The 56071-nt window shown below is 66.9% G+C and carries 50 protein-coding genes, 2 tRNA genes and 1 riboswitch (2 of these 53 only partly in view); of the genes, 29 read left to right on the top strand and 23 right to left on the bottom strand.

Translation table 11 applies throughout. The features are described 5' to 3' along the window. Positions 1-48: the 3' end of a winged helix-turn-helix transcriptional regulator gene (locus KV110_RS30700; protein ID WP_218470667.1), read on the top strand. 447 nt of this gene lie to the left of the window's left edge; the window shows 48 of its 495 coding nt (coding positions 448-495); the start codon falls outside the window, past its left edge; the stop codon is at positions 46-48. Between the two features lie 8 nt (positions 49-56). Here the strand turns inward: KV110_RS30700 and KV110_RS30695 are convergent, their stop codons facing one another. Next, complete coding sequence (locus tag KV110_RS30695) at positions 57-884, bottom strand: nucleotidyltransferase domain-containing protein (RefSeq protein ID WP_218470666.1); 828 nt, start codon at positions 882-884, stop codon at positions 57-59. Between the two features lie 38 nt (positions 885-922). Beyond that, positions 923-2161, bottom strand: a complete 1239-nt coding sequence (locus KV110_RS30690) for an MFS transporter (protein WP_218470665.1) — start codon at positions 2159-2161, stop codon at positions 923-925. Between the two features lie 77 nt (positions 2162-2238). On the opposite strand from KV110_RS30690, the gene KV110_RS30685 reads away from it, so the two are divergent. Next, complete coding sequence (locus KV110_RS30685) at positions 2239-3141, top strand: LysR family transcriptional regulator (RefSeq protein ID WP_246634085.1); 903 nt, start codon at positions 2239-2241, stop codon at positions 3139-3141. A gap of 695 nt (positions 3142-3836) precedes the next feature. Here KV110_RS30685 and KV110_RS30680 read toward each other — a convergent pair. Continuing rightward, entirely contained in the window at positions 3837-5555 is a 1719-nt protein-coding gene (locus tag KV110_RS30680; protein WP_218470664.1) for an alpha/beta fold hydrolase, read from the bottom strand. A gap of 82 nt (positions 5556-5637) precedes the next feature. Continuing rightward, positions 5638-6192: a TetR/AcrR family transcriptional regulator gene (locus KV110_RS30675; RefSeq protein ID WP_218470663.1), complete on the bottom strand. Its 555-nt coding sequence runs from the start codon at positions 6190-6192 to the stop codon at positions 5638-5640. 145 nt (positions 6193-6337) lie between these two features. Here KV110_RS30675 and serA point away from each other — a divergent pair, with 145 nt between their 5' ends. From serA to KV110_RS30660, 3 genes are all read left to right on the top strand, one after another. Next, complete coding sequence (serA, locus tag KV110_RS30670) at positions 6338-7936, top strand: phosphoglycerate dehydrogenase (RefSeq protein WP_218470662.1); 1599 nt, start codon at positions 6338-6340, stop codon at positions 7934-7936. 144 nt (positions 7937-8080) lie between these two features. After that, positions 8081-9088, top strand: a complete 1008-nt coding sequence (locus tag KV110_RS30665; RefSeq protein WP_218470661.1) for a 3-isopropylmalate dehydrogenase — start codon at positions 8081-8083, stop codon at positions 9086-9088. Between the two features lie 148 nt (positions 9089-9236). Then, the gene (locus KV110_RS30660; protein ID WP_246634084.1) at positions 9237-9839 is read left to right on the top strand and encodes a Uma2 family endonuclease; all 603 of its coding nucleotides are present in this window, start codon (positions 9237-9239) and stop codon (positions 9837-9839) included. A 12-nt stretch (positions 9840-9851) separates the two neighbouring features. Here KV110_RS30660 and KV110_RS30655 read toward each other — a convergent pair whose 3' ends face one another. Then, positions 9852-10460, bottom strand: coding sequence for a TetR/AcrR family transcriptional regulator (locus KV110_RS30655; protein ID WP_218470660.1), 609 nt, complete (start codon positions 10458-10460; stop codon positions 9852-9854). A gap of 440 nt (positions 10461-10900) precedes the next feature. Further along, the gene (locus KV110_RS30650; RefSeq protein ID WP_218470659.1) at positions 10901-12088 is read right to left on the bottom strand and encodes an MFS transporter; all 1188 of its coding nucleotides are present in this window, start codon (positions 12086-12088) and stop codon (positions 10901-10903) included. Positions 12089-12290: 202 nt separating this feature from the next. Here KV110_RS30650 and KV110_RS30645 point away from each other — a divergent pair, with 202 nt between their 5' ends. From KV110_RS30645 to KV110_RS30630, 4 genes are all read left to right on the top strand, one after another. After that, a complete protein-coding gene (locus KV110_RS30645) occupies positions 12291-13067 on the top strand; it encodes a fumarylacetoacetate hydrolase family protein (RefSeq protein WP_218470658.1) in 777 nt (258 codons plus the stop codon). 16 nt (positions 13068-13083) lie between these two features. Next, positions 13084-14556, top strand: a complete 1473-nt coding sequence (gltX, locus tag KV110_RS30640; RefSeq protein WP_218470657.1) for a glutamate--tRNA ligase — start codon at positions 13084-13086, stop codon at positions 14554-14556. Between the two features lie 134 nt (positions 14557-14690). Beyond that, positions 14691-14762, top strand: a tRNA-Gln gene (locus KV110_RS30635). Positions 14763-14911: 149 nt separating this feature from the next. Then, positions 14912-14984 (top strand) — tRNA-Glu (locus KV110_RS30630). Positions 14985-15476: 492 nt separating this feature from the next. Here KV110_RS30630 and KV110_RS30625 read toward each other — a convergent pair. The 3 genes from KV110_RS30625 to KV110_RS30615 form a co-directional block, all read right to left on the bottom strand. After that, positions 15477-15683 carry a DUF5302 domain-containing protein gene (locus tag KV110_RS30625; RefSeq protein ID WP_218470656.1) on the bottom strand — a complete coding sequence of 69 codons (207 nt, stop codon included), beginning with the start codon at positions 15681-15683 and terminating at the stop codon, positions 15477-15479. A gap of 156 nt (positions 15684-15839) precedes the next feature. Continuing rightward, positions 15840-16340 carry a PPOX class F420-dependent oxidoreductase gene (locus KV110_RS30620; protein ID WP_218470655.1) on the bottom strand — a complete coding sequence of 167 codons (501 nt, stop codon included), beginning with the start codon at positions 16338-16340 and terminating at the stop codon, positions 15840-15842. A 33-nt stretch (positions 16341-16373) separates the two neighbouring features. Further along, positions 16374-17075 (bottom strand): IclR family transcriptional regulator, encoded by a 702-nt coding sequence (locus tag KV110_RS30615; RefSeq protein ID WP_218470654.1) that lies wholly within the window; start codon positions 17073-17075, stop codon positions 16374-16376. A gap of 166 nt (positions 17076-17241) precedes the next feature. Here KV110_RS30615 and leuC point away from each other — a divergent pair, with 166 nt between their 5' ends. The 3 genes from leuC to KV110_RS30600 all read left to right on the top strand — a co-directional run bounded on the left by leuC (position 17242) and on the right by KV110_RS30600 (position 20132). Then, positions 17242-18663, top strand: a complete 1422-nt coding sequence (gene leuC, locus KV110_RS30610; protein ID WP_218470653.1) for a 3-isopropylmalate dehydratase large subunit — start codon at positions 17242-17244, stop codon at positions 18661-18663. Positions 18664-18698: 35 nt separating this feature from the next. Continuing rightward, a complete protein-coding gene (gene leuD, locus KV110_RS30605; RefSeq protein ID WP_218470652.1) occupies positions 18699-19307 on the top strand; it encodes a 3-isopropylmalate dehydratase small subunit in 609 nt (202 codons plus the stop codon). A 156-nt stretch (positions 19308-19463) separates the two neighbouring features. Continuing rightward, positions 19464-20132, top strand: coding sequence for an HU family DNA-binding protein (locus tag KV110_RS30600; RefSeq protein ID WP_218470651.1), 669 nt, complete (start codon positions 19464-19466; stop codon positions 20130-20132). A gap of 328 nt (positions 20133-20460) precedes the next feature. Here the strand turns inward: KV110_RS30600 and KV110_RS30595 are convergent, their stop codons facing one another. From KV110_RS30595 to cofC, 3 genes are all read right to left on the bottom strand, one after another. Then, positions 20461-21399, bottom strand: coding sequence for an NUDIX hydrolase (locus KV110_RS30595; protein WP_218470650.1), 939 nt, complete (start codon positions 21397-21399; stop codon positions 20461-20463). 20 nt (positions 21400-21419) lie between these two features. After that, positions 21420-23579, bottom strand: a complete 2160-nt coding sequence (locus tag KV110_RS30590; RefSeq protein WP_218470649.1) for an RNA degradosome polyphosphate kinase — start codon at positions 23577-23579, stop codon at positions 21420-21422. Between the two features lie 159 nt (positions 23580-23738). Then, a complete protein-coding gene (cofC, locus tag KV110_RS30585) occupies positions 23739-24422 on the bottom strand; it encodes a 2-phospho-L-lactate guanylyltransferase (protein ID WP_218470648.1) in 684 nt (227 codons plus the stop codon). Positions 24423-24453: 31 nt separating this feature from the next. On the opposite strand from cofC, the gene KV110_RS30580 reads away from it, so the two are divergent. From KV110_RS30580 to KV110_RS30565, 4 genes are all read left to right on the top strand, one after another. Beyond that, positions 24454-25449, top strand: a complete 996-nt coding sequence (locus KV110_RS30580) for an NAD(P)H-dependent glycerol-3-phosphate dehydrogenase (RefSeq protein WP_218470647.1) — start codon at positions 24454-24456, stop codon at positions 25447-25449. Between the two features lie 118 nt (positions 25450-25567). Then, positions 25568-26461, top strand: a complete 894-nt coding sequence (gene dapF / locus KV110_RS30575) for a diaminopimelate epimerase (RefSeq protein ID WP_218470646.1) — start codon at positions 25568-25570, stop codon at positions 26459-26461. Then, entirely contained in the window at positions 26446-27483 is a 1038-nt protein-coding gene (locus KV110_RS30570) for a hypothetical protein (RefSeq protein ID WP_218470645.1), read from the top strand. Before dapF ends, KV110_RS30570 begins: the two co-directional genes overlap by 16 nt. A gap of 119 nt (positions 27484-27602) precedes the next feature. Next, positions 27603-28601, top strand: a complete 999-nt coding sequence (locus KV110_RS30565; RefSeq protein WP_218470644.1) for a D-alanine--D-alanine ligase family protein — start codon at positions 27603-27605, stop codon at positions 28599-28601. Between the two features lie 100 nt (positions 28602-28701). Here the strand turns inward: KV110_RS30565 and KV110_RS30560 are convergent, their stop codons facing one another. Next, complete coding sequence (locus KV110_RS30560) at positions 28702-29292, bottom strand: DUF3515 domain-containing protein (protein ID WP_393538257.1); 591 nt, start codon at positions 29290-29292, stop codon at positions 28702-28704. 431 nt (positions 29293-29723) lie between these two features. Here KV110_RS30560 and thiL point away from each other — a divergent pair, with 431 nt between their 5' ends. From thiL to KV110_RS30540, 4 genes are read left to right on the top strand one after another with little or no spacing between them, the layout of a single operon-like run. Beyond that, a complete protein-coding gene (gene thiL, locus KV110_RS30555) occupies positions 29724-30794 on the top strand; it encodes a thiamine-phosphate kinase (protein ID WP_218470642.1) in 1071 nt (356 codons plus the stop codon). Positions 30795-30805: 11 nt separating this feature from the next. Continuing rightward, positions 30806-31489 (top strand): uracil-DNA glycosylase, encoded by a 684-nt coding sequence (locus tag KV110_RS30550; RefSeq protein ID WP_218470641.1) that lies wholly within the window; start codon positions 30806-30808, stop codon positions 31487-31489. Positions 31490-31541: 52 nt separating this feature from the next. Continuing rightward, positions 31542-31817, top strand: coding sequence for a hypothetical protein (locus KV110_RS30545; protein ID WP_218470640.1), 276 nt, complete (start codon positions 31542-31544; stop codon positions 31815-31817). A gap of 59 nt (positions 31818-31876) precedes the next feature. Beyond that, positions 31877-32740: an alpha/beta fold hydrolase gene (locus tag KV110_RS30540; RefSeq protein ID WP_218470639.1), complete on the top strand. Its 864-nt coding sequence runs from the start codon at positions 31877-31879 to the stop codon at positions 32738-32740. Positions 32741-32751: 11 nt separating this feature from the next. Here KV110_RS30540 and KV110_RS30535 read toward each other — a convergent pair whose 3' ends face one another. The 3 genes from KV110_RS30535 to rpmB all read right to left on the bottom strand — a co-directional run bounded on the left by KV110_RS30535 (position 32752) and on the right by rpmB (position 34449). Continuing rightward, entirely contained in the window at positions 32752-33531 is a 780-nt protein-coding gene (locus tag KV110_RS30535) for an enoyl-CoA hydratase/isomerase family protein (RefSeq protein ID WP_218470638.1), read from the bottom strand. 128 nt (positions 33532-33659) lie between these two features. Further along, a complete protein-coding gene (locus KV110_RS30530; RefSeq protein ID WP_218470637.1) occupies positions 33660-34163 on the bottom strand; it encodes a GNAT family N-acetyltransferase in 504 nt (167 codons plus the stop codon). A 94-nt stretch (positions 34164-34257) separates the two neighbouring features. After that, positions 34258-34449: a 50S ribosomal protein L28 gene (gene rpmB / locus KV110_RS30525; protein ID WP_011210730.1), complete on the bottom strand. Its 192-nt coding sequence runs from the start codon at positions 34447-34449 to the stop codon at positions 34258-34260. Between the two features lie 357 nt (positions 34450-34806). Here rpmB and KV110_RS30520 point away from each other — a divergent pair, with 357 nt between their 5' ends. Then, the gene (locus KV110_RS30520) at positions 34807-36444 is read left to right on the top strand and encodes a DAK2 domain-containing protein (RefSeq protein ID WP_218479105.1); all 1638 of its coding nucleotides are present in this window, start codon (positions 34807-34809) and stop codon (positions 36442-36444) included. Further along, entirely contained in the window at positions 36445-38727 is a 2283-nt protein-coding gene (recG, locus tag KV110_RS30515; RefSeq protein ID WP_218470636.1) for an ATP-dependent DNA helicase RecG, read from the top strand. A gap of 21 nt (positions 38728-38748) precedes the next feature. Here recG and KV110_RS30510 read toward each other — a convergent pair whose 3' ends face one another. Next, positions 38749-39153: a nuclear transport factor 2 family protein gene (locus KV110_RS30510; RefSeq protein WP_218470635.1), complete on the bottom strand. Its 405-nt coding sequence runs from the start codon at positions 39151-39153 to the stop codon at positions 38749-38751. 109 nt (positions 39154-39262) lie between these two features. Further along, positions 39263-40732, bottom strand: coding sequence for an MFS transporter (locus tag KV110_RS30505; protein ID WP_218470634.1), 1470 nt, complete (start codon positions 40730-40732; stop codon positions 39263-39265). A 169-nt stretch (positions 40733-40901) separates the two neighbouring features. On the opposite strand from KV110_RS30505, the gene sigJ reads away from it, so the two are divergent. Beyond that, positions 40902-41837 carry an RNA polymerase sigma factor SigJ gene (sigJ, locus tag KV110_RS30500; protein WP_218470633.1) on the top strand — a complete coding sequence of 312 codons (936 nt, stop codon included), beginning with the start codon at positions 40902-40904 and terminating at the stop codon, positions 41835-41837. Here the strand turns inward: sigJ and KV110_RS30495 are convergent. After that, the gene (locus KV110_RS30495) at positions 41816-43237 is read right to left on the bottom strand and encodes a short-chain fatty acyl-CoA regulator family protein (RefSeq protein WP_218470632.1); all 1422 of its coding nucleotides are present in this window, start codon (positions 43235-43237) and stop codon (positions 41816-41818) included. The genes sigJ and KV110_RS30495 overlap by 22 nt on opposite strands. Before the next feature lie 147 nt (positions 43238-43384). On the opposite strand from KV110_RS30495, the gene prpD reads away from it, so the two are divergent. Then, positions 43385-44908, top strand: coding sequence for a 2-methylcitrate dehydratase PrpD (gene prpD / locus KV110_RS30490; protein WP_218470631.1), 1524 nt, complete (start codon positions 43385-43387; stop codon positions 44906-44908). Positions 44909-44916: 8 nt separating this feature from the next. Here prpD and KV110_RS30485 read toward each other — a convergent pair whose 3' ends face one another. Further along, a complete protein-coding gene (locus tag KV110_RS30485; protein WP_218470630.1) occupies positions 44917-45090 on the bottom strand; it encodes a DUF1737 domain-containing protein in 174 nt (57 codons plus the stop codon). A gap of 26 nt (positions 45091-45116) precedes the next feature. Here KV110_RS30485 and prpB point away from each other — a divergent pair, with 26 nt between their 5' ends. The 3 genes from prpB to KV110_RS30470 all read left to right on the top strand — a co-directional run bounded on the left by prpB (position 45117) and on the right by KV110_RS30470 (position 47702). Beyond that, positions 45117-46103: a methylisocitrate lyase gene (prpB, locus tag KV110_RS30480; RefSeq protein ID WP_218479103.1), complete on the top strand. Its 987-nt coding sequence runs from the start codon at positions 45117-45119 to the stop codon at positions 46101-46103. 5 nt (positions 46104-46108) lie between these two features. After that, positions 46109-47233, top strand: coding sequence for a bifunctional 2-methylcitrate synthase/citrate synthase (locus KV110_RS30475; protein WP_218470629.1), 1125 nt, complete (start codon positions 46109-46111; stop codon positions 47231-47233). A gap of 97 nt (positions 47234-47330) precedes the next feature. Continuing rightward, a complete protein-coding gene (locus tag KV110_RS30470; RefSeq protein WP_218479101.1) occupies positions 47331-47702 on the top strand; it encodes an SgcJ/EcaC family oxidoreductase in 372 nt (123 codons plus the stop codon). Positions 47703-48021: 319 nt separating this feature from the next. Here the strand turns inward: KV110_RS30470 and KV110_RS30465 are convergent, their stop codons facing one another. The 3 genes from KV110_RS30465 to metE form a co-directional block, all read right to left on the bottom strand. Next, the gene (locus tag KV110_RS30465) at positions 48022-48552 is read right to left on the bottom strand and encodes a hypothetical protein (protein ID WP_218470628.1); all 531 of its coding nucleotides are present in this window, start codon (positions 48550-48552) and stop codon (positions 48022-48024) included. Then, on the bottom strand, positions 48549-49118 hold the full coding sequence (locus KV110_RS30460) for a TetR/AcrR family transcriptional regulator (RefSeq protein ID WP_218470627.1): 570 nt from the start codon (positions 49116-49118) through the stop codon (positions 48549-48551). Before KV110_RS30460 ends, KV110_RS30465 begins: the two co-directional genes overlap by 4 nt. Before the next feature lie 112 nt (positions 49119-49230). Continuing rightward, positions 49231-51531 carry a 5-methyltetrahydropteroyltriglutamate--homocysteine S-methyltransferase gene (gene metE / locus KV110_RS30455; RefSeq protein WP_218470626.1) on the bottom strand — a complete coding sequence of 767 codons (2301 nt, stop codon included), beginning with the start codon at positions 51529-51531 and terminating at the stop codon, positions 49231-49233. A 123-nt stretch (positions 51532-51654) separates the two neighbouring features. Further along, positions 51655-51878: riboswitch (cobalamin riboswitch) on the bottom strand. A 257-nt stretch (positions 51879-52135) separates the two neighbouring features. On the opposite strand from metE, the gene KV110_RS30450 reads away from it, so the two are divergent. Further along, positions 52136-53011 (top strand): glycosyltransferase family 2 protein, encoded by an 876-nt coding sequence (locus tag KV110_RS30450; RefSeq protein WP_218470625.1) that lies wholly within the window; start codon positions 52136-52138, stop codon positions 53009-53011. A 205-nt stretch (positions 53012-53216) separates the two neighbouring features. Next, on the top strand, positions 53217-56071 hold the 5' portion of the coding sequence (locus tag KV110_RS30445) for a pyruvate carboxylase (RefSeq protein WP_218470624.1). Its footprint extends 550 nt past the window's final position; the window shows 2855 of its 3405 coding nt (coding positions 1-2855); its start codon is at positions 53217-53219; its stop codon lies beyond the right edge, outside the window.

The raw sequence follows: 56071 nt of genomic DNA, 5'->3' as shown, positions 1-56071 counted from the left end.
ACGCAGCGGCTGGCGCAGGCCTACGCGGATGCCGTCGCCGAAGTGTAGGCGGGCGCTCAGATCTCTCGCGGAAGCACGAATTCCGACTGTGCCTCGTTGCGGAAGAACTCCGCGGTGCGGGTTCGGGCGCGCTCCAGGCCCGGGTCCGCGGTCTTCGGGAAAGCGGTTACGGCCAGGTCGAATTCGGACTCGATGAACGCGGCGATCGGCATCGGCACTGTGCCGCTGCCCATTTCGCGCGTCCGCGACTTGAGCTCGGTCAGCTCGGCCACCGCCGCAACCAGCTCGGCGGGCAGGTCGCACTGGTCCATCAGCGTCGGTAGATGCATCGGCGCCACCGCTGCGCCGGGGTGCTCGCGCAGCCAGCGCAAAGCCATTGCCGGGCGCAGTGAATAGAACACCTTCTTCAGTGATCGGTTGCGGTCGAACAACTCCCACTGTTTGGTGCCCAGATGCAGGTAGTGCCGGGCCACCCGGTTGCGATCGGCCACCTCATCGGCCAAGGCGCGCAGGTCATCCCGGAACCGCGCGTCGCCGCGGTACACGATCGGCGACATCAGCCATTCGATGAGCACCGCATTGCCCGCGACCAGCAGGCGCAGCGCCTTGGCCAGGTCCCAGCCGTTCACATCGAGCAGACCGGCCAGCGGCGTCTCGATCACATCGCGGGTGCGCCAAGGCGACAGGTAGGTATCGAGGCCCGCGACATAGACGAAACGGCAGTCGTAATCCGAATCCGGCGACGGAAAACCCCAAGCCCGGCTGCCGCTTTCGATGGCGAGCCGGACCGAAACGCGGTGCTCGCGCTCGACTCGGGTCAGCTCGTAGTCGATGGACCCGACCACCGTAGGGTCCATCGAGGCCGGGATCGCGCGCAGGGACATGCGGGTGATGCTATGTGCCCGACGATGATGAGTGCAGCTTATTTTCCGCTAACGCCCTGTTCGGGCCTGCCGGGCGCGCTGCCGAAAGCGGCGGTCGTCAGCGCGGCTACTGCGAGGGCACCGCCGAGCCACATCACCGATGTCACACCGAGGGCGTCCGCGGCCAGCCCACCCGCCAGCGAGCCGAGCGCGATGGCGGCGTTGAACACACCGGCGAAGAGCGAGGACGCGCCCTCCCTGGCATCGGGTGACGCGGCGAAGATCCAGCTCTGCGTGCTCACCGACACCCCGCCGTAGGACAGCCCCCACACGACCATCAACAGTGCGGCGAGGGCTAGCGAACCGCCGAGGGCGGGCACCAGGAACACCGTCGCCGCCAGGGTCGTGCTGAGTGCGACAAGGGTCGTGCGTGGTGTCCGAGCCGCAGCCGCACCGGCGCCGAAATTGCCTACGACACCGGCGATTCCGTATACCAGCAGCAGCGTTCCGATGGTCGCCGCACCAACCCCGGTCACCTGCTCGAGCACCGGCCGAATGTAGGTGTAGGCGGCGAAATGCCCGGTCACCAGAAACGCGACAACAAGCAAACCCGTGCGCAACTGCGGCTGCCGAAGCAGTCGGAACACACCGCCGAGCGGAACCACCTGCGCCGCGGGCAGTCGCGGCAGCAGCACCGCCATCGCGATCAACACCAGCGACGCGAGACCGGCGGCGGCGAGGAAGGCAACGCGCCATCCGGCGAGCGCTCCCATGTACGTTCCCGCGGGAATTCCGAGCACCGATGCCACGGCAACCCCGCTGAAGACCAACGATGTCGCCGCACCGACCGATTGTGCGGGTACCAGCCGCGTGGCCAGGCTCGCCGCGATCGCCCACACGCCGCCCATGCCGATGCCGACCAGCACCCGGGCGCCGAGCATGACACAGAAGTTCGGCGACCACGCCGCCCCCAGATTGCCGAGCACCAACACCGCCATCAGCACGCACATCACGAACCTGCGGTCGAAGCGGCCGAGTACTGCGGTGAGCACGGGTGCGGAAACGGCGGCGACCAGACCGGTGACCGTCAGCGAAAGCCCGGCTACGCCCTCGGACACCCGCAATGCGTCGCCGATCGGAGTGAGCAGGCCGACCGGCAGCATCTCCGAGGTCACCACCGTGAATGTGCCCGCAGTCACGGCGCCGACACCGAGCCACCCGCGCAGCGCCGAGTTGCGCTGGGTTGTCGAGTTGTGCTGGGTCGCCGTACCACTCGCGACTTCCTGAACCTCTGTCATGACATCGAGCCAAGTTTGCGCGGAGCTCGGAAACAACGGCGAAGGTCTCATAGTTCTATGAGCTGTACTCATCGACCGTGGAGAGGAAGCGAATGGGCGGCCTGGAAGTGCGCGAGCTGGAGGCTTTCCTCGTGCTGGCCGAGGAACTGCACTTCGGCCGCGCCGGTGAACGGCTGTACGTGTCGCAGAGCCGGGTGAGTCAGCTCTTGCGGGCACTGGAGCATCGGGTCGGCGCCAGGTTGGTCGAACGCACCAGCCGCAAGGTCGAGCTCACGCCGCTCGGCAAGGACTTCCTGGCTGATCTACAGCCCGCCTATGCCGCGCTGCGGGCGACGGTGGAGGATGCGCGTGCGGCCGCGCGTGGGGTGGACGGGCTGCTGCGCATAGGTTTTCAGGGTTCCTCCAACCAGCACCTGATGGACGCGATCGCGCTGTTCCATCGCAGGTTCCCGGACTGCTCGACCGAGCTGGTGGAGGTCTCGCTGGCCGATCCGTTCGGTCCGGTGCAGCGCAACGAGGTCGACACGGCCGTGGTGCTTTTGCCGATGGGGGAGAGCGATCTCGTTCTGGGGCAGGTCTTTTCCGAGCAGCCGCAGACCTTGGCCGTGTGCAGTGGGCATCCGCTGGCCAGACGGCCCGCACTATCGGCCGAGGACCTGGCGAACTTCTCGTTGATCGGTGTTCGTGGCCCGGCGCCGCAATATTGGCGGCGTGCGCAAGCGCTGGATGTCACACCGGGTGGGCGGATGATCGTCCAGGGACCCGAGGTCGGCACGCTGGAGGAAGGGCTCGCGCTGGTGGCGGCGGACCTGGGCGCGATGCTGTTGTGTCACCCGACAGCGGCGTACCACGGTCGGCCTTCCGTCACGTTCGTCCCGGTGACCGGGTTGGCACCCTCACGACTCGGGTTGATCTGGCATCGCAACCGGGAGACCGCGCGGGTGCGCGCCTTCTCGCAGGCGGTCGCGGCGGTGGGCTGAGCCCGCATTGCGAAGCCGGCGAACAATAAAAGTCTAGTTTACCAGTGTCGATACAGCCGACATATGTGTCTAGAGAGTCGGAGTTTTAGCGACATAGGCATGGGCTCCTGGTAAGGAGCCCATCGAGGAATTCAGTGCCCGGCACCTCCATGTCCGACTTGGCGTAAATGTCCGAGTCACATCAAGTCATCCCGCTTCTCCCTTAGGTGACTCCCATCGATTTCTTAACAGATCTTTATGTTTACCGACCGGAGCGCGGCTGAGCCGAAGCCGAGGGGCATACGCCGTGGTCAAGCCCATGGTTCTCCGGGCACTGACACCAAATGGTCACCTGACCAGGTGTTCTTCGTTATGTGACTGTAACCTGCATCACTAAATGCCGGAATTTCGTAACCCACTTTGTCCGGCCGCCGATGTGCCTTGTGTCAGCCAGTACGACTGGATTGTCTTTCAACGAAGAGGTATTTAAATGATCCCCGTTATCATCGACACCGGTAGCGCTGCCCTGGGCGGTTTCCTGGACACCTTCGGAGCCGCTCTCCACGGAATCGTCAACACCCTGTGGACGGGATCCTTCGGCGGCCGCTGAATTAACGTGATGGTCGATTGATCGACCGGGTCTCGCGCCACCTGAGCGCGATTCCGGAGAGGGCCCCGCACCCCAGTGGTGCGGGGCCCTCCTCGTTGCGCGGGTGCTAGCGCGCGGATGCGCCGACCGCTCGGACGCCGACTTGTGCGATCTCGGCCGCTACCTGTGCGGGATGGGTCAGCTGCGGGTAGTGACCGGTGCCCTCGATCACGACAACTTCCGGCGGTACGGCCACGGCGAGCGGATCTTCCGCGCCGACAACGATCCGGACCGGCACGTCGATACCGGCAAGCAACTCGGCCAGCTCGTTTCGTCGTGCGGGTGCACTCGCCCGACGCAGCGCGGCGACGGTGCGCACCGCCACACCGGGCCTGCGCAAGTTGGCTGCCGCACTGTCTACGGCTGCGCCCGCGGGGATGCCGAGTCGCGTTGCCAGCGCGGCCGCCGACATCCGCCGCAACGCCACCGCCGCCAGCGGTGAACCTAGGACTCGACTGGACCGCGGTTGCAGAAACGCGGGCGACACCAGGACGACACCGGAGATGCGGTCCGGGTGTGCGGCGGCATATTTCAACACGGGGCCGCAGCCGAGCGAATGACCCACCAGTACAGGTCGACTGCGCGCGGTGCTCATCAATCGCGGTAGGACTTCGTCGATTTCGCCGGGTGCGGAGCGCCCCAGCCCGGGCAGGTCGGCAACCAAGCTGGGCGCTTCGAGGGCCTTGCGCACCTCGGTCCACGAGTCACTGTCGACAGGTAGCCCGTGCAGTAGCACGTAGGCCGGTTGCGTACGGTCCCCGGAAACCCAAATGCCGTCGACGAATCCGGCGGTCGGATCCGCCTCGACGGCACCGAACCGGCTCGAAACCAGATGGTCGGCCCAGGCGCGCAGCACGGTCTCGCTGTCCGGCATGGCGAGTCCGGCTTTGTGCGCGACCTCGTCCGCGGCGGCCGTGTCGTACCGATCGTCGGCGATGAACGGGAGAGTTTCGGGGTCGGCGCCGGTCAACGCCCGCGGCAGCTTCTCGATGACGCCGACCGGAATGGAGAAGCGTGGGGCGCGCACCCCCATATGCCCGGCGAGGAGCCGAATCAGCTCCGGCAGCACCGGGGTTCGCGGGTCGAGGACGGTGAAAGATCGTCCCGCGGTGTCGGCCTGCTTCGGCAGTTCGGTCAGAAACGCCGCGAAGTAGTCCAGATCGACTATCGGAAGGAAGGTTTCGCGGCCGCCGGGGATCGCGGCGAGCCTGCCATGCCACAGGTCATCGACAATGCTTGCGAGCCCGACGTATTGGCCGCGGCCGAGTACGCTGCTCGGGTTGGCGATCGTCAAGGGAATGCCACGTTCGGCCGCCCGCAGGCGCAGCAGCGGATCCGACTCGAACTTCGAGGCACCGTAAGCGCCTGTCGCATAGTTCTGTTCGGCGGAATCCTCGACGGTGATGCGATAGCCGGTGATGTGGACGACCCGTCGCAACCCGGGCAGCGCGGCGGCCCAATCGAGCACGTTGAGTGCGCCGGTCACGTTCACCGCGTACGCGTCGTCCTTGCCGAGGCCGAAAGCGAAGCGGGCCGCGCAGTTATAGACGTCACGGACGTCGGCGGCGTCGAGGTCGGTGGGCAGGCCGAGATCCTTCGCGGTCACGTCACAGGAAACGACGCTGAGCCCGGTCTGGTCGACAGCCTGTGCGTGCAGCCACGTGGTGAGCCGTTGCTCGCTGCCGGGACGGACGGCCGCGATGACGGATCCGCCCTGAGTGAGTAGGTGGGCTACCACGGCGCGGCCGATGAACCCGGCGGCGCCGAGCACGATGCTGTCGGACATGATGTTCTCCTTAATAGACCGGTCTACATATTCTGAGGATATGCGAAAGCTGTTGCCGGAAAGGCTGATCAGAGCTCAGAGCTCAGAGCATGGCGTGAATGGTGCGCGCCACCCGCTCGAGCGGCTCGCGGTTGCGCTGGGCGCGGGCCAAGAGCAGGGCACCTTCGATCATGGCGAGAATCGCCGCGGCCAAGTCCGCCGCATCGGACCGTCCGTCGGCCTGCAGCCGAATGCGTAGTGCCCCTTCCCATGCCGCGTACGCGGCGGCGCATTCGGCCTGGATCGTGTCATTCGCGGCCGCAACGTCGAGCGTGACCGTGGCGACCGGACAGCCGTGATGCCAATCGGAGGCTTCCAGTCGGTCGCCGAATACAGTGAGCAGGCTGGTCACGGCTGTCGCGGTGTCGCCGGGTTCGGCCTGATCGATCAGCGCCGTGATTTCGCTGCCTGCCTGGGCTACCGCCTCGGCGACGAGTTGGTCCTTGCCGCCCGGAAAGTGGAAGTACAGCGAGCCGCGCGGTGCGCCGCTGGTCTCGATGATCTGGTTGAGGCCCGCACCGAAGTATCCGTGCTTCTCCACCAGTGCCCGAGTGGCACCGAGGAGTTTGCAGCGTGTCTCGGTTCCCTTGGCGCCCATGCGGTAACTGTAGACCGGTCTTCATATTTTTGCGAATCCGCTCTACTGACGACGGCCGCCCTACCAGGGGGTAGCAGGCGCCGAAACCACGCCCACTAAGCTGATCGGCGGTAATTGCCGACCCCTTCCCCAGGAGTACTCCACAGTGAGCCAAGCAGGCCGTCCTGTTGTCCTGATCGCCGACAAGCTTGCCCAGTCGACCGTCGACGCGCTCGGTGACGGAGTCGAGGTTCGGTGGGTCGACGGCCCCGACCGCCCGGCTCTACTCGCCGCCGTGCCCGACGCCGACGCACTACTCGTGCGCTCCGCGACCACGGTGGACGCCGAGGTCCTGGAGGCAGGCAAGAACCTCAAGATCGTCGCCAGGGCCGGCGTCGGCCTCGACAATGTCGACGTACCCGCGGCCACCGAACGCGGTGTCATGGTGGTCAACGCGCCAACCTCGAACATCCACACCGCCGCCGAGCACGCCGTCACGCTGCTACTCGCCGCCGCGCGCCAGATCCCGGCGGCCGATGCCACGCTGCGCGAACACACCTGGCAGCGCAGCAAGTTCAACGGTGTCGAGATCTTCGACAAGACCGTCGGCGTGGTCGGCCTCGGCCGCATCGGCCAGCTGTTCGCCGCGCGCCTCGCCGCCTTCGAGACCAAGATCGTCGCGTACGACCCCTACGTCTCGCCCGCCCGTGCCGCCCAGCTCGGCATCGAGCTGCTGAGCCTGGACGAACTGCTCGAGCGCGCCGACCTGATCTCGGTGCACCTGCCGAAGACCCCGGAGACCAAGGGCATCATCGGCAAGGAAGCCATCGCGAAGACCAAGCCGGGCGTCATCATCGTCAACGCCGCGCGCGGCGGACTCGTCGACGAGCAGGCGCTCGCCGATGCCATCAAGTCCGGCCATGTGCGGGCCGCCGGCCTGGACGTGTTCGAGACCGAGCCGTGCACCGACAGCCCGCTGTTCGAGCTGCCGCAGGTCGTGGTGACCCCGCACCTCGGCGCGTCCACCTCGGAGGCGCAGGACCGTGCGGGCACCGACGTCGCCAAGTCGGTACTGCTCGCGCTGGCCGGTGAATTCGTGCCCGGCGCCGTGAATGTCACCGGCGGCAGCGTCGGCGAAGAGGTCTCGCCGTGGCTGGACATCGTGCGCAAGCAGGGTGCACTGCTCGGTGCGCTGTCCGACGAGCTGCCGGTCAGTGTCGAGGTGCAGGTGCGCGGCGAGCTCGCCGCGCAAGACGTTGCGGTGCTGGAGCTTTCGGCGCTGCGCGGCATTTTCTCCGCCCTGGTCGAAGATCAGGTCACCTTCGTCAACGCGCCGACCCTGGCCAAGGAGCGCGGCATCACCGCACAGGTGACCACCGCGTCGGAGAGCCCGAGCCACCGCAGCGTCGTCGACCTGCGTGCCGTGTTCGGCGACGGCCGCACCCTGAACGTGGCGGGCACGCTGACCGAGCCGCAGCAGGTGCAGAAGATCGTCAACATCAACGGCCGCAACTACGACATGCGCGCCGAGGGCCTGAACGTCGCCGTGCTGAACTACGAGGACAAGCCGGGCGCACTCGGCAAGATCGGCACCAAGCTCGGTGAAGCCGGGATCGACATCCTCGCCGCCCAGCTGAGCCAGGACGTCGACAAGGAAGGCGCGACGGTGATCCTGCGCGTCAACCGCGAGGTCCCCGCCGACGTGGAATCCGCGATCGCCGAATCCGTAGGTGCCGCAAAGGTCGTCGTCGTCGACCTGTTCTGATCCGATGCCGCGCACGCATTGACGCCCCGCGCACGAAATCATCAGCGATTTCGTGCGCGGGCATCGGAAACGTGCGCGGCGCTGACAATGCGGTGCCTGGTCGCCGACCCTGCGCCTAGCAATACCGAACGGAGCATTGTTGTCATGAAGCTTGCTGTGATCCCCGGCGACGGCATCGGTCCGGAAGTCATTGCTCAGGCACTGAAGGTGCTCGACGTGGTCGTGCCAGGTGTCGAGAAGACCGAGTACGACCTCGGTGCCAAGCGGTACCACGCGACCGGTGAGATCCTGCCGGAATCGGTGCTGCCGGAGTTGAAGCAGCACGACGCGATCCTGCTCGGCGCGATCGGTGATCCGTCGGTGCCCAGCGGCGTGCTCGAGCGCGGGCTGCTGCTGCGCACCCGGTTCGCACTGGATCATCACGTGAACCTGCGGCCGTCCAAGCTGTTTCCCGGCGTGACCAGCCCGCTGGCAGGCAGCCCCGACATCGATTTCGTGGTGGTCCGGGAAGGGACCGAGGGGCCGTACACCGGCACCGGTGGTGCGATCCGCGTCGAGACGCCGCACGAGGTGGCAACCGAGGTCAGCACCAACACCCGCTTCGGCATCGAGCGCGTCGTGCGCTACGCCTTCGCGAAGGCGCAGGCCCGCCGCAAGCACCTCACTCTGGTGCACAAAACCAACGTGCTCACCTTCGCCGGTTCGCTGTGGCAGCGCACCGTGGACGAGGTGGCCGCCGAATTCCCTGATGTCGCAACGGCTTACCAGCACATCGACGCCGCGACCATTCATCTGGTGAACGATCCGGGCCGGTTCGATGTGATCGTCACCGACAACCTGTTCGGCGACATCATCACCGACCTCGCGGCCGCCGTCAGCGGCGGCATCGGCCTGGCCGCCAGCGGCAATATCGATGCCTCGGGGACCAATCCGAGCATGTTCGAGCCGGTGCACGGCAGCGCCCCCGATATCGCGGGCCAGTCCAAGGCGGACCCGACCGCCGCAATCCTCTCGGTTTCGTTGCTGCTCAACCATCTCGGCAATAGCGAAGCCGCCGCCCGGATCGAATCCGCCGTTGCCAAGGATCTCGCTGCCCGCGCGGGTGCGGCGTCGACGGTCGAGGTGGGCGACCGCATCGCCGCCATCGTCTGAGCCGAAGCCGAACAAGGTTCCGTACCGGAACCTTCCGGTGACGTGTGAACCGGACGCGGCGTGGTAAACCATGGATTGGGTCCATGATGTGTGCTGGATTACAGCCACTCGGCGAACATGCGGACCTACCTGGTGAGACGGAGGTTCGGTGAACGGACGGCGAGGCAATCGAAGGGCCGATGTCGGTCCCTATGCCGGGTTGGATCTGCGTGATGTGCCCGGTGGCGGCAAGGGTTTCGAACTCGAGGACGGCTGGCTGGTCGAGGTGGCCGCCGGTGCCAGGCACAACCACGTGACGCAGCGACTGGGCCGCCTCATCGATGCCGCGGCCGTCGGTGCCGCCGTGCACCTCTGCGTCGGCAGCGGCTGGGAGGTCTCCACCCGTAGTGGGGTGCGCAAGCCCGACATCATCGTGGTGCCGCGTGAGGTCGCCAGGGCCGCGGTCGTCGCGGACGTTCCCAAACGGGTTTCCGGCACCGAGGTGCGACTCGCCGTGGAGGTCATCGCGCCTGGTAGCGGGACCGAACGCACCGATCGAGTGCGGAAGGTGCGCGAGTACGCGGCTATCGGCATTCCGCAGTACTGGATCATCGAGCATCAACCCGATGTGCTGGTGCACCGGATGGTGCTGGGCGACGGCGGTTATGGCGCCGATCCGGTGGTCGGTGCGGGCACTGTCTTCGAGGCCGTAGTCGACGCGGACAAGCCGTTCCGCGTCGCGTTCGATCCCGCTGCGCTGCTTGCCGTTTGACCGGAGCCGAGCTCAGCCCTTGCCGCGGTGGCGGCTCTGCCGGTGGCTGATACCGACCGCGCGGCGGACGAACGCGACTGTCTCCGGGGCGATCTCGTCATGACAGCGGCCCGCGTCGATGCGTTCGATGGCGCGACTGAGTGCGCCGTCGATGAGGTCGGCGGTCAGGTCGGGATTGGGGTTGCCGAGGCCGGTGAGCGCCGTGCGCAGCGGGGCGGCAAGATCGTGGTGGGCGTCAACGAGATCGCGCCGAGCAGCCTCGCCACGGGGGAGTGTGCTGCCGAGGACGGCGATGCGGTGGGCGCCGGAGGCGGCCAGGGCCAGGGTGGTTCGGACATATGCCTCGACCTGACCCGCGGGCGTTTCGGCGCGTTCGACCGTATCGCGCACGCGCTCACCCCACTCCGTCAACGCGTCGGCCACGATCCGGGACAGGATTTCGTCGCCGGACCGAAAGTATTTATAGACACTGCTGCGCGCGAGTCCGGCCGCCGCGCCGACCATCGCGGGCGACACCGCCTGCGGGCCGTTCTGCAACAACACCATCCGCGCGGCGTCGAGCAACGCGCGCTCTTGGTTCGCCCGGTGCTCGGCGACGGTTGGTGCGTCGATCCTCGGCATCGCACTCCTGGTCGTGATAGCGACGGAATGTTTCTATCGTAGCACTTGGCGACATTGTGCCGCTAAATGCGACATAGCGGACGTGCGCAGGGGCTGGCTGTGCTGCGGCCGAATCGCGCGCGGCGCGATGGATGCGACTGGCGGCGTGGGAAGTTCGTCCCGATCGCGAAGGTTGTCCAGCGGGCTGAACAGATCGATCGTGTCAAAGCTATTGCCATGCCGGTGTTCCCGCCGTTTCACTTGTGGACCTCCCATACGTTCCAAGGACGGTCACCGGCATTCGCGCCTTCGACATGCTGACGTTTCGAACCAGGCGACCGTCGTGTTGTAGAGCGCGGCAGCCGATTTGGCGGCCACCAGTACTGGTCGCGGGTTGAGCCTTCAACGCATCGCGCCCGATCCGGAATGTGGAGCGGGCCCAATCCGGCAGCGCTGAGCGGCTATTGGGAGCGACGATCGGTCGGCACCAAGGGGACGGCGGCCACCGCCAGCGCTGCCGCCAACAGGTAGGCGGCGGCGAAACCGCTTGCGGCGATGAGCGCGCCGAAGGCCGGCGGGACGGCGGCCATCGCGAGATTTTGACCGGTGTTCTGGATGCCGAGCCCGCGACCACTCCAGTACGGCCCAGCGATTTCGGCGACCGCGGTGAAGGCGAGCCCGTTGTCCGAGACGGTGATCACCGAGGCGGCGACCAGCAACGGGATTGCGGCCCACCACATGTGGGCCCACGCCGCCAGTGCCAGCGCGGCCATCGACAGCACGGCGGCGATGGCGACGATGCGCAACGGACCGAGCCGACTTCCGACCCGGTCGGACCAGGCGCCTGCCCCGATTCGGCCTGCGGCACCCAGGATTTGGGTGGCGGTGACCAGAACTCCGGCGGCGGCCAACGACCAGCCCGCGTCACGGTGCAGCCACAGCAGGGCGAACGTCCATACGGTTCCTTGCGGAATGACCAACAGAATGGAGACGGCATGGATACGCCACAGTGTCGTGTCGCCGCGATAAGGGTTGGCGCGCAACGCCGCATCGGTGGCGGCGCCCTCGGGGCGCGGCGGATCGATGATGCCGATCAGACAGCCAACCGCGGCGATGCCCGCCATCGCCGCGGGAACCAGAATCGCCGCGGGCACACCGTGTGTCGCGGCGACGGCGGGCACGGCCAGCGCGCCGACGGCGACCCCGAGCGGCTGGGCGGTCTGCCGGATCCCCATGGCCAACCCGCGTCGATGCGGCGGGAACCAGCCGACGATCACCCGGCCGCTGGCCCCGTTGGTGCTGGCCGCACCTACGCCGCCGAGCAACAGCAGTGCGGCCAAGGCGATGTCGCTCGTCACGGTGGCCGCGGCGCCGCCCGCGACCAGCATCAGCAGCGGGCCGCCGATCAGTACCTTGCGCTCACCGATCCGATCGACCACATACCCCCATGCGATCAATGTGCAGACCAGTCCGATTGTGGGCATGGCCACCAGCAGTCCCGCGGTGGCCAGCGGCATGCCGCGATCGGTCAGTGCGGGCAAGAGGAAGGCGACGCCGTGCACGAAGACCGCACTGGCGGCTTGGGCGAAGACGCCGAGGCCGAGCATGGACCACCGTCGAGCCGACTGGATCGGTGGCACCGTAGTCATCGCCTTCACCTCGATCTCATTATTTGGGATACAATTCCCATTCAGTGAGCAACGGTACTCACGCTACACCCTGCGTGCGATCACATTTCCGGAGTGGATTGTCGAACTGCTCACAATTGGCGGAATTCGGCTGGTCACCGGTGGCTGACCGCTCGGTTGGGTGCGTTCGGGCAGGTGGAAGCCGGTCGATAGACTGCCTGGCATGCGTCTAGGTCGAGTAGCCAGTCCCGATGGGGTCGCGTTCGTCAGCATCGAGGGGAACGGAAGCGACAGCATCGCGAAGGAAATCGCGGAACACCCGTTCGGTACGCCGACGTTCACCGGGCGGAGCTGGGCGCTGGCCGATGTGCGTCTGCTCGCGCCGATCCTGGCCAGCAAGGTGGTCTGTATCGGCAAGAACTACGCGGCGCACGCGGCCGAAATGGGCGGGCCCGCACCGGAAGACCCGGTGATCTTCCTCAAGCCCAATACCTCGATCATCGGGCCGAACGCCCCGATCATCCTGCCGCCCAGCTCCTCTCAGGTCGACTACGAGGGTGAGCTGGCGGTCGTCATCGGCCGTCCGTGCAAGGACGTATCCGCGGCTCGCGCGCTGGACGTTGTGCTCGGATACACCGTCGCCAATGACGTGACCGCGCGCGATCAACAGCGCCACGACGGACAATGGACCAGGGGCAAGGGCTACGACACCTTCTGTCCGCTCGGACCATGGATCGAAACGTCCTTGGATCCTTCGGATCTGGAGATCGTCACCGAGCTCGACGGTGAAGTCCGCCAGCGCAGTCGGACTTCGCTTCTACTGCACGACATTCCGAAGCTCATCGAATGGATCAGCACGGTGATGACGCTGTTGCCCGGCGACGTCATCCTCACCGGAACACCCGAGGGCGTCGGCCCCGTACAGGCCGGACAACAGGTGTCCGTGACCGTCGAGGGCATCGGTACCCTCATCAATCCCGTTGCCGCCAAGCATCGCTAGCGATCGAAAGAGAGCCATGACTGAAGTACGGGTCCGCTTCTGCCCGTCACCGACCGGAACGCCGCACGTCGGCCTGATCCGGACGGCGCTGTTCAACTGGGCCTACGCCCGGCACCACGGTGGAAAGTTCGTCTTCCGCATCGAAGACACCGACGCGGCACGGGATTCCGAGGACTCCTACCGCGCGCTGCTCGACGCGCTGCGCTGGCTCGGCCTCACCTGGGACGAAGGACCGGAGGTCGGCGGCCCCTACGAGCCGTACCGCCAGTCGCTGCGCAAGGATCTACATCTGGATGTGGTCCAGCGGCTGCTGGCAGCGGGCGAGGCCTATGAATCCTTCTCCACGCCTGAGGAAGTCGAGGCGCGCCACCGCGCCGCCGGCCGCGACCCGAAGCTCGGGTACGACAACTACGACCGCGAGCTCACCGCGCAGCAGATCGAGGCGTATCGAGATGCCGGTCGCCCCGCGGTGATTCGGCTGCGGATGCCCGACGAAGACCTCACCTGGCACGACCTGGTGCGCGGCGAGACCACCTTCAAGGCGGGCACGGTTCCCGACTTCGCGCTCACCCGCGGCACCGGTGAGCCGCTGTACACGCTGGTCAACCCGGTCGACGACGCATTGATGAAGATCACGCACGTTTTGCGGGGCGAGGATTTGCTTTCCTCGACCCCGCGGCAGCTCGCTCTCTATGGCGCCTTGCGGCGCATCGGCGTGGCCGACTTCACGCCGGAGTTCGGCCACCTGCCGTTCGTGATGGGGCAGGGCAACAAGAAGTTGTCCAAGCGTGATCCGGAGTCGAATCTGTTCGTCCACCGTGATCGCGGATTCATCCCCGAGGGTTTGCTGAATTACCTGGCACTACTCGGTTGGAGCATCGCCGATGACCACGACGTGTTCACCATGGCGGAGATGGTTGCCGCGTTCGACATATCGAAAGTAAATTCGAATCCGGCACGATTCGATCAGAAGAAGGCGGACGCGCTCAACGCCGAGCACATCCGATTGCTGGAACCGGGTGATTTCAGCAACCGACTGCGCGAGTACCTCACCCGGCACGGTCATATCGGCGCCGAAATCGACGAGAAGATGTTCGCCGCCGCGGCGGAACTGGTGCAGACCCGGATCGTCGTGTTGTCCGATGCTTGGGAACTGTTGCGTTTCCTGTTGGCGCCCGCCGAACAATTTGCGATCGACCCCGCCGCCGGAGCCAAGAATCTCGGCTCTGACGCAACTCCTGTATTGCAATCCGCTATTGCCGCGCTGGAGCCGCTGACGCAGTGGTCCACCCCCGCTATCGAAGAGGCGCTGAAAACCGCGCTGATCGATGATCTGGGGCTCAAGCCGCGCAAGGCATTCGCGCCGGTGCGCGTCGCGGTAACCGGGTCGCACATCAGTCCGCCGCTGTACGAGTCGCTGGAACTGCTCGGCCGCGACCTCAGCCTGGACCGGCTGCGCTCGGCACAGGAGTGGTCGGCGACGTCCTGAATCGGCCGATTAGGCCGAAAAAATGGCTTGGACCAGGCGATTTGTAGTAAACCGGTAGCCGTTTGGTACTCTTCTTCTCGGCCAGGAACGCGGCCTCGCAGTCAGCCAGACGCGAGGCTGAATCACCAGGTCATTGGGGTATGGTGTAATTGGCAACACAGCTGATTCTGGTTCAGCCATTCTAGGTTCGAGTCCTGGTACCCCAGCGGAGAGATTGTTGTCGAGGACGGTGCGCGGCCGAAATCAGTACAGCAGCAGGCGATTTGGTCGCCGAGCTCCGGCCAGCTAAGCTAGCCGAGCCTCTTGATCGAAAGATCAACCAAAGGTGCTCCTCATGCAAATGAGAAGCAGTCCTGGCCCCGTCGTCTAGCGGCCTAGGACGCCGCCCTCTCAAGGCGGTAGCGCGGGTTCGAATCCCGTCGGGGCTACAACCAGTACCAGGCTCATGCTCATTGAGAGCATGAGCCTGGCTGGTTTTCGCGTGTTTTTGTGGGGGTGCAACCCCCACGCCCCGCCCGGCGGGCTGCGCCCCCGGACCCCCTGGCCGAGAGGGCTTCGCCCTCGGCGCGGATGTGGGTAGGTGGGCGGAGGATGTCTCGTTTCCACGAATTTAGCGAACATCGCGGCTGGCTGGCTGGGGTCTCGTGCTCCCTGGGTGAGGGGCTTCGCCTTCGGCGCGTATAGGTGGCGGCGGCGTGTCTCGTCCCAAAGGTTGAGCTCCAGCGTCGTCGGTGGCTGCCTGATGCTGACCGACCGTCGGGTGCCGAAGGCTGGCCGCACACCCTTGTCTGAGCCGAACACGCCGTGTACTGGGTGTTCGGGCTCACACGAAGGGTGCGCAATCGCCCTGGGGCGGGTTGTGCGGCACAAAGCGAAGGCCCCCCAGTTGGTGACCGGGGGGCCTTTCTCGTCTGCGGGGTTTATCCGCTCTTGCGGCGGAATTCTCGCTTGTGGCTGGCGTTGCCGTGGGTTGCGGAGGCGCCTTTGGAACGGCCGTCCAGGTGGTCGGCGGTTCGGGCGTTGTGCTGGTTTTTGCGGTCCAGCGCCTCTTTGAACTTGCGCTTCACCTCGTCGGCGCTTGTGCCCTCGGCACTGCCTGAGGGGTTGGAACTATCCGATTCCGCCATCGCCGTCTCCTCGTCGTGGCGGCCGCGCGCCGCACCCGTGCGGGCGTCGGTGCCCGGCCGATTCGTGTCGAACGGTTCGACGTTAGTCGCCGGGGGGCGCGATGTCAGGTCGATATCGGTGCGCGTTCGGGTGCTGTGTCGCACCGCATAGGCAGGTCAGTCGAGGGGTTGGGCGGTGGTGCCGCCGAGGGGGAGCTGGGGGAGGCCGAGCTTGCGGTGATCCCAGCTGCGGATGCGGTCGGGGATGACGCGGATGGCGGTGCGCTTGTGCAGCATGGTCTCGACCATCGGACGGACCTCCTCGCTGTACGGGCCGGTGTAGCGCTCCCACACGCTCACACCGACGGCGTAGAGCTTGTCGGGGTCGTCGATGATCTCGGCGTGGCCCTCGATGGAGACACCCCGCAGCTGGTCGTAGGTCTGGCCGGCCTCGACCATGCAGGTGATGCGCGGGTCGCGGCGCAAGTTGACCGCCTTTTGGGACTTCGTTTTCGTCTCGAACCACAGCTCGCCGTCGATGAGCGCGTACCACATGGCGGTCAGGTGCGGCCTGCCCTTGGGGCCGATGGTCGCCAGCGTGGCGATGCGGCTGCGCTCCAGGAACTCGGTGATCTCGGTATCGGACATGACGATCTGCGCCCGTTGGTTGACTCCCATGGGCTCACTCTAGAAGGTCATTTCTGAAACGTGTTATAGCCGCTTGTGTAGCGCTTCCGCGGCGGCGACCAGGTCGGCCGCCCAGCGCGCGCCGGGCCTGCGGCCCATCCGGTCGATCGGGCCGGACACCGAGACGGCCGCGATCACGACCCCCGCGGCATCGCGCACGGGCGCGGAAACGCTGGCCACGCCGGACGCGCGTTCGGCGGCGCTCTGGGCCCAGCCGCGCTTGCGCACCTCGGTGAGCGCGCGTTCGCCGAAGACGGCGTCGGCGAGGATGGTGCGCTGCAGGTCGGGGTCGGCCCAGGCGAGCAGCACTTTGGCCGCGGAGCCCGCGGTCAGCGGCAGGCGCGCGCCGACGGGGACGGTGTCGCGCAGTCCGACGGGTGGTTCCAGCGCCGCGACACAGATCCGCGCATTGCCGTCCAGGCGATAGAGCTGGACGCTTTCGCCGGTGATCTCGCGCAACCGGGGCAGGATGGCCGACGCGGCCTCCAGCAGCGGATCGGTGGCGCCGGCGGCGAGCTCGGCGAGGGCGGGGCCTGGCCGCCACATTCCGGTGTTGTCGCGGGCCAGCAGGCGGTGCACTTCCAGGCCGACGGCCAGGCGATGTGCGGTGGCGCGGGGCAGGCCGGTGCGGGCACACAGCTCGTTGAGACCACACGGATGCTCGGCGACGGCGTACAACACCGCCACTGCTTTGTCGAGGACGCCGATGCCGCTATGCTGTCTCATAGAACGATACTAGCGTCTCGGATGTTGGGAAATCCACTACTGGGTAGCCACCGGAGCGGAATGTCTCACGGCGCATCCGACCTCGCATATCCGAAAAACTTGTGCAGCCGCCGCCGCGCTCCCAGCCCGGATCGCGGACCGGATGCTTGTCGAAAGGTGACCGAGAATGGCACAGCCACGCACCATGGCCGAAAAGGTGTGGGAGCAGCACGTCGTCGCCCGCGGTACCGGCGAGGGCGCCGGACGCGAACCCGACCTGATCTACATCGACCTGCATCTCGTGCACGAGGTGACCAGCCCGCAGGCCTTCGACGGCCTCCGCGCGGCGGGCAGGCCGGTGCGACGGCCCGATCTGACCATCGCGACCGAGGACCACAATGTCCCGACCGCCGACATCGATAAGCCGATCGCGGACCCGATTTCGCGCACCCAGGTGGACACACTGCGCCGCAACTGCGCGGAATTCGGTGTGCGACTGCACCCGATGGGCGATCTGGACCAGGGCATCGTGCACGTCGTCGGCCCGCAACTGGGCCTGACCCAGCCGGGAATGACGGTGGTGTGCGGGGACAGTCACACCTCGACGCACGGCGCGTTCGGCGCGCTGGCGATGGGCATCGGCACGTCCGAGGTCGAACATGTCCTTGCCACCCAGACACTCTCGCTGCGCCCGTTCAAGACGATGGCGATCACCGTGGACGGCACCTTGTCGCCCGGTGTGACGAGCAAGGACCTGATTTTGGCCGTCATCGCGAAAATCGGCACCGGCGGCGGCCAGGGCTACGTGCTCGAGTACCGCGGCGAGGCGATCCGCGCCATGTCGATGGAGGCGCGAATGACCATCTGCAACATGTCCATCGAAGCGGGCGCCAGAGCGGGCATGATCGCCCCGGACGAAACAACCTATGAATTCCTCCGGGGACGCCCGCACGCCCCGCAGGGAGCCGACTGGACGGCCGCAGTGGCCGCCTGGGAGGCACTGAAGACCGACGAGGGCGCGGCTTTCGATGCCGAGGTGCACATCGACGCGAGCGAGTTGACCCCGTTCGTCACCTGGGGCACCAACCCGGGACAGGGCGCGCCCCTTGGCGAATCGGTGCCAGACCCCGCCCAGATCGCCGATGAGACGGCGCGGGAGTCGGCGCAGAAGGCGCTGCGGTACATGGATTTGGAGCCGGGCACTCCGCTTCGCGAGGTGTCGGTCGACACGGTATTCGTCGGTTCGTGCACCAACGGGCGCATCGAGGATTTGCGTGCGGTGGCCGGGATTTTAAAGGGACGCAAGGTCGCTGACGGTGTGCGAATGTTGGTTGTACCGGGGTCGATGCGGGTTCGCGCGCAGGCCGAATTAGAAGGACTCGGCGAGATTTTCACCGCGGCGGGCGCTGAATGGCGGCAGGCGGGCTGCTCAATGTGCTTGGGAATGAATCCGGATCAGCTCCAGCCGGGCCAGCGGTGCGCCTCGACGTCGAACCGCAACTTCGAGGGCCGACAGGGCAAAGGTGGCCGTACGCACCTGGTTTCCCCGCTCGTAGCGGCCGCGACGGCGGTCCGCGGAACCCTGTCCTCGCCTGCGGATCTGGTCTGACCGGACGCGATACCCCTACCGACTCAGGAGAATCAATGGAAGCCTTCACCGTGCACAAGGGGATCGGCGTGCCGTTCCGCCGTTCCAATGTCGATACTGATCAGATCATCCCAGCTGTGTACTTGAAGCGCGTGACGCGCACGGGATTCGAGGACGGACTCTTCGCCGCGTGGCGCAACGATCCGGACTTCATTCTGAACACTGAGCCGTACAAGCGGGGCAGCGTGCTGGTGGCGGGCCCGGATTTCGGTACCGGATCCTCTCGTGAGCACGCCGTTTGGGCGCTGTCGGACTACGGCTTTCGGGTGGTGATCTCGTCCCGGTTCGCCGACATCTTCCGCGGCAATGCCGGTAAGGGCGGGATCTTGGCCGCTCAGATGTCACAGAACGATGTCGAAATGCTCTGGAAGTTGCTCGAGGAACAGCCCGGACTCGAATTGGTTGTCGACCTCGAGGCACGCACGGTGACCGCTGGAACCGCCGTGTTGCCGTTCGATATTGATGACTACACACGGTGGCGTCTGCTCGAAGGATTGGACGACATCGGGCTCACGCTGCGCCGCAGCGACGCCATCGCCGAGTATGAAAACGCAAGGCCAGCATGGAAACCCACTACCCTCCCGGCACATATTTCGCAGCACTAAACACCCCGGGGTGTTAGCTGGATCGCCAGGGGGCCGGTAGCTGGACGTGTGCTAAACCACATGAATTTTGGCGTGGCACATAGACTCTTGCCCAAAGTGGGTTTACCGTGGTACCTAGTCGGTCCGACGACGGGCCATTAGTCTGCGGAGGATTCAATGAACAAGGCGGAACTGATCGACGTTCTGACCGAAAAGTTGGGTACGGACAGGCGCACGGCCACCGCGGCAGTCGAGCATGTGGTCGACACCATCGTGCGCGCGGTGCACAAGGGTCAGAGCGTCACAATCACCGGATTCGGTGTGTTCGAACAGCGTAAGCGTGCGGCTCGAGTTGCCAGGAACCCGCGCACCGGCGAAACCGTCAAGGTGAAGCCCACTTCGGTGCCTGCGTTCCGTCCGGGCGCTCAGTTCAAGGCCGTGATCGCGGGTAAGCAGAAGCTCGCCCAGAGCGGTCCCGCCGTCAAGCGCGGCGTGAATGCCCCGGTGGCGGCGAAGAAGGCGGCCGCCAAGAAGACGGCGGCGAAGAAGACCGCCGCCAAGAAGGCGACCCCGACCAAGGGCCCCGCCAAGACGACGGCGAAGAAGGCCGCCAAGAAGGCACCCGCAAAGACCGTCGCTCGCAAGGCGACTGCCACCAAGACCGCCGCCAAGAAGGCGCCGGCGAAGAAGACCGCCGCCAAGAAGACCACGGCGGCCAAGAAGACAACGGCCGCCAAGAAGACCACGGCAGCCAAGAAGACAACGGCGGCAAAGCGGACCGTCGCCAAGAAGGCGCCGGCCAAGAAGTCGACTGCCAAGAAGGCACCGGCTCGCGGCCGTCGCTGATACTGCGCCAGTACGGTATTGGCACCCGGTGATCGGCCGTAAGGCCGAATCGCCCGCCCTACCGATCGAAAACGGCCCCGGAGGCGCGCCTCCGGGGCCGTTTTCGTTGTCCTGGTCGTCCTTCGGGAGCTGTTGCCCGTCGGGCTGAAGCTTCTTGGGGGCCGTTTTCGTTGTCCTGGTCGTCCTTCGGGAGCTGTTGCCCGTCGGGCTGAAGCTTCTTGGGGGCCGTTTTCGTTGTCCTGGTCGTCCTTCCGGAGCTGTCGCCCGTCGGACTAGAGACTTTTGGCGCCGTTTCAGGTGTCCGCGCTCGTCTTTCAGGCCGGTACGGTCAGGACTTCACGACCTCCGACGACAGCGACCGGTCGAGATGGTCGGCGGCGACCAGTCGGCCGCCCGCGAAGGACAGCACCCACACACTGCCCTTGCGGTTGCGCGCGGACGGCAATGTGATGCCGTCGCGGTCCGCCCACCACCGCAGCAGATCCGGAATCACCTTGCCCTGACTGCACACAACGGGCACCTCGGTATCCGACACCAACGAGACGATCCGCTGACGTGCCTCGTCGTGCGCTGCGGCATAACCGATTTCGGACAGCAGCGGCTCCAGAATGATCTCGACGCCGAGCTTCTCGGCCAACGGTGTCACGGTCTGCACGCAGCGCACCGGATCGGCCGAATGGATCTCGGATGCCCCGAACGCCAGCAGATTCGACACCAGCGCCCGCGCTTGCGCGTGCCCGGACCGATCCAGCGGGCGCAGCGGGTCGGGACCGGAGAAGCGGTCTCGCCGACCGGCTTTCGCGTGCCGGACCAACAGCATCGTGTGCGTATCCGCGGGCAGCCGGGTGAACGCGCGCAGCACCTGCCGGTCCATCGGATAGGACAGCTGCTCCATCACCCGATCAAGCGGATACCAACTCAGCACGTCCACTTCGGAATTGGCGGTGAACTCGCCGCCCGCCACCTCGGCCGCCCAGTAGTCGACCCGCTTCAGCTTGCGGTGTCCTGGAACGGGATACGTGACGTGCCCCAGGTAGCGGCCGAGCTTGCAGTCCAGCCCGGTCTCCTCACGGACCTCACGAACCGCCGCGAGCACCGGCGTCTCACCGGGATCGAGCTTGCCCTTGGGCAGCGACCAATCCTGATACTTCGGTCGATGCACGACCGCGATCTCGACCGCGCCGTCCGCCGTCCGCCGCCACAGCACCGCGCCCGCGGCATGAATGTTGGCGGTAATTCGGGGATCCCAGAAGGGACCCCCTTCCATCTCGTACCCCGTAGCACCACTCACTGTTGTTCCGGTCTCCGCAGCCGCATGAGGAATTCTTGGTGGTCACGCACTTTGACGTCGTCGTCGCCCGCGTGCTCGGGCTGGGCGAGCCAGTTGCCATCCGAACGGAGTACCCAGCAGCGGGTGTTGGGATGCAACGCGGAGTCGAATACCGAGCCGAGTTGCTCGGTCAGCCGCGGATCCTTCACCTGCGCCATCACTTCCACCCGACGGTCGAGGTTGCGATGCATCATGTCGGCGCTGCCGATCCAGTACTGATCCTGGGCCTGGAAGTGCATCACCCGCGAATGCTCGAGGAAGCGGCCGAGGATCGAGCGGACTTCGATGTTCTCGCTCATCCCCGGCACACCGGGGCGCAGCCCGCAGATGCCACGCACCACGATCTGCACCGGCACGCCAGCCAGCGAGGCCCGATACAGCGCGTCGATGATCTCCTCGTCGACGATCGCGTTGGCCTTCAACCGGATTCGGGCATCCTTGCCCTGCGCCGCCAGCGCCGTCTCCTGCTGGATCCGCTCGATGATCCCGGCACGCACCCCGTGCGGCGCGACAAGCAGGTTGCGGTAGTTCTCTTTTCGCGAGTAACCGGTCAGCGAATTGAACAAATCGGTCAGATCGGCGCCGATTTCCGGTGCGGCGGTGAGCAATCCGACGTCCTCGTAGAGGCGCGCGGTCTTCGGGTTGTAGTTGCCGGTGCCGATGTGGCAGTAGCGGCGGATGGTCGCGCCTTCCCGGCGGACCACCAGGCAGGTCTTGCAGTGTGTCTTCAAGCCGATGAGGCCGTAGACCACGTGCACACCGGCCTGTTCCAGCGCGCGTGCCCATTTGATGTTGGCCTGCTCGTCGAACCGGGCCTTGATCTCGACGAGGGCGACGACCTGCTTGCCCGCCTCGGCCGCGTCGATCAGCGCGTTGACGATCGGGGAATCACCGGAGGTGCGGTAGAGCGTCTGCTTGATGGCGAGCACCTGCGGGTCGGCGGCCGCCTGTTCGATGAACCGCTGCACGCTGGTGGAGAACGAGTCGTAGGGGTGGTGCACGAGCACGTCGCCCTCGCGCAGCGCCGCGAACACGTTGCGCGGCGTCTCCCGCTCACCGAACGCGGGCGGGGTGGCGGGCACATACGGCGTGTCCTTGAGGTTGGGCCGGTCAACCCCGTACACCTGCCACAGGCAGGACAGGTCGAGCAGACCGGGCACCTGGATGACGTCGCCGGGGTCGACATCGAGTTCACGCAACAGCAATTCGAGCATGTGCTCGGTCATGTCGTCGGAGACCTCTAGTCGCACCGGCGATCCGAAGCGCCGCCGCGCGAGTTCGCGTTCCAGTGCCTGCAACAGGTCCTCGTCGCGGTCCTCGTCGACCTCGAAGTCGGCGTTGCGGGTGATCCGGAACGAGTGCTGCTCAACCACTTCCATGCCGGGGAACAGCAGATCCAGGTGCGCCGCGATCAATGCCTCCATCGGCAGGAAGGCGGCGATGGTCGAACCGGCGTCGGTGCGCCGCACCCGGACGAACCGATCGACGTTGTCCGGCACCTTGACTCGGGCGAAGTGCTCGCCGCCGGTGGTGTAATCCTTCACCGTCACCGCGAGATTCAGGCTCAGACCGCTGATATAGGGGAACGGGTGCGCCGGATCCACCGCCAGTGGGGTGAGTACCGGAAACACTTGATCCTGGAAGTGGCCCGAGAGGCGTTGGCGCTCATCGTCGTTCAGGTCGGCCCAGTCGATGATCGCGATGCCCTCGGCGGTGAGCGCGGGCAGCACGTCGTCGAGGAAGACGCGCGCGTGCCGCACGGCGATCTCCTGAGCGCGTGCGGCGATCAACTCCAGTTGCTCGCCGGGCGAGCGGCCGTCCGCGGAACGCACCAGCAGACCGGTCTCGGCCCGGCGCTTGAGCCCGGCGACGCGCACCATATAGAACTCGTCGAGATTCGACGCGAAGATGGCGAGGAACTTGGCGCGCTCCAGCAGCGGCAGCGACGCGTCCTCGGCGAGGGCGAGCACTCGGGCGTTGAAGTCGAGCCAGCTCATCTCGCGATTGAGGTAGCGATCACGTGGCAACTGCACTAGTGAGGCGTCGGTCGCGATCGGCGTCGCCGCAGGCGGTGGCGTGGGAAGCAACTGCTGTTTGACGATTTCCGTATCACTCATACCTTGCCTCGCTGCCGCTCGGCGCCGGCATGCCCGATGCACGCTGGTACATGGCTCGTTCGCTGCGCTCACTCACGCCAACGATCATCCCCTACAAACCGGGTGGTGTGGAGCCCGACACTGTGATTGAAGTGTGTATCACCGCACTCTGGCGATCTCCTAGCACACTCGGCGGACAGGTTGGTGAACACGGGCGGGCCAGCCGATGTCGTGCAGCGCCGCCCTGGTCGCGCCGCCTGCGCCGAGGTCAATGGCCAGGTCGAGGTCGTCGGCCGTATCGACATCGAGCCGGAGACCGGGCCAGTCGCCGGTCAGGTCGACCGCGCCCGCGGCAATGTGTTTGCTCGCCGAGCCGGGACCGAAACGCGGCTCGAGGGCGGCGATCGGGTCGCGGACAAGTAGCGCGGCCGTGCCGGTGCCCGCGTGGTCGACCACGATCGACCGGAGGCCGCGGGGCGCGACCGTCAGCACGTCGGCCAGCTCCTCGGGGCGCAGGGCGGGCAGATCGGCCTGCAAGGCGAGTAGATCGACCGGTCCGTGCCGGTGCCGCAGCGTTGTCGCGGCGTCGGCCAGCGCGCTGTTCAGGCCGTCCAGACCGGCGGGGCGCGGTTCCGGATGCACCTCGGCGCCCAGCGAAAGGGCCAGGTCGGCCACCACCGGGTCCGGGGTGACCACGGTGATTGAGACGATCTCCTTGACGGCCGCGGTGGCGGTCATGGTGTCGGCGAGCATGGCGAGAACCAGCCGCGCCCGGTGTTCCGGGCGCAGCCGGTCGGCCAGTCGACTCTTGGCCTGATCGAGGCTCTTGACCGCGATCACGGCATGCACGGCGTGCGGGCGCATGCGTCCAATCCTTCCATGGCATATTGGGCAGATGACGAGGGCGGCAGTACTGGGCGCGGGATCTTGGGGCACCGCGTTCGCAAAGGTCTTGGCGGACGCGGGAACCGAGGTCACGATCTGGGCGCGGCGCCCCGAGGTCGCCGAGATACTCCACACCGAACATCGCAATCCCTCTTACCTCACCGATATTCCGCTGCCCCCCATGGCGGCCACCCACGATCCCGCCGTCGCCCTCGACGGCGCCGACATCGTGGTGCTCGCGGTGCCATCCCAATCGCTGCGCGTGAATCTGGAGAAGTGGAAAGGGCTGATCGAGGCCGATGCGTCTTTCCTGAGCCTGGCCAAAGGCATCGAGATCGGCACGCTGCTGCGGATGAGTCAGGTGATCGCCGAGGTCACCGGGGCCGACGAGGGTCGTATCGCGGTGCTGTCCGGCCCGAACCTGGCGCACGAGATCGCCGTCGGTCAGCCCGCGGCCACCGTGATCGCCTGTTCGGATGCCGACCGCGCGGTCGCCTTGCAGCACGCCAGCGCCACCGGATACTTCCGGCCCTATACCAACACCGACGTGATCGGCTGCGAGATCGGCGGCGCTTCCAAGAACGTGATCGCCCTCGCCTGCGGTATCGCCTCCGGAATGGGCTTGGGGGACAACACCGTTGCCAGCATCATCACCCGAGGACTTGCCGAGATCATCCGGCTCGGCGTCGCCCTCGGCGCCGAACCCGCCACCCTGGCGGGCCTGGCCGGAGTGGGCGATCTGGTCGCCACCTGCACCTCACCGCTGTCGCGCAATCGCTCATTCGGCCGCGCACTCGGCACCGGCGGTTCCATGGAGACCGCGCAGGACGCGACCCACGGCCAGGTCGCCGAGGGCGTGAAGTCGTGCACCTCGATCCGAGCACTCGCCGTAAAACACGACGTCGACATGCCCCTCACCACCGCCGTCCACCAGGTGTGCCACGAGGGCGTTTCGGTAGGCGAAGCAGTCGGCAATTTGCTCGGGCGGCGAATCAAGCCGGAGTAGCCGACGCGCGGTGAATTCCCCGTGTTCCCAGCCGGATTCGCGGGCAGATTGGTATCTTGACCACAATCTAGTGGCGGTGCGTCGATACTGTCGGTGAACAAGTACCGAGGGGGCCGGTATGCAACTGTCGAAGGCGATTCCACTGCCCGCCTTCGACACGGCGTTGCTGGCCGCGGAGTGCGACGAGATTCGAACGATGATTCGCGTACGGTGCTTGGTGTTCGCACCGCTCCAGGTGATGCACGGCAACGGTAATGTCATCGCGATCCTCCCGGCTTACCGCGACCCCGGTACCGCAAGCCATCGGGCTCGGCTGGCCCGCGAAGTATGCGGCCGGATCACTGCGGTACGAGTAGACGGTGTCGTGTTCCTGCGCTGGACGGACTCGACGGCACGCTTCTGGTTTCACGATCGAGACGGCACATACGAACCCGCCTGCGGCAACGGATTGCGTTGCGCCGCTCGCTTACTCAGCGATATCGGCTGGTTCAACGACGAAGCGGAGGTGCTTACCGACAACGGGCCCCGTCGCATTCGGATGGAGCGCGGGGAGCCGATCGTATCGGTGGGAACTCCACGCGAGTACCGCGCGCTCGGGCAGGCGATGTTCTTCGTCTACACCGACATCCCGCATGTCGTAGTTCTCCGTGAACGGCTCGCCGAGGTCGACGTCAGCACCGAGGGTGCGCGACTGGCCCACGACGACGCACTGTGCCGGATGGTGGGGCATCCAGCAGGCGTGCACGTCGATTTCGTCGCGGTGATGGCGTCCAGGATAGGCGTGCGCACCTACGAAATCGGCGTCGAGGACGAGACAAAAGCATGTGGCACCGGCGCGGCAGCGGCCGCGTACGTGGTGCATCGGCTGGGATTGCACCCCATGCCGGTCGAGGTCCGGATGCGGGGCGGCACGCTTCTCGTCAGTGCCGAGGGCACCGAATTGCTCATCACGGGGCAGGTCGACTACCTGCTGCGTCCCCTAGTGGAGGAGGGTGAATGCGTGACTTCGTGAAACTGATGCGGCGATTTGCAGCACACCTCACCAGGACGCGCGCCAGGGCGGGCTGGGCACTGACAGCCGCATCACTGCTCGCCTATGTGGCGTCCGGCAACAACGAAGGACTACGCCAGTTCTGGTTGGTGCTGACCGGTGTCGCGGCGGGGGCGATCTTTCTCCCGGAGCGAGACGAGTCGATCTGGCGGATGACCTCTGCGCAGGTGCGCGCGATGGTTCCCGAGTATCGGATCTCGGCACTCCAGCGCCTACTCATCAGCGCCCGTTGCGACTCGACGCAGTGGGCCGATGTCGTGTGGCAGCGCGGGCTCGAGCCGCTGCTGAAGGCGGGCAGCAAGGCCGAACTGGTCATCTGGGACGCCAAGTACGACATTTCCATTCATCTCGTCGAGCGCAGATGCGGTGACCTCGACGTGTACCGGGTAGACACATTGAGTCGGGCTCGTCGCGCATTGCCCGAGGCTACGTCTCGGAAGTACTGGGTCAGTGTGGCCCGCACCAAGGAGGCGCTGCAGGTGGAGTACCAGTTCTCCAACTGTTTGACGCGAGAACTGGTCATGATGCCGGGAGTCGACCCTTCAGCCTGGCGGGCGGCGGTTGCCGGCTTCTGTCTGGTCCGGATGTGGGTCGACGGTGTGGCCGCGCCGGTGCATGTCGACAACTCGGAAGGCTTGTCGGATGTCGTCCGCTGGTACATCGATATACCGGAGGAACAGCAGACCTCGACGGCCGTTCCGTACACCCTGCAGTTCGACTTTCCGATACCGAGCGACGAGCGAACCTTCCCGGTGCTGTTCAACGGCTACTACAGCGCGGGTGCAAGCGAGGTGACCTTGCGCATCGACGACCCTTCCGGCACCAGCGAACTTTCGTACGAACACTTCCTCGCCTATGGGCTCGGAGCCTATGTCGGGGAGTTCTCACGGAGTGTGGACAGCACACACTCCCAGCAGATCAGCTTCGCGACCCCGCGGGATAGCCTGCTCTGGCCGGGTTCGGGGATCGTTTTCCACTGGTGATTCGGCCAGTACCGTGTTGTGACGGGCCCGCACACGTTTGCTGTCATCGCGGCGGGCCCGTGTAGCCTGCTCGACTGTCGATGCAGGCGAAAACCGAGCGCGGATCAAGGCGGAAACACATGCGGGTGGCGGTGTTGTTCGGGGGGACGAACAGCGAACGGGATGTCTCGATCGCGACGGCGGGGCAGGTATTCCGTGCGCTGCGGGATCGCGGCCACGACGTCTCTGCCTTCGACACCACGGCTGGCAAACTCAAGCCGAGTGACGAGGACCGCCTCATGGAGGCGACGGTCCCGGTAGAGCCGCCGGACCTGAGCATCATTCCCGGTGAGGATGTGACCATGCAGCTGCTCGGCGAGCCGGGCGGGTTGCGGTCGGTCGATGTCGTATTCCTGGCGCTGCACGGTGGCACCGGTGAAAACGGCACGATCCAAGGCTTGCTCGATCTGGCGGGTGTGCCGTACACGGGAAGCGGTGTGCTTGCCAGCGCGATGGCGATGGACAAGGACATCTCGAAGAGGCTGTTTCGGCTCGCGGGTGTGCCGACGCCGGACTGGTACATGGTGGGCCCCACCGCCGAGTTCGATGATCGGCTCGGCTGCCCGGTCGTCGTGAAGCCGAACAAGCAAGGTTCCACCGTCGGGTTGACAGTGGTCAAAGATCCCGCCCTCTTCGCCGACGCCGTGCGGGTCGCCCGAGTTCATGATCAAGAGGTCATGGTCGAAAAGTTTGTTCCCGGTCGCGAATTCGTCATCGGGGTACTCGGTGGGGAAGCGCTGGCCGTCGGCGAGATCATTCCGCAGGGCAGTGAGATCTTCGACTACCGCAACAAGTACCAAGTGGATGGGGCGGTAGAGATTTTTCCTGCCGAGATCCCGGACGCGCAGGCGGACGAGATGCGCAGTCTGGCCGTGCAGGCGCATCGGGCCCTCAAACTCGGAAACTACAGTCGCGTCGACTTCCGGGTGGACGGTGAAGGTCGAATGTGGTGCCTGGAGGCGAACACCCTGCCGGGTATGACTGCGACCAGCTTGCTCCCGCAATCCGCGGCGGTCGTCGGCATCGGCTTCGCCGAACTGTGCGAGAAGATCTGCCAAAACGCGCTGGACAACCGGTAGCCGGACGCTCAACTCGGCACCAGGGACTGACGCAAGATCAGCGGGACGTGGCTGCGGGGTTGTGCGAGTGGGGGCGCGGTGGTGTCCTGTTGGTGTTGGGTTAGTTGGGGAGGGGGGATGGGTCTAGGGGGGTTGCGGGGAGGTTGGCGGTGATGGTGTCGGAGACCGCTTGGAGGGGGGTGGGGCCGGAGCCGTCGGGGACGGTGAGGGCGATGTAGGTTTCGCGGTCTACGGCGAACCAGGTGCTTGCCTTGGCGGCCTGGTCGCGGGCCTCGAACCATTGGACGCCGTTGACTATCTGTAGTGCGGAGGCGCGGTTGAATTCGAGGGGGCGGTCCAGGCCGCAGCGCAGCACGATCGGGTCGCCGCCGTCGGGGCGCTGCCAGGCGCGGGTGGCCGGTGGGGAGGGTTCGACGAGGGTGGATTTGGTGAATTCGCCGAGTTCGGTGGGTAGTGCGGGGAGCAGGGTGGTGCAGGCGGGGCCGGTCGCGGCGGGGGCGGGGACCGGGCCGAGGACCAGGGGCTCGCGTTCGACTGGTGCGCGGCGGGCGAGGATCGCCGCCACGAGTACCGCGACCACGAGTACGACGGGCAAGGCGACAGCGGTCGCGATCAGGGCGGGCGAGTATTGGCGAGTGCTTGCGGCCTGGGCAGCGCCGTCTTGCGTGGAGCCGCCTGCGGCATGGGCCACGGTTTCGGCGTCTGATGTGGCGCTTTCCGAGGCAGTCTCAGCGCGTCCGTCGACGGTGTCCGGTGCAGCGACTTCCGATCGAGTAGCGGCAGGCCCAGCGTCTCCATCGGCAGCGTCCGACGTGGCGGCAGCTTCAGCGCCACCGGCGTTCGGCGGTGCGTCCGCATCAGGTCGGGTATCGGCGGCAGGGGCGTCCGCCGCGGGTTGCCCGGCCTTGTCCTTCGCCGAATCGCGGTCCGACGATTCCGCCGCCATGCTCACCGATCCTTCCTGTTGCGCTGGATGACCGGAGGGTGGGCCGCGTGGGTGCGGCGGCGCCGTGACCGGCCCGGTAGTACTCGATTGCCCTGGAAAGGGTACCTTCGGGGCGATTCCAGCTAGCAGCGCGCCTGAAAGGACCGGTCATCAGCGAGAGCACGGGGCCGAGGACGGTGCGTGAACTGGGGGAGTTCGCGCTGATCGATCGGATCAACAGCGGCCGCCTGCAAACACCCGGTGTGTTGCTCGGTCCGGGCGACGACGCCGCGCTGGTCGCCGCGCCCGACGGCCGATTCGTGGTCACCACCGACATGCTGGTGCAGGACCGGCATTTCCGCCTGGACTGGTCCAGCCCCCAGGACATCGGCCGCAAGGCGATCGCGCAGAACGCGGCCGACGTGGTCGCGATGGGCGCGGTACCTTCCGCCTTCGTGGTGGCGCTCGGTTGCCCGGCCGACACCCCGCTCAACGTGATCGACGGGTTGGCCGACGGGATGTGGACCGAAGCGGCCCGCGCGGGCGCCTCCATCGCGGGTGGCGACCTGGTCCGCAGCCGCGACATCGTCATCTCGGTGACCGCCTTCGGTGACCTGCGTGGCCGCGCCGCCATCACCAGAGCCGGTGCGCGGGTGGGGGATACGGTCGCCGTCGCGGGCCGTCTCGGCTGGTCGGCCGCCGGTCTTGCCATCCTGACCGCCGACGCCGAGTCCGACGACTTCGCCGAAGCGCTTGCCGCGCACCGTGTCCCGCAGCCGCCCTACGCGGCGGTGCTGAATGCGCTGAGCGGGACAGCAGTGGCCGAGACACCGGATTCCACGGTGGCGGATGCCGATGGCAACACAACTCACCAGCGGCCGAGTTCTACCGGTGCGTCCGATCCAGGCGATATCGGACTGAACGCACTGACGGATGTCTCCGACGGCCTACTCGCCGACCTCGGCCATATCGCCACGTCGTCCGAGGTCGCCATCGATCTGGATTCGGCCGCGCTGCGTGACAAAGCACTCGACCGAATCGCCGCACGCATGGATGCCGATGCGACGCAATGGATTCTGACCGGTGGCGAGGATCACGCGTTCGTCGGTACCTGGTCGGCCGGGTACCCGCTGCCCGCGGGCTGGGTGCCGATCGGGCGAGTGTCGGCCGGTCACGGCGTCACCGTCGACGGCGCGGCGCGGCCGGGCAGCGCCGGATGGGAATCATTCGGTGGGGTGGACTCGGCGGTTGCGGGCGAACCACGCTAAGTTGTGCGGTCATGGGCGCGAAACCACTGTCGGAAATCATGGATCCGGGATGGGCGAAGGCACTCGAGTCGGTGGCGGATCGGATTTCCGCCATGGGCGAGTTCCTGCGGGCAGAGAACGCGGCGGGCCGAGGGTACCTACCGGCCGGTGAGAACGTGCTACGCGCCTTCCAGCGTCCCTTCGACGCGGTCCGCGTGCTGGTCGTCGGCCAGGACCCGTACCCGACTCCCGGCCACGCGATGGGCTTGAGTTTCTCTGTCGCACCGGATGTTTCGCCGGTCCCGCGCAGCTTGGCGAACATCTTCGCCGAATACACCAAGGATCTCGGCCATCCGACGCCGTCCTGCGGTGACCTGACCCCCTGGTCCGATCAGGGTGTGCTGATGCTGAACAGGGTGCTGACGGTGACGCCGGGCCAGCCCGCCTCGCATCGCGGCAAGGGCTGGGAGGCGGTGACCGAGCAGGCGATTCGCGCGCTGGTGGCGCGGGACGAGCCGCTGGTCGCGATCCTCTGGGGCCGCGACGCGTCGACCCTCAAGCCCACCTTGGTCGCGGCCGAGGTGCCCTACATCGAGTCCGCGCATCCCTCGCCGCTGTCGGCGTCGCGCGGCTTCTTCGGTTCCCGCCCGTTCTCCCGAGTGAACGAACTGCTCGACGAACTCGGCGCCGAACCCGTTGACTGGCGCCTGCCCTGAGCAGGCGTCTGTGTGTGATCTACCGAGATTGAATCGAGTGAGGAGCTTTTCCATGCCCAACACCACCGTTCGAGGCGCGCTGCGCAGCACCACCGCCACCCTGGCCTTCTGCGCTGCCCTGGCGGGCGGCGCCGCGACCGCGAGTGCGGCGGGTCTGCCGCTGGAGCAGGCCACGGACACCACGGCGCAGGCCGCCGACACCGCCTCGACGCCGATCGGTGAGGAGTTCACCTCCAACGGCTCCTCCACCATCTCCTCCTCGGTCAACGCCAAGGTCGCCTGCCTGCTGCAGCGCACCCTCAGCGCCTCCGGCAAGTGGGACTGCTGACGCAGCCGTTCGGGAGGCTCGCCCGCGAACCATAACCGGTTCTATGCGATCCTCGGTTCGTGAGTAATGCGAACAAACTTCTCGAGCCCGCACCATTGCGGCTGCGCGGTTCGGGTGGGATCGAGCTGGCCGCAGACCAGTTCGGCCCGGCCGACGGTCCGCTCGTCGTCTTCCTGCATGGCGGCGGGCAGACCAGGCACTCGTGGAAACAGACCGGTGCGAAGCTGGCCGCGTCCGGCATGCGGGTTGTCACCCTGGACGCCCGCGGGCACGGCGACAGCGCATGGTCCGAAGACGGCGACTACCGACGCGACACCATGGTGGCAGACCTGCTGCTCGTGCTCGAACAGCTCGGTGCGCCCGCCGTCGTGGTCGGGGCGAGCATGGGCGGCATCACCGGCCTGCTCGCCACCGCCGCTCCCGGCGGCGCGGCGATCAGCGCGCTGGTACTCGTCGACATCGTCACCAGGCCGGAGCGGGCCGGTATCGAGCGGGTGATCGACTTTCTCGGCAAGCACCGCAACGGTTTCGACAACCTGGAGCAGGTGGCCGACGCCGTCGCCGAATACCTGCCGCACCGGCCGCGTCCGGCCAACACCGACGGTCTGTTGCGCAATCTGCGGCAGCGCGACGGCCGCTGGTACTGGCATTGGGACCCGGACATGCTGGCCCACCGCGCCGAGGACCCGTCGGCAATGACCGAACAGATGGAAGCGGCCGCGCGCAAATTGACGATCCCGGTGTTGCTGGTGCGCGGTATGCGCTCGGATGTGGTGAGTTCCGAAGGCGCGGCGGCGTTTCAGGAGTTGGTGCCGCACGTGCAGCTGGTCGAGATCGGTGGTGCGGCGCACACCGCGGCCGGTGACGACAACGACTCTTTCACCGACGCGGTCGCGAAGTTCGTCTTGCAGACCAGGCAGTGAATCCCGTTGACCTACGTGTACTTCGGCTTGCGCTTCGCGACGAAGGCGTCTACACCCTCGCGGCCGGTCGCGCTGTCCGCCGCGGCGGCGATCGCGTCGCGTTCCCGATCCAGCTGATCGGTGAGGGCCGACGAAGCCGATTGCGCCAGTAGCGTTTTGATGCTGGTGTAGGTGGAGCGCGGTCCGGTGGCCAGGGTTCGGGCCAGCTTCAGTGCCTCGGCCTGAACCTCCTCGTCGGCCACCAGCCGGCTGAGGATGCCGAGTCGCACCGCCTCCTCGGCGTCCAAAACCGCGTCGGTGAGCAGGATTTCGCGGGCCCGGCCGAGTCCGACGATGCGCGGCAGCGTCCAGGACATGCCGCCGTCGGGGCTCAGGCCGATGCCCGGATAGGCCGGGCGCAGCTTGGTACTTGGCCCGCCGAGTGCGATGTCGGCGGCACAGACCAGGCTCATCCCTGCGCCCGCCGCCCAGCCGTGCACGCCGACCACGACCGGAACGGTGGTCGCGTCGAGTGCGCGCACGAAATGGTGCAGATCCGTTGCCAGGCCATAGATGTGGGCGGCGCGATCCGAGGCCGCCGCGAAGCCGCGCACATTGCCGCCCGCGCAGAAGTTCGCGCCGGTTCCGGTCAGTAGCACGGCGCCGACCTCGGAGCTGAGCGAACGCAGCGCGGCTGTGCCCGCGACGATGCCGCCGAAATCCATGGACGTGCCGTTGGCGGCGGTCGCGATGGTGATCTGCAGAACGCCGTCGACGGTGCTCACGTACCCGGCTTGCTCGGTGTCGGTCATGATCAGCACTTTATGGCCTACGGATACTGCTGATCCAGGGGAGTGCACATCTGGGGGTTTGTCCGTCCGTTGCGGTCGGTTCTTCGTCCTTAGCGAGAGCCCTCCAGTGCAGGCGTGACTCTCGGACCTCACCAGTCGGCTGGCTCCCGCACCATCCGAACCTCGATCGACGGCGTGAACGCCTCGACCCTGCGAGCGCCGTCCAATTCGAAGCCGTGTTTGCGGTAGAAGGCCAGGGCGCGTGGATTCTCCTCGAAGACCCACAGCGAGTACGCCGCCGTCGGATCGAGGGCGGCGCGCAGCAAGTCGTGCGCGAGGCCCGTGCCGTACCACGGCGAACGGACGTACAACGCATACAACTGCAGCGGGGGCACCGGCGGGTCGTCGAGGGTCGGGCCCGCTCCGGCGAAGCCGATCACCTGTTCACCGACGAGCGCCACCTGTATCCGGCCCGGATATTCGACACGGTTGCGCTCGTATTGCGCAGCTCGCCGCTCGACATCGAAGGCTTCGAGCAGATGGGCGGGTACCAGGTCCCGGTAGGCCTCACGCCAGCAGTCGATGTGGCATTCGGCGAGGCTGTAGGTGTGCTCGGCGGCAAGTGGGGCGATGCGCCACTCGGGCTCGGTCATGCCCACGATTTTCGCCCATCGATGACTACGCCCCGGACCACCCGTGAGGGTGCCGGGGCGTGCGTCGGTCTCGTACCGGTCAGCCGGGGCTGAGTCAGCCGCGGACGACCTTGCCTGCCTTGAGGCAGGAGGTGCACACGTTCATGCGGCGGGTGTTACCCGGCGCAACCTGGGCGCGAACGGTCTGGATGTTCGGGTTCCAGCGACGGTTGGTGCGCCGGTGCGAGTGCGAGACCGACTTCCCGAAGCCGGGGCCCTTGGCGCAGACGTCGCAGACGGCAGCCATAGTCGCGAACTCCTTCATGTCATGTGGAGGACCGCCGCCCGCGGGCAGCATGTCCGGAAACAATGTATTGACGTACCCCTGCCGACTGACATCGGCCAGCGCAAACCGGCAACGGCCACGCGAGGCAACCCTGCAAGGGTAGCTGGACGGCCCCGCATCCACCAAACCGGGTGCGTCCGGACGTTGCCGGAACACGTGGTGGGTACCAACTGTATGTCGGTATCGCCCGCTAATCTTGCGGGCGGCGGGTGCCGCAGCGATGACCCGCGGGCGGCAGCTTGCGTAATCACGGCGGGACCGGGAACGCCGCAAGTGAACTACAGAGAAGGGGTGACGGTGCCCGGAGTGCGGGATGTGATGGACGGCACTGCGCTGCTGCGCTGGGGCCGAACCTGCCTCGACGGCCTGGAAAACCGGCGCGAGGAGATCAACGCACTCAACGTCTTCCCCATCCCGGACGCGGATACCGGCACCAACCTGCTCGCCACGATGCGCGCCGCGATGGACGCCGCCGACGCGAAGGCCAGTCCCACGGTGTCGGCGCATGAGGTCGCCGCCGCGATGGCGCACGGTGCGACCATCGGCGCCAGGGGCAACTCCGGCATCATCCTGTCCCAGGTCCTGCGCGGTATCGCCGAGGCGGTACGGACCGAACCGCTGTCGGCCGTCACCTTGCGCGATGCCCTGAACCGCGCCTCGGTGCTGGTCCGCGACGCATTGAGCGTGCCGATCGAGGGCACCATCCTCACCGTCCTCGACTGTGCGGCCGCCAGCGCGGAAGCCTGCCCGGACGCTTCGCTCGCCGACGTGGCGCTCGCCGCGGCCGACGGCGCCGCCAAGGCCCTCGGTGACACCCCGTCCCAACTGGGTGTGCTGCGCGACGCGGGCGTCGTCGACGCGGGCGCGCGTGGACTCGTCGTGCTCCTGGACAGCCTGGTCTCGGTGACGCTCGGTGAGATTCCGGCCAGACCGGAATACGCCCCGAGTGAACCGGTCACGGTGCGCGCCGCTGAGCCGACCGATACTGAAACCGATTCGGCAGCACCGCAATACGAAGTGATGTACCTGCTGGCCGATACCGATCTCGAGCAGATGGCGCGGTTGCGCGCCCGCCTCACCGAGCTCGGCGATTCGGTGGTGGTCGTCGGCGACGGTGCCGGTTCCTGGTCTGCCCATGTGCACTGCGCGGACGCGGGCGCGGCCGTGGAAGCCGGAATCGCCGCGGGAAAGCTCAGCGGAATCCGCATCGAGAGCTTCGCGACAACGCTGCACGACATGACGTCGGGCCACCTCGTCACCCACACGAACATGGACTCCGCGAAGGAAACCAATGGGCCGGCCGATCGCGGGATCCTGGCGGTAGCGGCCGGTGACGGTGCTGCCGCGCTGTTCGAGGACGCCGGGGCGGTGGTGCTCGGCGGTGACGGCGCCGTGACGGCCGCCGCGCTGCTGGCCGCGATCCGCGCGATGCCCAATCGCGAGGTACTGGTCCTACCCAACGGCGCGCTACCCGCGCACGACCTGGTCGCGGTCGGTGTGGCCGCCCGTGACGCGCACCGCGACGTGCTGCTGCTGCCGAGTGCGTCCATGGTGCAGGGGCTCGCGGCGCTGGCTGTGCACGATCGCGGCCGGATCGCCGTCGACGACGCCTTCGCCATGTCGGAGGCGGCCGCGACCACCCGGTGGGGTTCGCTGCGCGCCGCGCGAGAGCGCGCGCTCACCATGGTGGGAACGTGCGAAGCGGGCGATGGGCTCGGCTTGGTCGGCCACGATGTGGTGGTGATCGACCATGATGTGCGCGCGGCGGGTTTGACGCTGCTCGACCGGATGCTCGCCTTCGGCGGTGAGCTGGTCACCCTGCTGATGGGGGCGGCGGCCCCGGACGGCCTGGCCGATGATCTCGCCGCGCACATCGGCGAAAGCTTTCCCGGCGTGGAGGTCACCGTGTATTCCGGTGGGCAGCACGGTGATCTGGTGCAGATCGGAGTGGAATAGATGGCGACCCTGAGTGATCGGCTCGACCATATTCTCGGCGTGAAGGCGGCGGGCTCGCTGGTCGACGCGTTCGACATGCACACGGTGGAGGACCTGCTCCGGCACTATCCGCTGCGCTACGCGACCCAGGGGCAGCCGCTCACCGAGGAAGAGCCGGAAGACGGTTCGCACATCACCGTGATCGGCCGGATCACCAAGGCCGAGCTGCGGCCGATGCGCAACCGCCGCGGTTCGCTGCTGAAGGTGGTGCTGGACACCGGTTCCGGCTCCGGCCGCGGCGTCGACGTCACCTTCTTCAATGGTGACAAGGTGAAATACGTTGTCCGCGAGGGGCTTCGGGCGATGATGTCGGGCACGGTGAACTACTGGCGGCCCGGTCAATGGAACCTGAGCCATCCCGGCTATCTGATCCTGCCCGAAGCCGACGACGAGTCGGTCGGCACGATGACCACCGTGCGCGGCGGCGGTGACCTGCGCGGTCTGGCGCAGAGCGCCAAAGGTGCCGGGGGAGTGGACACTTCGTTCATGGAACGCGAGTTCATCCCGGTCTACCCGGCCACCGCGAAGGTGCAGAGCTGGGATGTGCTCGCCTGCGTCCGGCAGGTCCTCGATCAGCTGGATCCGATCGACGACCCGCTGCCGGACGAGATCAGGAACGACCGGGCCCTGATGAAGATCTCCGACGCGTTGCGCCTGATCCACCTGCCGGAGCGCAAGTCCGACATCGACCAGGCCAGCGAGCGGCTGCGTTTCGACGAGGCACTGGCATTGCAGCTGGTGCTCGCCGAACGCCGCCACGAGGTGTCCGGTCGCGCCGCCCGCCCGTGTCCGCCGCGACCGGACGGCATTGCCGCCGAGTTCCAGCAGCGGCTGCCGTTCGAGCTGACCGCGGGCCAGCAGCAGGTGATCGCGGAGATCTCCGCGGACATGTCGCGCAGCCATCCGATGCACCGGTTGTTGCAGGGCGAGGTGGGCTCGGGCAAGACGATCGTCGCGTTGCAGGCGATGTTGCAGATCGTCGACGCGGGCCAGCAGTGCGCCTTGCTCGCGCCGACCGAAGTCCTTGCCGCCCAGCACTATCGGTCGCTGCGCGGCATGCTCGGCGACCTCGCCAGCGGCGGTGAGCTCGGCGCCGCCGAGCACGCGACGAAGGTCGTGCTGGTCACCGGTTCGATGTCGGCCGCGACCAAGAAGGCCGCGCTGCTGGCGGCGATGACTGGCGAGGCGGGCATCGTGATCGGCACGCACGCGCTGATCCAGGACAACGTCGAGTTCTTCGATCTCGGCATGGTGGTCGTCGACGAACAGCACCGCTTCGGTGTCGAACAGCGGGATGCGTTGCGCGCCAAGGCGAAAGCCGGAACCAGCCCGCATCTGCTGGTGATGACCGCGACACCGATCCCGCGCACCATCGCGATGACCACCCTCGGCGATCTGGAGACCTCCACACTCACCGAACTGCCGCGGGGTCGTTCCCCGATCACGTCCAAAGTCGTTCCGCGCAGACAACATCCGAACTGGGTCGACCGCGCCTGGGAGCGCATCGTCGAAGAGGTCAAGGCCGGTCGGCAGGCCTACGTCGTGTGTTCCCGCATCGGTGACGACGAGGAAAGCTCCGGCAAGTCCCGCAACGGCAAGGCGAAGGCCGCCGAACCCGAAAAGGAAGGCCCGACAACGCAGGCCGCGCTCGACGTCTTCGAGACGTTGCGCAACGGGCCGCTGTCCGAAGTGCGGGTCGGCCTGCTGCACGGCAGGCTGCCCGCGGACGAAAAAGATCAGGTGATGCGCGCGTTCAACGACGGGTCGGTCGACGTGCTGGTGTGCACCACCGTGGTCGAGGTCGGCGTGGACGTGCCGAACGCGACCGTCATGGTGATCGTCGACGCGGACCGCTTCGGCGTCAGCCAGCTGCATCAGCTGCGCGGCCGGATCGGCCGCGGCAAACACCAAGGACTGTGCCTGCTGATCACCGATGCCGCGCCGGGCGGCTCGGCCATGGCGCGACTGGACGCCGTCGCCGCCACCACCGACGGCTTCGAACTCGCCGTGCTCGACCTGCGCACCCGCCGCGAGGGCGACGTGCTCGGCGCGGCCCAGTCCGGAACGGCGCGCTCGCTGCGCCTGCTCTCGCTGCTCGACGACCTCGAAGTCATCACCGCCGCACAGGAACTCGCCCGCGAGGTGGTCGAGGCCGACCCCGGCCTGAAGAAGCACCCCGGCTTGGCGAGCATGATGCACGCCGCCGTCGACTCCGAGCGGCTGGAGTACCTTGCCAAGTCCTGAATCAGTTGCCCGACAACCGGATCACTCGGTCGCGACCGTGGTGATCTGGGTGAGCGAACACCGCCACCCCCGCTCGGTCTCGACGTAGACGTCCGTCGTCCATTCGTCGGCGTCGAACCGCTTGCCTTGGTAGTGCGCGGTATTGGTGGCCCGCACCGTCAGCACCGCGACGTTCCCGTAGCGCTTGATCCTGGCGTCACCGACCCGCTGCATCGCCGAATGCGTCAGCTCACCTGACTCGACGAGGGTCAGGAACTGCTCGGCCGTCCCCACGCCTTTCTCGGAGACCATCACCCAGTCCTCGGTCATGTAGTCGGCGATCCTGGCCGCGTCGTTGGCGACGATCGCCGCCATCCAGTCGTCGAGCAGACGCAGGAGCTGCTCCTGGAGCGAGCTGTCCGTGGTGGAAGAGTGTGTCGTTGCCATACTTCGCACGGTAGACCTGCTCGTCACGGTGGGCTTGGATGAATGGAACACGAGTGCGATGGACCGAAAGCCGGGTACCGATCCGCTCGATACCCGGCCGTCGTGCGCCTTATGCGGCGACTGTTTCCGCAGGTGCCGCCGTAGGAAGCGACGCGCCCTCGCCACGCGAGTTGACGGTCCGCCAGCCGATGAAGGCGGCGCCGATCGTGATGAGCCCGCCGATCAACAGCGCGAGCCGGAAACCGGAGGTCATCGCCTCCAGGGGTGCGTGACCGGCGGTCAGCTGCTCCGCGGTGCGTGAAGTGGCCACCGCGGTCAGCACGGCCAGACCGAGCGCACCGCCGATCTGCTGGCCGGTATTGAGCAGTGCCGCGGCCAGTCCGGCTTGCTCGGCGGGCACGCCCGCGTTCGCCGCGGTGGTGTTGGCGACGAACACCACGCCCAGTCCGATGGACATCAGCACCATGGCGGGCAGCAGATCGACCAAGTAGGAACCATCGGTGGGAATCCGCGACAGCCAGATGAGGCCGAGCCCGGAAATCACCGATCCGGCGATGATGAGCGGCCGGGTGCCGGTCTTGGCGATGAACTTCGCGGTCACCCCGGCGACGGCGCCGATGGTGAGGCTGACCGGCAGATAGGCGTTGCCCGCCTGGAATTCCCCGTAACCAAGCACCTCCTGCATGTACAGCGTGACGAAGAAGAACATCGCGAGCATGCCCGCGGCCAGCGTCAGGTGGGTCAGATTGGCCGCCGCGAGACCCTTGATGCGGAAGATCGACAGCGGGACGAGCGGGTCCTTGGTCAATCGCTCATTGATCAGGAACCCGATCAGCAGTGCCGTGGCCACGCCGAGTTGGACAATGGTGCGCGCGTCGCCCCACCCTTGTTCCGGAGCTTTCACCAAGCCGTAGACCAGCAGCATCAGGCCGCCGGTCGCCAGCGCCGTACCGAAAACATCGAAGCCACCACGGATCTCGTTGCGCCGGTCATTGGGCACCAGGAACGGAACGGCGGCCAGCACGAGCACGCTCACCGGGGTGTTGACGTAGAAGACCCAGCGCCACCCCGGCCCCTCGGTCAGCACGCCGCCGAGGAAAACCCCTGCGGCAGAGGCGAGTCCGGCCGTTCCGCCCCACACGCTCAGCGCGGTGGTGCGGTCGGAGCCCTCGCGGAAACTGGTGGTGAGGATCGACAGGGCCGCGGGCAGCATCAGCGCGGCGCCGACGCCCTGGGCGAAGCGCGCGCCGATCAGCAACCCGCTGGTCTCGGCGAGGCCGCCGATGGCCGAAGCGGTGCCGACCAGGATCGTCCCGGCGATCAGCACCCGGCGCCGGCCGAGCAGGTCGGCCAGGCGGCCGCCGAGCAGCATCAGCCCGCCGTAGGTCAACAGGTAGCCGCTGGTGACCCATTGCAGTGTCGACACCGACAGCCCCAGTTCGTGCTGGATGGTTGGCAGCGCGACATTGACGATCGAACTGTCGACGAAGTCGAGGAAGGCGACCAGGCACAGCAGCGCCAGCGTGAGCTTGCCGCGGCGGGTGGTCAGAAACGATGGTGTTTCGGTGGGTGTACGCACTCCGATGTCCTCTCTCGGTCCGGACGAGATCTCATCCGTTGCCACCCTGAGACCGCCGATCCGCGCGAGACGTGACAGCGGGAGAGCCGGATCACACTTCGCCGCCACGTGTCACTTTTTGTGGCCGCGCCCGGCTCTAAGGAAGCAAGATCGGCATAGAGGAGGAGCGATGATCGAGATCGTGGACACGGAGGCGACGCGGGTGTTCGCCGACCATCGGGAGCTGATGTTCTCGGTGGTCTACAACATGCTCGGCAGCGTCGCCGACACCGAAGACGTGCTGCAGGACGCGTGGTTGTCCTGGGTATCGCGCAATCGGGAGGAAGGTTCGCAGATCGAGCATCCGCGCGCCTATCTGGTGCGCCTCGCGGTCAACCACGCGCTGGACCGGCGGGCCGCCATCAACCGCAGGCGCGAAACCTACGTCGGTCCCTGGCTGCCCGAGCCGCTGGTCGCCGACGAACCGGCGGCCCGCGACACCATCGACGCCGCCGAGCCCGCGTTGCGCGCGGAATCGGTCTCGATGGCGATGCTCGTCGTGCTGGAGACGCTGACGCCACTGGAGCGCGCGGTGTTCGTGCTGCACGAGGTATTCGGCTACCCGCACGCCGAGATCGCCGAGATGCTCGGTCGCCGCACCACCGCGATTCGGCAGCTCGCGCATCGGGCGCGCGAACACGTCCATGCCCGCAGGCCGCGCCACCAAGCCGACCCGCGGGTACAGCGGGAGGTGACGCAGAAGTTCCTGGCCGCTCAGCTCGGCGGCGACATGGCGGGGTTGATGGCGCTGCTGGCGCCGGATGTGACGTTCTGGTCCGATGGCGGCGGCAAGCGACGGGCGGCGCTGCGACCGGTCCACGGCATCGACAAGGTCGCCAGGCTGATCACCAGTCCCATTGTGCTGAGCCATGTTCCGGACATCGGCGTCGAGTACCGATGGGTGAACGGTGACCCGTCGGCGGTGGTGTTCTCCGGCGACGCGCCGTTCGCGGTCGTCGTGCTCGACATCGATCCGGTCTCCGAGCAGGTCCGGGGGATCTACGCGGTGGCCAATCCGGACAAGCTCACCGGGATCGCGGGGGATCAGCGTCCGACGCGCGGATAGGGCAGGTCGGTGCTGGTGTGTTCGGAGACCGCGAGCGGGCTGCCGATATGCGGGAACGCGCGCTGCGGACACGACGGCCGTTCGCAGACCTTGCATCCCGCGCCGATCTGCACCGCCGTCGCCGGGTCGTCGAGCTGCAGGCCGGCCGAATACACCAGCCGTTCGGCGTATTCGATGTCACAGCCGAGCCCGATCGCGAAGTTCTTTGTCGCGGTGCCGAATCCGTGCGGCGCGGTCATCGCGGTGCGCGCGACCCACAGATAACGTCGACCGTCCGGCATTTCGGCGATCTGGGTGAGGATGCGGCCCGGATACGCGAAGGCCTCGTGTACCACCCAGAGCGGGCAGCTGCCGCCGACCCGGGAGAAGTGGAAAGCCGTGGCCGACTGGCGTTTCGAGATATTGCCCGCGCGGTCGGTGCGGACGAAGAAGAACGGCACCCCGCGCTGACCCTGCCGTTGCAGGGTGCTGAGTCGGTGGCAGATGGTTTCGAAGCCGACCTCGAAACGCAGGCCGAGCAGGTCGATATCGTAGTGCAGGTCCTCGGCGGAGCGCAGAAAACGCCCGTAGGGCAGCACCAGTGCGCCGGCGAAGTAGTTGGCCAGCCCGATCCGCGCGAGCGTGCGGGATTCACCGGTGAGCGAGGGGGTTTCGGCGAGGACGCCGTCCAACTCGGTGCCGTACAGCAGGAACGCGAGAGTGGTCGCGATCTGGAAGGCGCGCTGCCCCGGCCGTAATCGCCTGGCCAAGGTCAGGGTTCGGCTGTCGGGATCGTATTGCCGTTTGGGGATGGACGGATCCGCGCCGTCGCCGCGCACCAGCACGGTGACCCCGGCGCGTTCCTCGGCCACCCTCGCGAGCTGGCGATCCAGCGAGCCGATGGTCAGTCCGGATTGTTCGAACAGCTGCTCGGCGGCGATGTCGAGCTGCGGAATGTGATTGTGATGGTCGTAGAAGAAGTCCCGCACATCTTCGTAGGGCATCGGCATGCCGGGGGCGCCGGTCGGTGCGGACACCCGGGCGGAGAGCAGATCGAGCTGGTCGGTGGCGGCGCGCAGCCTGCGGTGCATCGCGACGACGATCCTGGCGACCTCGGGTTGCCTGGTGGCCAGTTCCTCCACCTCGGTCAGCGGCGCGGTGTGGCCGCCTGCGGCATCGATCAGCACCTCGTGCAGGTCCGATACGAGGCGCGCGTCCGAGTCCGCGGCGAAGAACTGGACGTCCAGATCGAAGGTGGAGTTGAGCTTCAGCAGTACCGGGATGGTGAGCGGCCGCTGGTCGCGCTCCAGTTGGTTGAGATAGCTGGGCGACAGATCCAGCGACTTCGCCAGCGCCGCCTGGGTGAGCCTGCGCTCCTCGCGTAATCGGCGAAGGCGAGCTCCCGCGTACATCTTCCGCACGGCAAGATCGTAGCCCCGGATCTTCGCAATCATCGCAATATCCGGACTTCTTTCCCGCAGAAATATGCCGCTGCGAGGTATTTTGCGCGAGATCCCAGCTGCGTAGCGTGCGAAGAGAGGTTCTTTCACCGCTGATCTGGAGGACGCATGAAGACACACATCGTACGCGCCCGCCCCGCCGACGCCGATTTCCCGCGCGCGGAACACCTGGCAACCAAGATTGCCGAAGTGGCTGCCGACCCCGTCGAGGTCAGCGCCGAGGTCGCCGAGATGATCGTGAACCGGATCATCGACAACGCGGCCGTCGCGGCGGCGGCATTGACCCGCCGTCCGGTGACCAGCGCCAGGGCCCAGGCACTCGCGCAACCGTATCGACCTGGACCGGGGCGCTCGGGTGCGACGGTGTTCGGGCTGCCCGCGCGACACTGGGTGTCGCCGGAGTGGGCGGCCTGGGCCAACGGAGTCGCGGTGCGCGAGCTCGACTTTCACGACACGTTTCTGGCGGCGGAGTATTCGCACCCCGGTGACAACATCCCGCCGATCCTCGCGGTGGCGCAGCATCTCGGTCGTAGTGGCGCTGACCTGATCCGCGGCCTGGCAACGGGTTACGAGATCCAGATCGACCTGGTGCGCGGAATCTGCCTGCACGAGCACAAGATCGACCACGTCGCGCACCTCGGTCCGTCCGCCGCCGCGGGGATCGGCACGCTGCTAGGGCTCGACACCGAGACGATCTATCAGGCGATCGGCCAGGCGCTGCACACCACCACCGCGACCCGTCAATCGCGCAAGGGCGAGATCTCCAGTTGGAAGGCCTACGCGCCCGCGTTCGCCGGGAAGATGGCGGTCGAGGCGGTGGACCGGGCGATGCGTGGCGAGGGCGCGCCCGCGCCGATCTGGGAAGGCGCCGACGGTGTGATCGCCTGGCTGCTCGGCGGATCGGCCGCGGAATACCGGGTGCCGCTGCCCGGTCCGGGCGAGGCGAAGCGCGCGATTCTGGACAGCTATACCAAGGAACATTCGGCCGAGTATCAGAGCCAGGCGCCGATCGATCTGGCCCGCCGAATGCGTTCGCGCATCGGCGATCTCGACCAGATCGCCTCGATCGTGTTGCACACCAGCCATCACACCCATGTAGTGATCGGCACCGGCTCGGGCGACCCGCAGAAGTTCGACCCGCACGCCAGCCGGGAAACCCTCGACCATTCGGTGCCTTACATCTTCGCGGTCGCGTTGCAAGACGGAACTTGGCATCACGAGCGGTCCTACGCCCCCGAACGCGCGCAGCGGCCGGACACCGTCGCGCTGTGGCGCAAGATCTCCACCACCGAGGATCCGGAGTGGACGCGGCGCTATCACGCCACCGACCCGAACGAAAAGGCTTTCGGGGCACGGGCGGTGGTGACGTTGAAGAGCGGGGAGACCATCGTCGACGAGCTCGCCGTTGCCGACGCGCACCCGCTCGGTGCGCGGCCGTTCGCCAGGGAGCAGTACATCGCCAAGTTCCGCACGCTCGCCGACGGCGTGCTCGACGCCGCCGAACAGGATCGCTTCCTGGACGCGGCCCAGCGCACACCGGAACTCGCCGCGGGCGAACTGGATCAGCTGACGTTCACCGTATCGAGCGCCGTGCTGGACCGGGCGCCCCGGACGCCGGAAGGGGTCTTCTGATGTCCCCGCTACTCGCCGTCCCAGATCACCGCCTGTGCCGCGATCACCTCGGTGCCGTTGAAGGTCACCGCGGGGGAGCCGTGCAGCCGATAGCCCTGATCGAGCAGAGCGCTGATCCGCTCGCAGAAGGAAGCGTCGTCGACGCCGGTGATCAGCCGGTAGCGCAGGGGGCGGTCGTTCATGGCTCCAGCCTAGGGCGGTGGCACCGGTGACGGGTTTGCTGGCCGCCGCGACGAGTGCGGCCGACAAGCGCGCGGCATTCCGCGCTGGACTGACGTCGGGGCAGATCCAGCGGTTGCCGGGTGCGTTCAATCCGCTGGTGGCCAGGCTGGTTCAGGAGATCGGTTTCGAGGGCGTCTATGTCTCGGGCGCCGTGATGTCGGCCGAACTCGCTCTGCCCGATATCGGACTGACCACGCTCAGCGAGATCACCGCGCGGGGTCAGCAGATCGCGCGGGTCACCGATCTGCCGGTGCTGATCGACGCCGACACCGGGTTCGGCGAGCCGATGAACGCCGCGCGCACGGTGACGTTGCTGGAGGACGCGGGGCTGGCCGGTTGTCACCTCGAAGATCAGGTGAACCCGAAACGTTGCGGCCATCTCGACGGTAAGGCGGTGGTGCCCGTCGGCGAGATGATCCGTCGGTTGCGTGCCGCCGTTTCGGCCCGGCGGGACCCGAACTTCGTGCTGTGCGCCAGAACCGATGCCCGCGGTACCGAAGGGCTGGATGCGGCCATCGACCGGGCCAAGGCATACGCCGACGCAGGCGCCGATCTCATCTTCACCGAGGCGCTGGCCGACGCCGCCGAATTCGCGAAATTCCGTGCCGCCGTCGATGTTCCGTTGCTCGCCAACATGACCGAGTTCGGCAAATCCGAGCTGCTTTCGACGCGGACACTGCAGGACCTCGGCTACAACGCCGTCATCTATCCGGTGACAACGCTGCGGCTGGCGATGTACGCCGTGGAGCACGGACTGCGCGAAATCGCCTCGACCGGAACGCAATCCGGCCTGGTTCCGGCGATGCAGCATCGCTCTCGGCTGTACGAGCTCCTGCAGTACCAGCGGTACAACGACTTCGATTCCGGAATTTTCACTTACACCGTGAGCGAGCGTAGCGAGCGGACCAATGACACAGCGCGATTCGCGCACGGCGGAGCCGAGCGCCAGCGAGGCGTAGACGGGAGCGAGTGAGCGACATGACCGAAATCAAGAAGGGGCTGGCCGGGGTGGTGGTCGACACGACGACCATCTCGAAGGTGGTGCCCGAGACCAATTCACTGACCTATCGCGGGTACGCGGTGCAGGATCTCGCGCGGCACTGCACGTTCGAGGAGGTCGCCTATCTGCTCTGGTACGGCGAACTGCCCGACGCGGCGCAACTCGCACTGCTGTGCCAGCGGGAACGCGCGCAACGCCGCGTCGACCGATCCATCCTGTCGCTCGTCGAAAAGATGCCTACCTCTTGCCATCCGATGGATGTGGTCCGCACCGTCGTCAGCTATCTCGGTGCCGAAGACCCCGAGGAGGATCTGGGTGGCGCCCCCGCGCAGCGAGCGCTGTTGGCCAAGGCATTACGGCTGACCGCGGTGTTGCCGACGGTCATCGCGGCCGATATGCGTCGTCGCCGCGGCCTCGATCCCATTGCGCCGCACTCACATCTGGGCTTCGCGGAGAACTTCCTGAACATGTGCTTCGGGTCGGTGCCCGACCCGCGTATCGTGCGCGCCTTCGAGATCTCGCTGATCCTGTACGCGGAGCACAGTTTCAACGCCTCGACGTTCGCGGCGCGGGTGGTCACCTCGACGCAGTCGGACGTGTACAGCGCGGTCACCGCCGCCATCGGCGCGTTGAAGGGTCCGCTGCACGGCGGTGCCAATGAGGCCGTCATGCACACGATGCTGGAGATCGGTGCGCCGGAACTGGCCGCGGAATGGTTGCGCGCCAAGCTCGCTCGTAAACAGAAGGTGATGGGTTTCGGGCACCGGGTCTACAAGAACGGCGACTCCAGGGTGCCGACCATGCGGGACGCGCTGGAGCAGGTCGCCGAGGTGACCGGCGGGCAACGGTGGGTGCGCATGTACACCGAACTGGAGCGGGCGATGGCCGAGGCGACCGGCATCAAGCCGAATCTCGACTTCCCGGCGGGTCCGGCCTACTACCTGATGGGCTTCGACATCGAGATGTTCACGCCGATCTTCGTGATGAGCCGGATCACCGGCTGGACCGCGCACATCGTCGAGCAGTCCGCCTCGAATGCGCTGATCCGCCCGCTGTCGGAGTATGTCGGGGTGCCGCAGCGGGAGTTGACCGCCAGCCGCTGAATGTCAAGGCTTTAATACCGAGCAATTGCTTGGTTGAATCGGGATGGCGGTGCGGACGATGCGGTTCGCCCGCCACCAGGAAAGTGAGGCGATGCCAATGCCAAGCCCCGACGAACTCGTCCGCGACATGTGCCGCAGCTGGTCCGATCCCGACCCAGACCGAATCGCCGCCTTCTTCGCCGAAGACGCCGTCTACCACAACATTCCGACCGAGCCCGTGGTCGGCCGCACCGCCATCCGCGACTTCATCGCAGGCTTCCTGACCACCTTCGAGGCCGTCGACTTCGACATCCACCACCAGATCACCGCCGGCAACCTGGTCATGAACGAACGCACCGACACCCTCCGCGGCGCGGGCCACACCATCCCCCTCCCCGTCACCGGCGTCTTCGAAGTAGCGGGCGACACCATCCTCGCCTGGCGCGACTACTTCGACATGGGCGTAATCAACCGAGCCTTCAACCTCTGATCGCCCTCGACCGAACTGGCGTCGGACCGAATTGGTGGATATCAGGGTGGAACCGAATCGGGGTGCTGCGCGTCGAAGGTGGATAGGGGCGATTTATGGAGTGATTCAGGACGTCGAGGAGGGGTTGGTATGGATCGTTGTCCGGGGTGTCATACGGCGTGGCGGCGGGGGATGAGTTCGAAATCGCGGAAGCAGCCGGTTATGCGGGCTGCGGAACCCTGCGAGCGGTACACGTCGCGGCGACGGCAGGCGATTCGGCCGGAGCCTGAATCGGAGTGAGGTGGTGACGGTGCCTCCGGCTGGCGTGGGGGCACCGTCTTCAGTGATCGGTGTCTTCTGGAAGTAGATGTGCGAGAAGGAGTTTGATCAGCAGGACGGGGGCGAACCAGGTCAGTGCGTTGGGAGTGGTGAGGATGCTGGTGGCGACGGTCAGCGCGACGGCGGTGGTGCCGAAGGCGATGGGGCGGCGTAGATCTCGCGGAGCAACGGTGATGAGTACGGCGCCGGACAGCGCCAGGGCGTAGATGACGGCGGCCGTGAACCAGCCGAAGCCGGGGGTGACCAAGGCGAGCAGGAACGGTTGGACGTGGATGGCGACGAAGCCGAGATGGTGCCTCGCGGTTCGTCCCGGCCGATGAAACCAGCGTTTCGCGGCGGTGGTCGCATTGACGACCGCGCCGCCGAAGAGGTCGAAGGCGACGAACGTGACCACGGCGACGCACAGCCAGGACCACTCCGCATCGAGCGCGAGGCCGAAAGCCAGTGCGGCACCGACGAATGCCGTGGCGAAACTCGCCGTTACTTCCCCGCGCGTGGCGTGCGGGGCGATAAGTCGATCGGTGAGATTCATCGGCGGATTCCTTCCACGCAGACCTGCGCTACTGGACCGGCCAGGTCCCGCAGCGACACCTGCGGGTCGACCAAGGCTTGGACGAGGCAACCCTCGATCGCACCGATGATCACCGCGGCATGTCGCTCATCGATGCCGGAACGAAGCTCGCCATCGGACTGCGCCTGCCGCAGCAGATCCGCTATGGCCGAGCGATATTCGCGATACATCGCCGCCAAATCGAATGGCGGATTGGCCGCCCACACATCCAGCAGGACGCGGGCATGGTCGGGGTGGTCGGCCAGCAGCCCGATCGTTCCGTGCACCAGTCTGGTCAGGCGGTCCAGCGCTGTTCCGGTACCCAACTCGGCCAGCACCTGCCCCGAGCGGGTGATGTAACTATCGAAAGCGCCCGTCAGCAACGCATCCCGGCTGTCGAAATACAGATACACACTGCCCTTGGCGATGCCCGCTTCGACGGCGACATCCTCGATGCGGGTGGCGGCGAAGCCTTTACGCGCGAATACCCGCACCGCGGCATCGAGGATTTCTTCTCGGCGGGCGGCCCGGTCCACTCTCTTCGGCATGGTCCGATTATGAATGACCGGTCAGTCATAATCAATGGCGTGCCCGTCGAACTTCAGCACCCCCTCCGTGCATCCGGAGGGGGTGCTGAATGTCAATGATCAGCGCACGAGATCAGCGCACAGCGGCCGCCGCGGCAACCATGTTGCGCAGTGACGCTTCCACCTCGGCCCGCCCGCGAGTCTTCAGCCCGCAGTCGGGATTGACCCACAACCGTTCGGCCGGAACGGCTTTCAGCGCCGCGCGCAGCGAAGTGGTGATCTCCTCCACACTGGGCACCCGGGGCGAATGGATGTCGTAGACACCCGGCCCGACGCCGAGGTCGAAGCCCGCCGCATTGAGGTCGTCGAGCACCTCCATCCGCGAGCGCGCCGCCTCGATCGACGTCACGTCGGCGTCCAGCCCGGCGATCGCATCGATCACCTCGCCGAACTCCGAGTAGCACAGGTGGGTGTGTACCTGGGTGGCGTCCGAGACGCCCGAGGTGGCGAGCCGGAACGCCTGCACCGACCAGTCGAGATAGGCCTGCTGATCGGTCTTGCGTAGCGGCAGCAGTTCGCGCAGCGCCGGTTCGTCGACCTGGATGATCCGGATGCCCGCGCCCTGCAGATCGACCGTCTCGTCCCGGATCGCCAGCGCCACCTGCCGCGCCGAATCGCCGAGCGGCTGGTCGTCGCGAACAAACGACCAGGCCAGGATCGTCACCGGTCCGGTGAGCATGCCCTTGACCGGCTTGTCCGTGAGCGACTGGGCGTAGCTGATCCAGTCGACGGTCATCGGCGTCCGCCGCGCCACGTCGCCGAACAGGATCGGCGGTCGCACGCAGCGGGTGCCGTAGGACTGCACCCAGCCCTGCTCGGTGGCGGCGAAGCCGTCGAGCTGTTCGGCGAAGTACTGCACCATGTCGTTGCGCTCCGGCTCGCCGTGCACGAGCACGTCCAGGCCCAGCTCCTCCTGCAGCGCAATGACATCGGCGACTTCCGCGCGCATCCGGAGGACGTACTCGGCCTGATCGATCTCGCCCTTGCGCAGTGCCGCCCTGGCCAACCGGATCGCCGAGGTCTGCGGATACGAGCCGATGGTCGTGGTCGGCAGCGGCGGCAAGTGCAACCGATCCTGTTGCAGCACCCGGCGTTGCTCGGCGGGTGCGCGCCGGATCGCGTCCGGGCCGAGCGTGGCCAGCCTGGCTCGCACCTGCGCATCATTGAGTCGAGGATCGGCCTGCCGTGCCGTCAAGGCGGCACGCGCCTCGGCCAATTCGGCGCTGATCGCCTCTGGTCCCGCGGTCAGTCCGGTCGCCAGCAGCCGCACCTCGGCCACCTTCTCGGTGCCGAACGCCAGCCACGATCGCAGCCGCTCGTCCAGCCCGGTCTCCGCCGCCAGTGTGTACGGCACATGCAGCAGCGAGCAGGAGGTCGAAACCGCCACCGACGCGGCGCAACCCAGCAGCGTGCCCAGCGTGGACAGCACGCGATCGAGATCGGCGCGCCACACATTGCGTCCGTCGACCACGCCGGCCACCAGCAGCTTGCCCGCCAGCGCCGGTACGGCGGCGACGTCGGAAACGCCGGTGCCGGAGGTGAAGTCGAGCGCGACGCCCTCGACGTCGGTGCTCGCCAGCGCGGTGAGCGCGGCATCGGGATGGCCGAAGTAGGTCGCGACCAGGATCGCGGGTCGCTCCGCTGTGGCGGACAGCTCGGTGTAAGTGCTTCGTACCAGGTCGATTTCGGTATCGGTGAGATCGGTGACCAGCACCGGCTCATCGATCTGCACCCAGTCGATCCCGGCCTCGGCCAGTAGCCGGAGCAGCTCGCGATACAACGGCACCAGCTCGGCGAGCCGGTCCAGCGCCGCACCCCCGGTGGCCTTGGCGAGTTTCAGGAAGGTGATCGGACCGACCACCACCGGTCGGGCGGGCACGCCGAGCGCGAGCGCCTCGCGCACTTCGTGCAGCAACTTCTCCGGATTCAGCGAGAACTCGGTGTCCGCGCCGATTTCCGGCACCAGGTAGTGATAGTTGGTGTCGAACCACTTGGTCATCTCCAGTGGTTCCACGGTGTCGGTGCCGCGTGCGGCGGCGAAGTACCGGTCCAGGGGATCGGCGATCCCGGCCACCCGCTGCGGCAGCGCGCCGAGCAGCAGGGCCGTGTCGAGCACCTGGTCGTAGTACGAGAAGGTGCCAACGGGTATCGAATCCAGGCCCGCCGCTTGCAGTTCGGCGAATTGGGCGTGCCGCAGGTCGCGCGCCACGGCGTGTAGCTGTTCGGCGACGATCTTGCCTGCCCAGTAGGCCTCGGTGGCGCGCTTGAGCTCGCGCCGCGGTCCGACTCTAGGTAGCCCGAGAACCGTTGCGGTGAACGGTGTCTGATGTACAACAGTCACGATGTCTCTCCAGTGCTGGGGGTCGTGAGCCATCGCCTTACGGGCTTTCGCGGGCTACCGGATGAGACGTCGGAGAATCCCGCCAAGGGAGCCCCGACATATCAGCACTGGTAGAACCGCGCGCCCAGATCCACGAGGCGGTGGCCGCCGGATACGGCGTATCCGACACGGCTGGCAGGTCTTCGGACTCACAGGCACCGGCCTTGTCGGCCTGCTCCGGCACGGGCCGGAGCTTTCCTACTGGCCGTCGCTTCCCGGGTGTTGCGCCCAGTGCGTGTGACGGCGGTCGTTCCTGCTCACCGCTGCGGGACAGTCCCGGATTCCCACCGGGTTCCCTCTCGTTCGCCCGCCCTTTCGGGGCCGACGAACTCGACTCCGCTGCGCGACGACGGGGCTCCATCTCGTACGCGCACCGGTGAACCAGCTGCACCTACGAGCATAGGACGCCGGGCGCCGGACCGGTGCGACCGGGCGGGCGTGCCGTTGGCTGCCATCATTTTTCGATCAGGGACTGATCATGCGTCCAGGTCTGTGAGGAAGCCCACGGAAGTGGGGTGTTCCCCAAGTTTCTCAGTTTCGCTTAAGGTTGTGCCCTCGGGGGAGGGCTCCCGCGTGGGGATCGATTGCAGGAGAGCTTGTGGTAACTGAACGGTCGGTCTCGATCGTCATTCCAACGTACATCGGGACGGCCGAAGGCCGGGATCTGCTCGATGTGCAACTAGACGCGTTGACGCGTCAAGATTATTCGGGTGAATTCGATGTCGTCATTGCCGACAACGGTTCTCCCACCGAGGTCAAAAGCCATATCGAGAATCATCCGCTGCGAGATCGCCTGACGCTCCGTTATGTCGATGCGTCCGGGACGTCCGGTGCCGCGTTCGCGCGAAACGTCGGTGCGGACAACGCGACGGGTGAGATCCTGCTGTTCTGCGATCACGACGACCGTGTGTACCCGAATTGGGTCAGCCGCATGGTCGCGTTCCTCGACGAGGGCTACGACCTGACTTGCTCTGCCGTCGAAGGTGATTCGCTCAACACCGACAATCCGCGACACGTCGCGAACATCCCCGCTCCGGACAAATTCCAACCGGCGGGCGTTTACGCACCTGTGATCGTCGGGACGAGCATGGCGTGCCGCGCGGAGGTATATCGGAAGCTCGGCGGGCAGGACGTCAGCTACGCCGCCAACGAAGACCTCGAATTCGGCTGGCGCGCCCACCGCGAGGGATATCGTCTCGGGTATCTGGCCGAGGCACTCGTCGCCTACCGATACCGCCAGGGTTTCCGCCCCGGCTATCGGCAGGGCCGCAGCCGTGGTATCGGCTTGGCGCGACTGAATGCCGAATTCCCGAACAATGGTTTGCCGGAAATTCATCTGCCCGAGGTTTTGCTGCGCATGATTCGCCTGCCATTCGCGCGTGGATTGGTCGGCGAGGAACGCGGCCTGATGATTGGTCTCGCCGTCGGCCAGTTCCGCGGCGGGCTCAGGCATCGCACGCTGCACTGGGTGTAAGAGGTCCCTGCGCCTTCGCCCCGGCCGTGCGTCACGCACGGCCGGGGCTGCCCGTTATGCGCACCTCCGCCGCCGCGACGCCGCCCCGCCGCATGTGACGTGCCGGTGAACGCATCTTCGCAACGCTGCTAGAGGTCGTTGTGAAGATGCTTGCGAAGGGCCCTTCCGTGTCTGTGCGGCGGGCTCCGCCGGGTACCTTAGGCCAATGTTCACGAAAGTCTTGGTTGCCAACCGCGGTGAGATCGCCATCAGGGCCTTCCGTGCGGCCTACGAACTCGGCATCGGGACGGTGGCCGTCTTCCCGTACGAGGACCGCAATTCTGTCCACCGGATGAAGGCGGCCGAGTCCTACCAGATCGGTGAACCAGGCCATCCCGTCCGGGCCTACCTGTCGATCGACGCGATCATCGACGCCGCCAAGTCGGCAGGCGCCGACGCCGTCTACCCCGGGTACGGCTTCCTGTCCGAGAATCCGGACCTGGCGGCCGCCTGCGCCCGCGAGGGCATCACCTTCATCGGCCCGTCCGCGGCCGTGCTCGAGCTCGCGGGCAACAAGGCGCGGGCCATCGCGGCGGCCAAGGCGGCCGGGCTGCCGGTGCTGCGCTCCAGCGCGCCGTCCGCGGACGTGGACGAGTTGGTAACCGCGTCGCAGGACCTGGACTACCCGATCTTCGTCAAGGCGGTCGCGGGTGGCGGCGGGCGCGGCATGCGCCGGGTCGCCGATGCCGCGCAGCTGCGCGAGTCCATCGAGGCCGCGTCGCGTGAGGCCGAGTCGGCGTTCGGCGATCCGACGGTGTTCCTCGAGCAGGCCGTGGTGAATCCGCGCCACATCGAGGTACAGATCCTGGCCGACCAGCAGGGCAACGTGATGCACCTGTTCGAGCGCGACTGTTCGGTGCAGCGCAGGCACCAGAAGGTGATCGAGCTGGCGCCCGCGCCGAACCTGGATCCGGCACTGCGCGAACGCATTTGCGCCGACGCCGTGGCCTTCGCCAAGGAGATCGGCTACAGCTGCGCCGGCACCGTCGAGTTCCTGCTCGACGAACGCGGCAACCACGTCTTCATCGAGATGAACCCGCGCATCCAGGTCGAGCACACGGTGACCGAGGAGATCACCGACGTGGACCTGGTGCAGTCGCAGCTGCGCATCGCGGCGGGGGAGGCCCTCGAACAGCTCGGCCTCAGTCAGGACACGGTCGCCATCCGCGGCGCCGCGATGCAGTGCCGGATCACCACCGAGGACCCGAACAACGGCTTCCGGCCCGACACCGGCCGCATCACCGCCTACCGCACGCCGGGTGGCGCGGGCATCCGGCTGGACGGCGGCGCCAACCTCGGCGCGGAGATCGGCGCCTACTTCGACTCGATGCTGGTGAAGCTCACCTGCCGCGGCCGCGACTTCGGCACCGCGGTGTCGCGCGCCCAGCGCGCCCTCGCCGAGTTCCGAATTCGCGGCGTCACCACCAACATTCCGTTCCTGCTCGCGGTGCTCGACGACCCGGACTTCAAGGCGGGCCGGGTCACCACGTCCTTCATCGATGAGCGTCCGGAGCTGCTCAACCAGCGCGGTTCGGCCGACCGCGGCACCAAGATCCTCACCTACCTGGCCGACGTCACCGTCAACAAGCCGCACGGCGAGCGGCCGACCAAGGTCTATCCGCATGACAAGCTGCCCGCCATCGACCTGACGGTGCCGCCGCCGGACGGTTCCCGGCAGCGGCTGCTCAGCCTCGGCCCGGAGGGTTTCGCCCAGGCGCTGCGTGCACAGAAGGCGGTCGGCGTCACCGACACCACCTTCCGCGACGCGCATCAGTCCCTGCTGGCCACCAGGGTGCGCACCAACGGACTGCTCGGCGTCGCCGGGCACGTGGCGCGGCTGACGCCGGAGTTGCTGTCCATCGAGGCCTGGGGCGGCGCGACTTACGATGTGGCGCTGCGCTTTCTGTACGAGGACCCGTGGGAGCGGCTGGCCGCGCTGCGCGAAGCGATCCCGAACATCTGCCTGCAGATGCTGCTGCGCGGCCGCAACACCGTCGGCTACACGCCTTACCCGGAACAGGTGACCCGCGCGTTCGTCGCCGAGGCGACGGCCACCGGCATCGACATCTTCCGCATCTTCGACGCGCTCAACAATGTCGACCAGATGCGTCCGGCCATCGACGCGGTGCGCGAAACCGGCACGGCCATCGCGGAAGTCGCGATGAGCTACACCGGCGACCTGTCCAACCCGGACGAAACGCTCTACACCCTCGACTATTACCTCAAGCTGGCCGAACAGATCGTCGACGCGGGCGCGCACGTGCTCGCCATCAAGGACATGGCCGGGCTGCTCCGCGCACCCGCGGCCGCCACCCTGGTGACCGCGTTGCGCAGCAACTTCGACCTGCCCGTGCACGTGCACACGCACGACACCCCGGGTGGCCAGCTGGCCACCTACCTGGCTGCTTGGCAGGCGGGCGCGGACGCGGTGGACGGCGCCAGCGCCGCCATGGCCGGAACCACCAGTCAGCCGGCGCTTTCCGCGATCGTCGCGGCGGCGGCGCACAGTGAATACGACACCGGCCTGAACCTGCAGCACGTGTGCGATTTGGAGCCGTACTGGGAGGCGCTGCGAAAGGTGTACGCGCCCTTCGAATCCGGGTTGCCCGCGCCGACCGGCCGGGTCTACACCCACGAGATCCCCGGCGGCCAGCTGTCGAACCTGCGTCAGCAGGCCATCGCGCTCGGCCTCGGCGACCGGTTCGAGGAGGTGGAGGCGAAATACGCTGCGGCGGACCGGCTCCTTGGCCGCCTCGTGAAGGTGACCCCGTCGTCCAAGGTGGTCGGCGACCTGGCGCTCGCGCTGGTCGGCACCGGCGTCGACGTCGAGGATTTCGCCGCCGATCCCGGCCGCTACGACATTCCCGACTCGGTAATCGGCTTCCTGCGTGGCGAACTCGGCACCCCCGCCGGTGGCTGGCCCGAACCGTTCCGCAGCCGCGCGCTGGCCGGGCGCGGTCCGGCAAAGCCGGAGACCGCGCTCACCGCGGCGGACGAGGCGGGACTCGCGGGCACGTCGCA

Origin of the sequence: Nocardia iowensis, from assembly GCF_019222765.1 — a bacterium.
Classification (GTDB): Bacteria; Actinomycetota; Actinomycetes; order Mycobacteriales; family Mycobacteriaceae; genus Nocardia; species Nocardia iowensis.
The sequence above is the reverse complement of the archived record's forward strand: the minus strand, read 5'-3'. Positions and strand labels throughout refer to the sequence as shown.

What these genes read in the sequence shown, in the direction of transcription:
- KV110_RS30695 (WP_218470666.1), bottom strand. Translation starts at nt 884, where the DNA reads ATGTCCCTGCGCGCGATCCCGGCCTCGATGGACCCTACGGTGGTCGGG.
- KV110_RS30690 (WP_218470665.1), bottom strand. Translation starts at nt 2,161, where the DNA reads ATGACAGAGGTTCAGGAAGTCGCGAGTGGTACGGCGACCCAGCACAAC.
- KV110_RS30680 (WP_218470664.1), bottom strand. Translation starts at nt 5,555, where the DNA reads ATGTCCGACAGCATCGTGCTCGGCGCCGCCGGGTTCATCGGCCGCGCC.
- KV110_RS30675 (WP_218470663.1), bottom strand. Translation starts at nt 6,192, where the DNA reads ATGGGCGCCAAGGGAACCGAGACACGCTGCAAACTCCTCGGTGCCACT.
- KV110_RS30665 (WP_218470661.1), top strand. Translation starts at nt 8,081, where the DNA reads ATGAAGCTTGCTGTGATCCCCGGCGACGGCATCGGTCCGGAAGTCATT.
- KV110_RS30655 (WP_218470660.1), bottom strand. Translation starts at nt 10,460, where the DNA reads ATGCCGAGGATCGACGCACCAACCGTCGCCGAGCACCGGGCGAACCAA.
- KV110_RS30650 (WP_218470659.1), bottom strand. Translation starts at nt 12,088, where the DNA reads ATGACTACGGTGCCACCGATCCAGTCGGCTCGACGGTGGTCCATGCTC.
- KV110_RS30645 (WP_218470658.1), top strand. Translation starts at nt 12,291, where the DNA reads ATGCGTCTAGGTCGAGTAGCCAGTCCCGATGGGGTCGCGTTCGTCAGC.
- gltX (WP_218470657.1), top strand. Translation starts at nt 13,084, where the DNA reads ATGACTGAAGTACGGGTCCGCTTCTGCCCGTCACCGACCGGAACGCCG.
- KV110_RS30625 (WP_218470656.1), bottom strand. Translation starts at nt 15,683, where the DNA reads ATGGCGGAATCGGATAGTTCCAACCCCTCAGGCAGTGCCGAGGGCACA.
- KV110_RS30620 (WP_218470655.1), bottom strand. Translation starts at nt 16,340, where the DNA reads ATGGGAGTCAACCAACGGGCGCAGATCGTCATGTCCGATACCGAGATC.
- KV110_RS30615 (WP_218470654.1), bottom strand. Translation starts at nt 17,075, where the DNA reads ATGAGACAGCATAGCGGCATCGGCGTCCTCGACAAAGCAGTGGCGGTG.
- leuC (WP_218470653.1), top strand. Translation starts at nt 17,242, where the DNA reads ATGGCACAGCCACGCACCATGGCCGAAAAGGTGTGGGAGCAGCACGTC.
- leuD (WP_218470652.1), top strand. Translation starts at nt 18,699, where the DNA reads ATGGAAGCCTTCACCGTGCACAAGGGGATCGGCGTGCCGTTCCGCCGT.
- KV110_RS30600 (WP_218470651.1), top strand. Translation starts at nt 19,464, where the DNA reads ATGAACAAGGCGGAACTGATCGACGTTCTGACCGAAAAGTTGGGTACG.
- KV110_RS30595 (WP_218470650.1), bottom strand. Translation starts at nt 21,399, where the DNA reads ATGGAAGGGGGTCCCTTCTGGGATCCCCGAATTACCGCCAACATTCAT.
- KV110_RS30590 (WP_218470649.1), bottom strand. Translation starts at nt 23,579, where the DNA reads ATGAGTGATACGGAAATCGTCAAACAGCAGTTGCTTCCCACGCCACCG.
- cofC (WP_218470648.1), bottom strand. Translation starts at nt 24,422, where the DNA reads ATGCGCCCGCACGCCGTGCATGCCGTGATCGCGGTCAAGAGCCTCGAT.
- KV110_RS30580 (WP_218470647.1), top strand. Translation starts at nt 24,454, where the DNA reads ATGACGAGGGCGGCAGTACTGGGCGCGGGATCTTGGGGCACCGCGTTC.
- dapF (WP_218470646.1), top strand. Translation starts at nt 25,568, where the DNA reads ATGCAACTGTCGAAGGCGATTCCACTGCCCGCCTTCGACACGGCGTTG.
- KV110_RS30570 (WP_218470645.1), top strand. Translation starts at nt 26,446, where the DNA reads ATGCGTGACTTCGTGAAACTGATGCGGCGATTTGCAGCACACCTCACC.
- KV110_RS30565 (WP_218470644.1), top strand. Translation starts at nt 27,603, where the DNA reads ATGCGGGTGGCGGTGTTGTTCGGGGGGACGAACAGCGAACGGGATGTC.
- KV110_RS30550 (WP_218470641.1), top strand. Translation starts at nt 30,806, where the DNA reads ATGGGCGCGAAACCACTGTCGGAAATCATGGATCCGGGATGGGCGAAG.
- KV110_RS30545 (WP_218470640.1), top strand. Translation starts at nt 31,542, where the DNA reads ATGCCCAACACCACCGTTCGAGGCGCGCTGCGCAGCACCACCGCCACC.
- KV110_RS30535 (WP_218470638.1), bottom strand. Translation starts at nt 33,531, where the DNA reads ATGACCGACACCGAGCAAGCCGGGTACGTGAGCACCGTCGACGGCGTT.
- KV110_RS30530 (WP_218470637.1), bottom strand. Translation starts at nt 34,163, where the DNA reads ATGACCGAGCCCGAGTGGCGCATCGCCCCACTTGCCGCCGAGCACACC.
- rpmB (WP_011210730.1), bottom strand. Translation starts at nt 34,449, where the DNA reads ATGGCTGCCGTCTGCGACGTCTGCGCCAAGGGCCCCGGCTTCGGGAAG.
- KV110_RS30520 (WP_218479105.1), top strand. Translation starts at nt 34,807, where the DNA reads ATGGACGGCACTGCGCTGCTGCGCTGGGGCCGAACCTGCCTCGACGGC.
- recG (WP_218470636.1), top strand. Translation starts at nt 36,445, where the DNA reads ATGGCGACCCTGAGTGATCGGCTCGACCATATTCTCGGCGTGAAGGCG.
- KV110_RS30510 (WP_218470635.1), bottom strand. Translation starts at nt 39,153, where the DNA reads ATGGCAACGACACACTCTTCCACCACGGACAGCTCGCTCCAGGAGCAG.
- sigJ (WP_218470633.1), top strand. Translation starts at nt 40,902, where the DNA reads ATGATCGAGATCGTGGACACGGAGGCGACGCGGGTGTTCGCCGACCAT.
- prpD (WP_218470631.1), top strand. Translation starts at nt 43,385, where the DNA reads ATGAAGACACACATCGTACGCGCCCGCCCCGCCGACGCCGATTTCCCG.
- KV110_RS30485 (WP_218470630.1), bottom strand. Translation starts at nt 45,090, where the DNA reads ATGAACGACCGCCCCCTGCGCTACCGGCTGATCACCGGCGTCGACGAC.
- KV110_RS30475 (WP_218470629.1), top strand. Translation starts at nt 46,109, where the DNA reads ATGACCGAAATCAAGAAGGGGCTGGCCGGGGTGGTGGTCGACACGACG.
- KV110_RS30470 (WP_218479101.1), top strand. Translation starts at nt 47,331, where the DNA reads ATGCCAAGCCCCGACGAACTCGTCCGCGACATGTGCCGCAGCTGGTCC.
- KV110_RS30465 (WP_218470628.1), bottom strand. Translation starts at nt 48,552, where the DNA reads ATGAATCTCACCGATCGACTTATCGCCCCGCACGCCACGCGCGGGGAA.
- KV110_RS30460 (WP_218470627.1), bottom strand. Translation starts at nt 49,118, where the DNA reads ATGCCGAAGAGAGTGGACCGGGCCGCCCGCCGAGAAGAAATCCTCGAT.
- metE (WP_218470626.1), bottom strand. Translation starts at nt 51,531, where the DNA reads ATGGCTCACGACCCCCAGCACTGGAGAGACATCGTGACTGTTGTACAT.